The sequence below is a fragment of the Mesosutterella porci genome (genome assembly GCF_022134585.1).
Lineage (GTDB): Bacteria > Pseudomonadota > Gammaproteobacteria > Burkholderiales > Burkholderiaceae_F > Mesosutterella > Mesosutterella porci.
Map to the genome: position 1 here is coordinate 168,281 of NZ_JAKNCT010000001.1, position 56,600 is coordinate 224,880.

At 64.0% G+C, this 56,600-nt stretch carries 50 protein-coding genes, 1 pseudogene and 1 riboswitch (2 of these 52 running past the window's edge); of the genes and pseudogenes, 27 read left to right on the forward strand and 24 right to left on the reverse strand.

What is annotated here, in order from left to right; translation table 11 throughout:
- Positions 1-1,036, forward strand: the 3' portion of a protein-coding gene (locus tag MAF45_RS11375) for an RluA family pseudouridine synthase (protein ID WP_237977652.1). Its footprint begins 227 nt before the window's first position; only the last 1,036 of its 1,263 coding nucleotides appear in the window; its start codon lies off the left edge, out of view; the stop codon is at positions 1,034-1,036.
- 98 nt (positions 1,037-1,134) lie between these two features.
- Positions 1,135-2,496 carry an MATE family efflux transporter gene (locus tag MAF45_RS00810; protein ID WP_237977653.1) on the forward strand — a complete coding sequence of 454 codons (1,362 nt, stop codon included), beginning with the start codon at positions 1,135-1,137 and terminating at the stop codon, positions 2,494-2,496.
- Between the two features lie 87 nt (positions 2,497-2,583).
- Here MAF45_RS00810 and MAF45_RS00815 read toward each other — a convergent pair whose 3' ends face one another.
- A complete protein-coding gene (locus MAF45_RS00815; protein WP_237977654.1) occupies positions 2,584-4,185 on the reverse strand; it encodes an amidohydrolase in 1,602 nt (533 codons plus the stop codon).
- Between the two features lie 337 nt (positions 4,186-4,522).
- On the opposite strand from MAF45_RS00815, the gene leuE reads away from it, so the two are divergent.
- Entirely contained in the window at positions 4,523-5,164 is a 642-nt protein-coding gene (gene leuE, locus MAF45_RS00820) for a leucine efflux protein LeuE (RefSeq protein WP_237977655.1), read from the forward strand.
- Between the two features lie 153 nt (positions 5,165-5,317).
- On the opposite strand, the gene MAF45_RS00825 is transcribed toward leuE, so the two are convergent.
- The gene (locus tag MAF45_RS00825; protein WP_237977656.1) at positions 5,318-6,436 is read right to left on the reverse strand and encodes a porin; all 1,119 of its coding nucleotides are present in this window, start codon (positions 6,434-6,436) and stop codon (positions 5,318-5,320) included.
- Between the two features lie 372 nt (positions 6,437-6,808).
- Between MAF45_RS00825 and MAF45_RS00830 the strand changes: the two genes are divergently transcribed.
- The 5 genes from MAF45_RS00830 (at position 6,809) to MAF45_RS00850 (ending at position 11,321) form a co-directional block, all read left to right on the forward strand.
- Positions 6,809-8,224, forward strand: a complete 1,416-nt coding sequence (locus MAF45_RS00830; protein ID WP_237977657.1) for a flavocytochrome c — start codon at positions 6,809-6,811, stop codon at positions 8,222-8,224.
- 260 nt (positions 8,225-8,484) lie between these two features.
- The gene (locus MAF45_RS00835; RefSeq protein ID WP_237977658.1) at positions 8,485-8,832 is read left to right on the forward strand and encodes a NifB/NifX family molybdenum-iron cluster-binding protein; all 348 of its coding nucleotides are present in this window, start codon (positions 8,485-8,487) and stop codon (positions 8,830-8,832) included.
- Positions 8,833-9,243: 411 nt separating this feature from the next.
- Positions 9,244-9,933, forward strand: a complete 690-nt coding sequence (locus MAF45_RS00840) for an alpha/beta hydrolase family protein (RefSeq protein WP_237977659.1) — start codon at positions 9,244-9,246, stop codon at positions 9,931-9,933.
- 60 nt (positions 9,934-9,993) lie between these two features.
- Positions 9,994-10,428, forward strand: a complete 435-nt coding sequence (locus tag MAF45_RS00845) for a hypothetical protein (protein WP_237977660.1) — start codon at positions 9,994-9,996, stop codon at positions 10,426-10,428.
- A 2-nt stretch (positions 10,429-10,430) separates the two neighbouring features.
- Positions 10,431-11,321 (forward strand): IS3 family transposase, encoded by an 891-nt coding sequence (locus MAF45_RS00850; protein WP_237977661.1) that lies wholly within the window; start codon positions 10,431-10,433, stop codon positions 11,319-11,321.
- A 188-nt stretch (positions 11,322-11,509) separates the two neighbouring features.
- Here the strand turns inward: MAF45_RS00850 and MAF45_RS00855 are convergent, their stop codons facing one another.
- Positions 11,510-12,997 carry a lyase family protein gene (locus tag MAF45_RS00855; protein ID WP_237977662.1) on the reverse strand — a complete coding sequence of 496 codons (1,488 nt, stop codon included), beginning with the start codon at positions 12,995-12,997 and terminating at the stop codon, positions 11,510-11,512.
- A 160-nt stretch (positions 12,998-13,157) separates the two neighbouring features.
- On the opposite strand from MAF45_RS00855, the gene MAF45_RS00860 reads away from it, so the two are divergent.
- Together MAF45_RS00860 and dcuC (MAF45_RS00865) are read left to right on the forward strand one after the other, a co-directional pair.
- Positions 13,158-14,117: a LysR family transcriptional regulator gene (locus MAF45_RS00860; RefSeq protein WP_237977663.1), complete on the forward strand. Its 960-nt coding sequence runs from the start codon at positions 13,158-13,160 to the stop codon at positions 14,115-14,117.
- A gap of 155 nt (positions 14,118-14,272) precedes the next feature.
- On the forward strand, positions 14,273-15,661 hold the full coding sequence (dcuC, locus tag MAF45_RS00865) for a C4-dicarboxylate transporter DcuC (protein WP_237977664.1): 1,389 nt from the start codon (positions 14,273-14,275) through the stop codon (positions 15,659-15,661).
- 77 nt (positions 15,662-15,738) lie between these two features.
- Here dcuC (MAF45_RS00865) and MAF45_RS00870 read toward each other — a convergent pair whose 3' ends face one another.
- Entirely contained in the window at positions 15,739-17,073 is a 1,335-nt protein-coding gene (locus MAF45_RS00870) for an NAD(P)/FAD-dependent oxidoreductase (protein ID WP_237977665.1), read from the reverse strand.
- 222 nt (positions 17,074-17,295) lie between these two features.
- Between MAF45_RS00870 and MAF45_RS00875 the strand changes: the two genes are divergently transcribed.
- The gene (locus MAF45_RS00875) at positions 17,296-18,411 is read left to right on the forward strand and encodes a M20 family metallopeptidase (protein ID WP_237977666.1); all 1,116 of its coding nucleotides are present in this window, start codon (positions 17,296-17,298) and stop codon (positions 18,409-18,411) included.
- Between the two features lie 55 nt (positions 18,412-18,466).
- Here the strand turns inward: MAF45_RS00875 and MAF45_RS00880 are convergent, their stop codons facing one another.
- The 3 genes from MAF45_RS00880 to MAF45_RS00890 form a co-directional block, all read right to left on the reverse strand.
- On the reverse strand, positions 18,467-18,676 hold the full coding sequence (locus tag MAF45_RS00880) for a hypothetical protein (protein ID WP_237977667.1): 210 nt from the start codon (positions 18,674-18,676) through the stop codon (positions 18,467-18,469).
- 78 nt (positions 18,677-18,754) lie between these two features.
- Complete coding sequence (locus MAF45_RS00885; RefSeq protein ID WP_237977668.1) at positions 18,755-19,024, reverse strand: hypothetical protein; 270 nt, start codon at positions 19,022-19,024, stop codon at positions 18,755-18,757.
- Positions 19,025-19,809: 785 nt separating this feature from the next.
- Complete coding sequence (locus tag MAF45_RS00890; RefSeq protein ID WP_237977669.1) at positions 19,810-20,400, reverse strand: hypothetical protein; 591 nt, start codon at positions 20,398-20,400, stop codon at positions 19,810-19,812.
- A 359-nt stretch (positions 20,401-20,759) separates the two neighbouring features.
- Between MAF45_RS00890 and MAF45_RS00895 the strand changes: the two genes are divergently transcribed.
- Positions 20,760-21,251 carry a hypothetical protein gene (locus MAF45_RS00895; RefSeq protein ID WP_237977670.1) on the forward strand — a complete coding sequence of 164 codons (492 nt, stop codon included), beginning with the start codon at positions 20,760-20,762 and terminating at the stop codon, positions 21,249-21,251.
- A gap of 280 nt (positions 21,252-21,531) precedes the next feature.
- Here the strand turns inward: MAF45_RS00895 and MAF45_RS00900 are convergent, their stop codons facing one another.
- The 4 genes from MAF45_RS00900 to MAF45_RS00915 form a co-directional block, all read right to left on the reverse strand.
- Positions 21,532-22,713, reverse strand: a complete 1,182-nt coding sequence (locus MAF45_RS00900) for an MFS transporter (RefSeq protein WP_237977671.1) — start codon at positions 22,711-22,713, stop codon at positions 21,532-21,534.
- 15 nt (positions 22,714-22,728) lie between these two features.
- On the reverse strand, positions 22,729-24,255 hold the full coding sequence (locus tag MAF45_RS00905) for a UxaA family hydrolase (protein WP_237977672.1): 1,527 nt from the start codon (positions 24,253-24,255) through the stop codon (positions 22,729-22,731).
- Positions 24,256-24,594: 339 nt separating this feature from the next.
- Positions 24,595-26,424, reverse strand: a complete 1,830-nt coding sequence (gene thiC, locus MAF45_RS00910) for a phosphomethylpyrimidine synthase ThiC (RefSeq protein WP_283206959.1) — start codon at positions 26,422-26,424, stop codon at positions 24,595-24,597.
- Between the two features lie 117 nt (positions 26,425-26,541).
- A riboswitch (TPP riboswitch) is annotated at positions 26,542-26,645 on the reverse strand.
- Between the two features lie 14 nt (positions 26,646-26,659).
- The gene (locus MAF45_RS00915) at positions 26,660-27,409 is read right to left on the reverse strand and encodes a FadR/GntR family transcriptional regulator (RefSeq protein ID WP_237977673.1); all 750 of its coding nucleotides are present in this window, start codon (positions 27,407-27,409) and stop codon (positions 26,660-26,662) included.
- 331 nt (positions 27,410-27,740) lie between these two features.
- On the opposite strand from MAF45_RS00915, the gene MAF45_RS00920 reads away from it, so the two are divergent.
- Both MAF45_RS00920 and MAF45_RS00925 read left to right on the forward strand, forming a co-directional pair.
- A complete protein-coding gene (locus MAF45_RS00920) occupies positions 27,741-28,658 on the forward strand; it encodes a fumarate hydratase (RefSeq protein WP_237977674.1) in 918 nt (305 codons plus the stop codon).
- Between the two features lie 3 nt (positions 28,659-28,661).
- Entirely contained in the window at positions 28,662-29,258 is a 597-nt protein-coding gene (locus MAF45_RS00925; protein ID WP_237977675.1) for a FumA C-terminus/TtdB family hydratase beta subunit, read from the forward strand.
- A gap of 284 nt (positions 29,259-29,542) precedes the next feature.
- Here the strand turns inward: MAF45_RS00925 and MAF45_RS00930 are convergent, their stop codons facing one another.
- Complete coding sequence (locus MAF45_RS00930; protein ID WP_237977676.1) at positions 29,543-30,088, reverse strand: hypothetical protein; 546 nt, start codon at positions 30,086-30,088, stop codon at positions 29,543-29,545.
- 140 nt (positions 30,089-30,228) lie between these two features.
- On the opposite strand from MAF45_RS00930, the gene MAF45_RS00935 reads away from it, so the two are divergent.
- Positions 30,229-30,603, forward strand: coding sequence for a DUF488 domain-containing protein (locus MAF45_RS00935; protein ID WP_237977677.1), 375 nt, complete (start codon positions 30,229-30,231; stop codon positions 30,601-30,603).
- A 43-nt stretch (positions 30,604-30,646) separates the two neighbouring features.
- On the opposite strand, the pseudogene MAF45_RS00940 reads toward MAF45_RS00935, so the two are convergent.
- Positions 30,647-31,103: pseudogene (locus MAF45_RS00940) on the reverse strand (IS1634 family transposase); the annotation flags it as partial.
- Between the two features lie 149 nt (positions 31,104-31,252).
- On the opposite strand from MAF45_RS00940, the gene MAF45_RS11230 reads away from it, so the two are divergent.
- A complete protein-coding gene (locus tag MAF45_RS11230) occupies positions 31,253-31,378 on the forward strand; it encodes a hypothetical protein (RefSeq protein WP_283206943.1) in 126 nt (41 codons plus the stop codon).
- Entirely contained in the window at positions 31,372-31,683 is a 312-nt protein-coding gene (locus tag MAF45_RS00945) for a hypothetical protein (protein WP_237977679.1), read from the forward strand. Before MAF45_RS11230 ends, MAF45_RS00945 begins: the two co-directional genes overlap by 7 nt.
- A gap of 119 nt (positions 31,684-31,802) precedes the next feature.
- Here MAF45_RS00945 and MAF45_RS00950 read toward each other — a convergent pair whose 3' ends face one another.
- The 5 genes from MAF45_RS00950 to MAF45_RS00970 form a co-directional block, all read right to left on the reverse strand.
- Positions 31,803-33,140 (reverse strand): MmgE/PrpD family protein, encoded by a 1,338-nt coding sequence (locus tag MAF45_RS00950; protein ID WP_237977680.1) that lies wholly within the window; start codon positions 33,138-33,140, stop codon positions 31,803-31,805.
- A gap of 77 nt (positions 33,141-33,217) precedes the next feature.
- Positions 33,218-34,615, reverse strand: a complete 1,398-nt coding sequence (dcuC, locus tag MAF45_RS00955; RefSeq protein WP_237977681.1) for a C4-dicarboxylate transporter DcuC — start codon at positions 34,613-34,615, stop codon at positions 33,218-33,220.
- 130 nt (positions 34,616-34,745) lie between these two features.
- Positions 34,746-35,936: a mandelate racemase/muconate lactonizing enzyme family protein gene (locus MAF45_RS00960; RefSeq protein ID WP_237977682.1), complete on the reverse strand. Its 1,191-nt coding sequence runs from the start codon at positions 35,934-35,936 to the stop codon at positions 34,746-34,748.
- A 324-nt stretch (positions 35,937-36,260) separates the two neighbouring features.
- On the reverse strand, positions 36,261-37,103 hold the full coding sequence (locus MAF45_RS00965; protein WP_237977683.1) for an anion permease: 843 nt from the start codon (positions 37,101-37,103) through the stop codon (positions 36,261-36,263).
- A gap of 624 nt (positions 37,104-37,727) precedes the next feature.
- Entirely contained in the window at positions 37,728-38,693 is a 966-nt protein-coding gene (locus MAF45_RS00970; protein WP_237977684.1) for an AEC family transporter, read from the reverse strand.
- Positions 38,694-39,240: 547 nt separating this feature from the next.
- Here MAF45_RS00970 and fumC point away from each other — a divergent pair.
- Entirely contained in the window at positions 39,241-40,656 is a 1,416-nt protein-coding gene (fumC, locus tag MAF45_RS00975) for a class II fumarate hydratase (RefSeq protein ID WP_237977685.1), read from the forward strand.
- A gap of 110 nt (positions 40,657-40,766) precedes the next feature.
- Here the strand turns inward: fumC and MAF45_RS00980 are convergent, their stop codons facing one another.
- Complete coding sequence (locus MAF45_RS00980) at positions 40,767-41,852, reverse strand: oxidoreductase (RefSeq protein WP_237977686.1); 1,086 nt, start codon at positions 41,850-41,852, stop codon at positions 40,767-40,769.
- Between the two features lie 184 nt (positions 41,853-42,036).
- Between MAF45_RS00980 and MAF45_RS00985 the strand changes: the two genes are divergently transcribed.
- Positions 42,037-43,458, forward strand: coding sequence for an MATE family efflux transporter (locus tag MAF45_RS00985; RefSeq protein WP_283206944.1), 1,422 nt, complete (start codon positions 42,037-42,039; stop codon positions 43,456-43,458).
- A gap of 31 nt (positions 43,459-43,489) precedes the next feature.
- On the opposite strand, the gene MAF45_RS00990 is transcribed toward MAF45_RS00985, so the two are convergent.
- The 5 genes from MAF45_RS00990 to pdxS all read right to left on the reverse strand — a co-directional run bounded on the left by MAF45_RS00990 (position 43,490) and on the right by pdxS (position 49,057).
- Positions 43,490-44,374: a tetratricopeptide repeat protein gene (locus tag MAF45_RS00990; protein ID WP_283206945.1), complete on the reverse strand. Its 885-nt coding sequence runs from the start codon at positions 44,372-44,374 to the stop codon at positions 43,490-43,492.
- A gap of 437 nt (positions 44,375-44,811) precedes the next feature.
- Positions 44,812-46,341, reverse strand: a complete 1,530-nt coding sequence (locus MAF45_RS00995) for a flavocytochrome c (protein WP_237977687.1) — start codon at positions 46,339-46,341, stop codon at positions 44,812-44,814.
- 141 nt (positions 46,342-46,482) lie between these two features.
- Positions 46,483-47,439: a LysR family transcriptional regulator gene (locus MAF45_RS01000; RefSeq protein ID WP_237977688.1), complete on the reverse strand. Its 957-nt coding sequence runs from the start codon at positions 47,437-47,439 to the stop codon at positions 46,483-46,485.
- Between the two features lie 155 nt (positions 47,440-47,594).
- Positions 47,595-48,182 (reverse strand): pyridoxal 5'-phosphate synthase glutaminase subunit PdxT, encoded by a 588-nt coding sequence (gene pdxT, locus MAF45_RS01005; RefSeq protein WP_237977689.1) that lies wholly within the window; start codon positions 48,180-48,182, stop codon positions 47,595-47,597.
- Positions 48,182-49,057: a pyridoxal 5'-phosphate synthase lyase subunit PdxS gene (pdxS, locus tag MAF45_RS01010; protein ID WP_237977690.1), complete on the reverse strand. Its 876-nt coding sequence runs from the start codon at positions 49,055-49,057 to the stop codon at positions 48,182-48,184. The genes pdxT and pdxS overlap by 1 nt, the downstream gene beginning before the upstream one ends.
- A gap of 122 nt (positions 49,058-49,179) precedes the next feature.
- Between pdxS and pdxR the strand changes: the two genes are divergently transcribed.
- From pdxR to MAF45_RS01050, 8 genes are all read left to right on the forward strand, one after another.
- Complete coding sequence (gene pdxR, locus MAF45_RS01015; RefSeq protein WP_237977691.1) at positions 49,180-50,601, forward strand: MocR-like pyridoxine biosynthesis transcription factor PdxR; 1,422 nt, start codon at positions 49,180-49,182, stop codon at positions 50,599-50,601.
- A 271-nt stretch (positions 50,602-50,872) separates the two neighbouring features.
- Complete coding sequence (gene nikA / locus MAF45_RS01020; RefSeq protein WP_237977692.1) at positions 50,873-52,468, forward strand: nickel ABC transporter substrate-binding protein; 1,596 nt, start codon at positions 50,873-50,875, stop codon at positions 52,466-52,468.
- Positions 52,469-52,546: 78 nt separating this feature from the next.
- Positions 52,547-53,476, forward strand: a complete 930-nt coding sequence (gene opp1B, locus MAF45_RS01025) for a nickel/cobalt ABC transporter permease (protein WP_237977693.1) — start codon at positions 52,547-52,549, stop codon at positions 53,474-53,476.
- A 4-nt stretch (positions 53,477-53,480) separates the two neighbouring features.
- Entirely contained in the window at positions 53,481-54,335 is an 855-nt protein-coding gene (locus tag MAF45_RS01030) for an ABC transporter permease (RefSeq protein WP_237977694.1), read from the forward strand.
- Entirely contained in the window at positions 54,322-55,122 is an 801-nt protein-coding gene (locus MAF45_RS01035; protein WP_237977695.1) for an ATP-binding cassette domain-containing protein, read from the forward strand. Before MAF45_RS01030 ends, MAF45_RS01035 begins: the two co-directional genes overlap by 14 nt.
- Entirely contained in the window at positions 55,119-55,868 is a 750-nt protein-coding gene (locus MAF45_RS01040; RefSeq protein WP_237977696.1) for an ABC transporter ATP-binding protein, read from the forward strand. Before MAF45_RS01035 ends, MAF45_RS01040 begins: the two co-directional genes overlap by 4 nt.
- A 217-nt stretch (positions 55,869-56,085) precedes the next feature.
- Positions 56,086-56,469, forward strand: a complete 384-nt coding sequence (locus MAF45_RS01045) for a hypothetical protein (protein WP_237977697.1) — start codon at positions 56,086-56,088, stop codon at positions 56,467-56,469.
- Positions 56,466-56,600 carry the 5' portion of an alpha/beta hydrolase family protein gene (locus MAF45_RS01050; RefSeq protein WP_237977698.1) on the forward strand. 129 nt of this gene lie beyond the right edge of the window, so the window shows 135 of its 264 coding nt (coding positions 1-135); its start codon is at positions 56,466-56,468; the stop codon falls past the right edge of the window. The genes MAF45_RS01045 and MAF45_RS01050 overlap by 4 nt, the downstream gene beginning before the upstream one ends.

Consider the following 56,600-nt stretch of genomic DNA (forward strand, 5'->3'; position numbering starts at 1 on the left):
GCACGTGCTCCTCACGAACGGGCGCGGTGAAAAGGCCGACCTCGTGCAGCTTTGCAGGCGCTTTCTCGGCACCCGAGCGCAGCCCCTGTCCTCGCGCCACGCGGATCAGTGGCGGGAGGCCTTCTGCCGGGCGCTTTCCTCCCCTACCGTGCAGCTGCTTCTCGAGCGCAACCGCTCCTTCCAGGACTGGGAGCCGGAGGCGAGCGCCGAGTGGTTCATCGGGACCCCGTCGCCCCAGGAGATCCGCTGGCCCGGAGCCTTCTATCCTCCCGCCCGCACCACCGCGCCCCTGGTGAGGTTTCTGCTCGAAGGCTGCAGGGCCGGCTCCGAGCGGCCTCTGTGCCCTGAGCCGATGGAGCTGCCCGTGCTCTACGAGGACCAGGACCTCGTCGTCGTGAACAAGCCCTCGGGCCTCCCCTCGGTGCCCGGCACGCGCGAGGTCTGGAGCGCGAAGGGACTGCTTGAAAAACGCTTCGGGTCGCTTTTTGCCGTGCACCGGCTCGACATGGAGACCTCCGGGATCCTCCTTTTCGCGAGGAATCTCGAAGCGGCCTCGGCGCTCGGACGCGCCTTTCGGGAGCACCGGGTGTGCAAGCGCTACAGGGCGCTGCTCGAAGGGGTGCCCGCGCAAAGCCGCGGGACGGTCGCCCTGCCGCTCGCGGCCGACGCGATGGACCTCCCGCGCCACATCGTGCTTCCCCCTGCGACCGGGGGCAAGGAGGCCGCAACGCGCTTTGAGACCGCGTCGGTCCTCGAGTGCGCGGACCGGCGGGTCAGGGCGCTGGTGGACCTCTTTCCCAAGACCGGGCGCACGCACCAGCTGCGGATCCACTGCGCGCACCCCGCGGGACTCGGCTGCCCGATCGAGGGCGACTCAATCTACGGCTCACAGGGGGCGCTTCTGCTGCGCTCCGGGCGGCCGCTGTGCCTGCACATGGCGGAAATCGAGTTCGAGCATCCCGCGGACGGCCGGCGGCTTCACTTCGAATCGGAGCCGGGCTACCTCAGCCTCTTTCTGAAGAGGCCTGCGGCCTGAGGGCCTAAGCGCCAGGGGCTCTCCTGGCGGACGTTTCAGACAAAAAGGCGGCTTCCAGCGGCCGTAAAATTATTTTTTTCGCTCACGGAGGGCCCGCAATGGCGTCAAACAAACGCGACATCGACATGCTGCACGGGACACTCTGGGACAAAATCTTTATTTTTGCCCTGCCGCTTGCCTTCACCGGAGTCATGCAGCAGCTCTTCAACACCGCGGACGTGGTCGTGCTCGGGCGCTTCGTCTCGAGCGAGGCGATGGCCGCGGTCGGCAACAACGTGCCGGTGATCGGCCTCATCGTGAGCCTCTTCATGGGACTTGCCCTGGGGGCGAACGTCGTCGTCGCGCGCTTCATCGGGATGGGCAGCCCCGAGGAGGCGAACACGGCCGTTCACACGGCCCTCACCCAGGCGGTGAGGTACGGACTCGCGACCCTCGCGCTGGGCGAAGCGCTGGCCGGCCCTTTCACGTCGCTTCTCGGAGTCCCCGCCTCGGTCGCCGCGTATTCGGAAACGTACCTTCGGGTCCTGGTGCTCGGGCTGCCCTTCGTTGCGGTCTACAACTTCCTGGCCGCCATCTACCGGAGCACCGGCGACACCCGCACCCCCCTTTACGCCCTCATCGCGGGCAGCCTCTTCAACATCGCGGGAAACCTCTTTTTCGTGCTCGCGCTCGGGCTTGACGTCGGGGGCGTCGCGCTTGCCACTGTGCTCTCGAACCTCCTTGCCGCTTCGATCCTCTACGTGAAGCTCACGAAGGTCGAGGGCCCCCTGAGGATCGAGCGCAAAAAGCTCTTTGCGTCCAACCGGCGCAGCGCCCGGACGATCTTCCGCATCGGGATGCCCGCCGCCGTCCAGAGCATGGTCTTTTCGCTCTCAAACCTCGTCATTCAGTCGGCGATCAACAGCCTGGGGCCGGACGCGATGGCGGGGTCAGTGGCGGGCTTCACGATCGAAATCAACATCTACTGCTTCATCAACGCCTTCGGACTTTCGGCCACGACCTTCGTGAGCCAGAACTATGGCGCGGGGAACCCCGAGCGCTGCCGGCGCGCGACCTGGGTGTCGATGCTGCTCAACTTCGCGGTGACGTTCCTGCTGATCGGGGTCGTGCTCGCGGCAGGGCGCGAGCTGCTTTCGCTTTTCACGACGAGCGAAGCGGTGATCGCGCTGGGCTTCGTGAGAATCCTCTACGTCGTGACCCTGGAGCCCGTGAACGTCATCATGGAAACGGTCTCGGACGCAATGAGGGGCTACGGGTATTCGCTGCCTCCCGCCGTGATCACCCTGGTGCTGATCTGCAGCATCCGCGTGATCTGGGTCTACACCGCGTTCGCCGCTTCGCCCACCTTTGAAACGCTGATGACGGTCTACCCCATCAGCTGGATCGCGACCACCGTGGCGCTCTGCGCCCTCTACTGGCACCACCAGAAGAAGATCCTCCCCCGGAAGGCGGCCTTTTAAAAACACCGGGACGGGTGCGAAAACCCGGCCGGGCGGCATGCCGCCCGGTCGGGCCTAAGAGGAGAGCCTCTTTCCGCTTCCCGCTTCTCAGCCCTCGGTGTAAACGAGCCTTCCCGCGTGGTAGAAGGAGGCGATCCGGACCGAGTCGAGGGCCTCCGGCGCGATCGCAAAGGGATCGTCCGAGAGCACGCTGAAGTTCGCCTCGAACCCCGGGGCGATCATGCCCACCGGAGTCTCGAAGGCGAGTAGCTTCGAGGCCCCGCCCGTGTAGCGGTAGAGCGCTTCGCCCACGGAAACCGCCTGCTGCGGGTTGATTGAGACGCCGTTGTAGGTCCGGCGCAGCACCGCGGCCTTCACCGACACGAACACGTTCTCCGGATCCATCCAGGTGGTGGCCGGCGCGTCGGAGGAGAGCGCGAAGGGCACGCCGCTCTCTACGAGCGAGCGCACCGGGTACATGCGCGCAAACACCTCGGGGACGAGCGCCTGCTCGTAGCCCTCGTACTCGGCGAAAGCGAAGATGATCTGCGTGGTGAGGCCATAGTTCACGGCCTGACGGCGGATCTGCTCGAGCTGGCGCTTCGTGATGAGGGAGACGTGCTCAAGGCGAACGCTGGGCACGCTGGTGAGCCACCCGGTCTGCCCCTCGAAGAAATCGACGATCCTCTGGATGGAGAGGTCGCCCATCACGTGGATCGAGACCTGGATGCCGTTGCGCCTCGCATAGTCAACCGCCGCCGCGAGGACCGGGAGCTCGAGCGTGCACATGCCGTGCGAGGAGCTTCCCTTGTAGGGCTCGTCCACCCAGGCGGTCTGCCCGGAAATGGAGCCGTCGGCGAAAAGCTTGATGCCCTCCACGCGGACCCGGCCGGTCTTTTCATCCTCCGTGAGGTCGGGCATCCCGCGGGGATCGTCGCCGCCCGTCCAGATGCGGTAGAGCCCCGCCTGCGGATAAAGGCCCCGGAGGGCGGCCGCCCGGAAGACGCGCAGCGTGTCGGTCTCGCCTCCGGTTTTCGCCATCATCTCGGTGATCGCCGCATAGCCGCGCTCCCGGTAGTGCGGCCCGCACTCGGCCATCGCGCGCACGGCGTTTTCAAAGTCCGGGCGCTCGATCGCGCGCTGGATCAGGCGGTTTGCGGCGAGCTCGGTGAAGACGCCGTTCGGCTCCCCGTCGGGGTCGTGCCCGATTTTCCCGCCCTGGGGATCGGGAGTGTCGCGCGTGATGCCGGCAATCTCAAGCGCCCGCGTGTTGCAGACCCCGGAGTGCACGTCGGAGCGCAGCAGGTAGACGGGCTGGGTGGTGCTCACACGGTCCAGGTCGTGGCGCGTGGGCGTCCTGTGCTCGGCGAGCTTGCTCTCGTCGTGTCCCCAGCCCATGATCCAGTCATTCGGGCCGCGCCCGAAGTTCGGATGCTTCCTGAGCGCCTCGAGGATCTCGGCGATGCTGTGAACCGCGGGAATCGTGCAGGGCACCGCGTGAATCGTCTGTGCGACGAGAAGCGGGTGCGTGTGCGCCTCGATGAAGCCCGGCACCACCGCGGCTCCCCCAAGATCCACCGCGCCGGGCTCAGGCGCGCCTTCGAACCTGCCCACCCAGGCGAAGCGCCCGTTCTTGATCCGGAAGGCGTCCGCGAACTTGTCCGGCCCCTCGCCGGTGAAAACCCTCGCATTGAAATAAAGGCTGTCCATTTATGCCCGTCCTTTTTTACGCAGCGGCAGAAAGACAAAAAAACAGAAGTTTGAATATAATCCCGTTGCGCTCAGGCCGCACGCGGCCTGAAAAGCGCGTCAGATTGGAAGACAGGAAAAAGCAGGTCTTTCCCTCTTTTGAATGCATTCAGTCCCAAGAGATCCCGCCCGCGAACCGTGCCGGCAGCTCTTCTTCTGATGAATGCGTAAGAAAGGAGCGAAGAGCCTGACCATGAAAAGCGGACGGGCAAGAAACCGAATCCGCTTTTTTATTGTCCGCGGGGTTGAGCCAAAACAAAGAAAAGGCCGCCCTTCGGGCCGCGAGGAGTCCTGTCCCATGCTTGAAAACCTCGGCGTCGTCAACCTCTGGACCTATGCGCTGGGCGCGCTCGTCCTGGTGCTCATGCCAGGCCCCAATTCCCTTTTCGTGCTGAGGACGAGCGTCCAGGGCGGCACTGCGCGTGCGATGAAGGCCGCCTGCGCGGTCTTTCTTGGCGATGCCATCCTCATCGCCTGCGCGTTCCTCGGAATCGCCTCGATCCTGCAGGCCCACCCCGCGCTTTTCACGGCAGTGCGGTTCGCGGGCGCGGGCTACCTCGCCTGGCTGGGGCTTGGCGCGCTCGCGAGGACCCTCCCGCGGTGCGGCCGCGCGCCGCAGAAGGGCTCCGCCACCGCCTCCGAGGGACAGCCGCCCTTCCGGACCGCGCTCCTTCTTTCCGTCACGAACCCGAAGGCGATCCTCTTTTACGTCTCGTTTTTCGTCCAGTTCATCGACCCGGCCTATCCGAGGCCCTGGGTGCCCTACCTCGTGCTCGCCTCGATCCTCGAGGCCTTCAGCGTGCTCTACATGAGCAGCCTCGCCTTCGCAGGCTCGAGGATCAGCCGAATGGTCGCCGGCCGCCCCGGACTCGGCCGGCTGGGCAGCGCCCTCGAGGGCTCCCTTTTCCTCGGGTTCGCGGGCAAGATCGCAAGCCTCTGAAAACTGCGCTCATCCCGGATCCCGGTCAGTGAAAGAGCCGCCTTCCCCGGAAGGGAGAGGCGGCTCTTTCAGTCTTTCGGAAGCCCTCAGGCGGGGAACGGCCGGAAGAATTTCCTTTCGTTCCCCTGCCTCGCGGCAGGCTTTACGCCCCCATTAGAAGCGGTGCACCAGGCCCACCATGACGGAGGTCGCGCTCGGGGTCTGATCCTTCAGATCGTCCTTTTCCTGAGCGTAGGTCGCAGCACCGTAGACATTGGTGCGCTTCGAGAACGGATAGGTGTAGGCCAGGCCCACGCCAAAGCGCTTGTACTCTTCGTCGCCCTTCACAGCCTCGGCATCGCGGTAGCCCACCTGCGCGAGGAAGTTGCCGCCGAAGGCGGGCACCTTGGCTCCGACCGACACGCCCCAGCCTTCGTAACCCTCATTGGCGAGCGTGGCGGTGTGCTTCAGGTCGCCCAGCGTGAGGTTGGCGAGGCCCTTGCGCACGTTCGCCTGGTTGTCGAAGTAGTTGGCCTGTGCGTAGAGGGTCATGAAACCGAAGTTGTAGTTGCCGCCAAGCAGTATGCTGTAGCCGTTGTCAGTGTTGGCGGTGTCGCCGCTGTTCTTCCACATCGTGTAGTCAGCGAGCAGCACGCCGTTGAAGGCGCCGGCCTTGTAGTTGAGGCCGAGGGCCGCGTAGCGGTCGGCAGAGGCCTTGTTCTCAACACCGGTTGTGTTGGAGACCTGATCGGTCTTGAAGGAGTACTCGGCCGTGAGGCTCAGGCCGCCGACCGCAGGGGTGCGATAGGCGATCGTGTTGTCGGTGCGGCCCCAGTCGGTGCCGGTGAAGTACTCAACGCCCGCGTCGCCGTAGAGGACGCCAAACGGGGTGACCGCAGAGCCCATGGCGATGGAGCCCGCGGTGCTCGTCACCTTGCCCAGGCGCCCGGCGTAGAGCGTGCCGTAGGAGCCCGAGACGTTCACGGAGGCTTCACGGCCGAAGAGACGGCTCATAGTCTGCGTGCCGTCGTCGGAGTTCATGCCCGACTCAAGCGTGAAACCCACCTTCACGCCGTTGCCGAGGTCCTCGGAACCGCGCAGGCCCCAGCGGGAGCCCGCGGCCTGGCCGCCCTTCATCGAGAAGGTATCGGTGGAGTCCGTGCCGTCGTCGGCGCGATAGTGAGTGTAGTTCACGCCCGTGTCAATCAGGCCGTAGAGCGTGACCGAGGGGGCAGCGTAGGCCGAAGCGGCGAAAGCGCCCGCAAGGACGACCGCAACGAGAGACTTTTTCATTTTTTCTCCTTCGTGATGATCTGTAAAACTTGTCGATCGCAACCAGGACCACCGCTAAGAAGGACAGCCCTGGAAACATTTGGATCATACCCACTTATTAATTGCAAACAAAGAAAGTGTTGTTTTTACGCAACATGCTTTTATCCATTTTTTCTCTTTTATCTCTATATAGTTAGATGACGGTCATCCTGATGGAGCGGTTATAAATGTAAATTTCTATGAATACCTATTTAGCAGTATTTTTAAGCCCGCACTCTTCTCTATAATCACACCTGTTTCAGTTTGCGCACTGTACCCGCAGGGGCACAGAGGCAGATTTCAACCGGCGTGCTCTTTCGCTGCAAAGAGGCCGCCTCCAATAGTGGAGAGATGATGAAAAAGATAGTTCTTGCTTTAGCCGTTGCTGCGGCTTTCGGCACCGCAAACGCGGCCCAGAATGTGAACACCGACGTGGTCGTGGTCGGCGCTGGCGGCGCAGGCCTCGCCTCCGCGGTCGAGGCCCACGACCTCGGCGCCAAGGTGATCGTGGTCGAGAAGATGGCCTTCCCGGGCGGCAACACGACGCGTGCCGCCGGCGGCCTGAACGCTGCCGCGACGCCCCTGCAGCAGGCCAAGGGCATCTACGACACCCCTGAAATCATGTTCTACGATACGATGAAGGGCGGTCACTGGAAAAACAATCCGGAGCTCGTGCGCACGCTCGCCGAGCACGCGAAGGACTCCGTCGACTGGCTGCTCGCCCTGGGCGGCGACTTCCATGACGTCGGCCTCATGGCCGGCGCGACCCGTCCCCGCACGCACCGCCCGACTGGCGGCGCCCTGGTGGGCCCCGAAGTGATCCGCACGCTCTACACCGCTGCTGAAAACCGCAAGATCGACATCCGCGTGAACACCCGCGCCGAATCGATCAACAAGGTGAACGGCAAAGTGACCGGCATCACCGTGAAGGGGCCGGACGGAGAATACACAATCAACGCGAAGGCCGTGGTGATCGCGGCCGGCGGCTTCGGCGCGAACAACGCGATGGTCGCCTCCTACGTGCCCCGCCTCAAGGGCTTCTCCACCACGAACCATCCCGGTGCGACCGGCGACGGCCTGAAGATGGCAGAAAAGGCAGGTGCCGCCCTGATCGACATGACCGAAATCCAGACCCACCCGACCGTGGTTCCGGGTGACGGCACGATGATCACCGAGGCTGTACGCGGCAATGGCGCCATCCTCGTCAACAACGAGGGCAAGCGCTTCTACAACGAGCTCGAGACCCGCGACAAGGTCTCCGCCGCTATCCTCAAGCAGCCCGGCAAGACCGCCTGGCTCTTCTTCGACTCTGACATGCAGAAGTCCCTGAAGGCGACCAACGGCTACATCAAGCAGAAGTACTGCCTCAGTGCCAACACGCTCGATGAGCTCGCCGCCAAGATGAAGGTTCCGGCCGCCGCCCTCAAAGCGACGCTCAAGGACTACGGCGCCGCCGTGGCCGCTAAGAGCGACAAGCAGTTCGGCCGCGAGAACCTTCCGCGTGCCCTCAACAAGGCTCCGTTCTACGCGATCACCATCACCCCGGCCGTGCACCACACGATGGGCGGCGTGAAGATCGACCCGAAAACCCAGGTCTATGACACCAACGGACATGTGATTCCGGGCCTCTTCGCCGCGGGCGAAGTGACCGGTGGCGTGCACGGCGGCAACCGTCTCGGCGGCAACGCCCAGGCCGACATTGTGACCTTCGGCCACATCGCTGGCCAGCAGGCCTACATCTACAGCCGCACCTCACAGCTGAAGAAGTAAGGCAAAGGAACCTGCGCCGGCGCGCATGAGAGCGCCCGCTCAGATCCCAAAGGGGCGCGCCGGATACTTCCGGAGCGCCCCTTTTCCATCGGGCCCGGAGGCCGCCCTTGAGCGCGGACGGGACCCGCCCGGTAACAGTCCTGTGACTTCGGAACAGCCGCTTCTATGGGAAAGCGAGCCCGAAGGAAAGCTCCGGCCGGCGCGGTCTCGGGAATAGAATCCCCCTATCGAAATCACCTGCTTAGAAAAGGAGTCTTGTCATGAAGATTGCCGTTCCTGTCGAAGGCGAAGAGATTTTCCAGCATTTCGGCCGCGCCCCGGCCTTTAAGGTCTACGAGGTTGAAAACGGAGCCGTGAAGGCCTCGGAACTTGTTGCCTCTCAGGGCACGGGCCACACCGCGAAGTCCACGGACCTCGCGGCTATGAAACCCGACGTGGTGCTCTGTGGCGGAATTGGCACCGGAGCCTTGGCCGCGGTCGAGGCCGCGGGCGCGAAACTCGTGGCCGGAGCCTCGGGCCGGGCCGACGACGCCGTGAGCGCCTATCTTGCCGGACAGCTTGAGAACCGGGAAGACGCCGTTCACGCGTGCAGCTGCGGCTGCCACTGAGCTTTCCTGGGCTTGAAAGCACCCGGGAGCGCTTCGCCCCGACGGGCTTTCCGCGCTCCCGGTTCACTGCTTCCACAAAAAGCGCGGCGCTTCCCTGCCGCACGCCTCGAGGGGGCCTCGGTGGGGAGTTTTTTATGCGTTTAAAGAACAGAATCCATCGGGAGGACGGCTACCCCGCTCGTTCTTTATTTTGCCCGGGCCAGGGGGGCTTGCGCCGGGGGTGCTGGAGCGTTGCTGCCTGCTCGCCTTCTTCCCCGCCCCCGGGGCTGCCCTGGGCTCCGCGGTTCCCGACCGGTATGAGACCGCCGTGAAGACGCAGGCGCCCCTGGAGCAGAAATACCTCCGGCCCGGGCCTTCTCCACGGCAAGCCTTGAACATCCGGTCCCTGAAAAATGGAGAAAACACATCGTCTTGTATCCGGCCGGCCCCGCTGATAAGGAGAAGGCCCGCTCGGTTCTCGTCCTCTGCAACGGGACCGGCATGCGCGCTTCGAGCGCTGCGCCCATGATGAGGCATTTCGCCTCCTGGGGCTTCATGGTCCTCGGCAGCGAGGACGAGAGCTCCTGGGAGGGCTTGTCCGCGCAGAAGGCCCTCGACTGGCTGCTCGCGGAAAACGAGAGAAAGGGCAGCGTCTTTTACCGCCGCGTCGACCGGAAGGCGATCGGAGCCTTCGGGCACTCCCAGGAAGGCGTGGGCGCCATCAACGCCGTGACGGTCCAGCCCGGCCGCCAGCTTTACAAGGCGGCCGCGATCGAATCGCCCACCGGGCTGCCCCTGGCCAGAAACCTCAAATGGACCTATGCCCCCGAGAAAGTGCAGGTCCCGGTCTTCTACCTCGCGAGCACCGGATTCTTCGGCAGCCGGATCATCATCCCGCCCCAGGAGCTGCAGCGCCTTTTCGAGCTTTCCACCCGAAGCCCCTTCAGGGTCATGGCCATCCGCAGGGAGAGCGACCACGGGGAGATGCTCTACAAGGCCGACGGCTACGTGACCGCCTGGTTCCTCTACTGGCTTCAGGGTGACAAGGAGGCCGGCTCCGTGTTTCGGAAAGACGGCGAGCTCGCCCGCAATCCGCTATATGAAAAGGTGAGGATCGAGTAGGCGCAGCGGCTCCGCGCCGCCCGCCACTTCGGCATTGCCGCAACGCAGGTGGATTCCTGGGTGGCATTTGAGAAGGCCGGCTGCCGCGAGCTCTACGATCCCGCTTACAAGTCGCCTGAAATCACTGAGGAGCTGCTTCAGAGCATCTTTTCCGACCTGGACAACGGATTATCGCTGTTGCAAGCCTGCATCAAATATGGCTTCAAGAACACAGGCAGCCTCAGTGTCGTCTTGAAGAAAGCAAGAAGCGGAAAGCCCCTGCCGGAGCGGCGCGGCCGTCGGCCAAAGAATCCCAGGTCCCGGGCTCCTGACCCGCTTGACAAAAAGCTGCCGGAGATAAAGCCCGGAGCCACCAGGCAGGAGCTCGAGGAACTGTGCAGGAAGCAGGCAGGCCTGCTCAAGGCATTTAAGGAGGAGCGCGAATGCAGGGTTGACCTGTTAAAAAAATTCGAGGCCTTAGTCCACGACTCACTCAAAAGCAGCGGCGGGCGCTGATTGTGAAAGCGATCGATGAACTAAGGCGAAACTATCCGCTGGCCCTGCTGTGCAGGCTGGCCGGCTTCAGCGTCAAGACGTTTTACTACCAGAAGAAGCTTGCCGCTGGCCCGGACAAGTACGCCACCGCCAAACAGGGCATCCTGGAGACCTGGAAATGCCACAGGAGCTGCTACGGGTATGACCGCCTGACCCATGTCCTCAAGGCCGGGACTGACCTCTCCCTGGGCCGCAAGACCGTGTACAGGCTGATGAAGGAGATGGGCATCGCCGGCAGGACTGCCCGGCGCAAGTACAGCTCCTGCAAGGGCGATGCGCACTTACGCATTCCCAATGAGCTCAAGCGGGATTTCAACCCGCCGACTCCCTACAGGAGCTTCGTCACCGACTTCTCGATGTTCAGCGTCAATGGCCAGTGGGTGTACCTCTCGCCCATCATGGACTTGTACAGCCGCGAGATTGTCGGGCTTTCCTGCGGCACCAGCCAGGGCCTGTCCCTGATCAAAGCCATGCTCGATGACTTCAAGCGAAACATGGATGCGCGCGGCGTCAGCCTGGCAGGATCGATGCTGCACAGCGACATGGGATGGCAGTACCAGCACAGCACTTACCGCTGTGCCCTGGCCCGGACGGGAATGCGGCAAAGCATGAGCCGCAAGGGTAACTGCCTTGACAAGGCAATCATCGAGATTTTCTTCGGGAGGCTCAAAGTGGAGCTGTTCTACGGGCAGGAGCGGAAATTCAAAACCGCTCAGGAACTGATCGACGCCTTGCCGGACATGATCCGTTGGTACAACCAGGAGCGCATCAGCAAGCGCACAGGCTGGAAAACCCCTGCTGAATACTCTGCAGAATATGAAAGCGCCCGACGGATGGCGGGCGCTTTGGGATAAGATTCAACTCAAAAACAGAGTGTCTAAACTTTAAGGGTTAGTCTAGGTTGGCGGTCGGTGCTTCTAATCTTACCGGTTTCCCTTTTTGCGCTTGCGCCCGTATGTTCGATGAACTGCGGGCGTTTGCGTTTGTGCAAAAATTTGAACTTTCAATATTCAGACTAACTCTTCGGGCTGACCACGTATTTTTAAGCGCAGAGCGCCGTGAAGTCTTTCTCCAGCCGGTTTTCGGCCGCCTGAAGCTTCGACTCGACCCCGTCCGTCCAGGCCTCGTCGGCCAGAAGGCGCTCCCGGGCTCCCTTCGAGAGCCGCTCGAGCTCCGGGGCCTGAGGGCCGCCCTCAGTGCGCCGCCCCTCGACGATCGCGCGGGGGTCGAGCGTCTCCCTGAAGCCCTTTTCGTCGAAAGGAAACTCCCTGGGAATGCCCGAAAACCCCTCTTTTTCAACCATGCCCTCGTAGACCGCCTTCGCTTCGGCGTAGCTCAGCGTGAACGGCGTGAGCGACCTCTGCCTCGCGTAGGTGACCAGTTCGCTTGCAAACCTGTGGCCCTCTCTGAAGGGGATGCCGAAGCGCTGCATCATGACGTCGGCGATGTTCTGCGAGGCGGTCCAGTCGAGATTGAGCTCCTCGAGCGCACGCTTCGCGTTCACCCGCAGCATCCCCAGCACCCCGGCGAAGGCCTCGAGCACACGCGCGGCGTCGGCGAGGATCGTGCGGTTGAGCTGCTCGTCCTTCACGTCGTACATGCCGGGCGCGAGATCGTGCGCGCGGAAAAGGATGGAGGAGATGCGGCCGAGGACCTCGTTCGCGTCGCGGCGGACGTCGATCAGGCTGCCCGGGTTCCTTTTCTGCGGCATGGCCGAGGAGGCGTAGGTGCTCGTCACGAGAATCCAGGGGCGGGGCTGCGCGTACTGCGTCATCACGTCCTGGATGAACTGGGTGACGTGAAGCAGCGGGCCGGCGAGCTTGAGCCCAGCCTCGACCGGTACGTCGACCGCCGAAATCTGCCCCGCGTCGTAGGCGTTGTCCACAATGCCGTCAAAGCCCAGGTACGAAGCCATGGCCCGGCGGTCCAGCGGCCAGGGCGTGCCGTTGAGCACCGTGGTGCCCATGGGCGAGAGGTTGAGCCGTGCCCAGAACTCCCGCAGGCTGTCGAAATCCCGTCTGAAGCCCTCAAGGTGCCCGAGCCAGGCATGGGCGAGGCTGTCGGGCTGAGCGGCCACGCCGTTCGTGTAGCAGGGGACGATCGTCGCGCGGTTTTCCTCGCAGAGCCGCAGCAGCGCCCCGCGCACGCGGTTAAGTGCCTTCATCAGCGCAAGCGTCTCGTCGCGGATCATCGCCCGCTGGAAGGTCGCGTGCATATCCTGGGAGGAGCGGCCCGCGTGCATCAGCGTCACCTCGATCCCGGCCTCGGCCACAAGCAGCGGCTCGTAGCGCACGTACATCCGGGGCCGCGGGCTACCGGGCTGTGCGGCCTGCGCGATCACGCGCTTCAGGGCCCGGCACCAGGCCGGCACCTTCGAGCGGTCAAGCAGCCCCAGCCGGGTGTTGACGATGAAAGTCGCCTTGTTGATCTGCGAGAGCCAGAAAAACTCGTCCCGGGGCGGCTCGCCGCTCCAGGGCTCGAGATCGGAGAGCCTGCCAGCCTCGCCGGTTGAAGGAACACCTAACGCCATTGTCAATCCTCCTGAATACGTTAAACAAGCCGCCCCGCCGAAGGGGGTAGCGCGGTACCAGTATGCGGCCTTTTCCTTTTGTGCTGAAGGTCAATAGAAGCAAAAATAAATTATCATTAACGACAAATCAAACCCGTACAACGACAAGGAGCCTCCCCCTATGCGCAGAGACATGAACCTCGAGAGCTGGCGCGTCTTCACGGCCGTGGCCCGCGCGGGCGGGATCACCCCTGCCTCGCCCGCGCTCGGCATGGACCCGCCCGCGATCAGCCGTGTGCTCTCCTCGCTCGAATCGGCAGTAGGAGGCACGCCGCTTTTCGACCGCAGCAGCCACTCGCTCGCGCTCACCGAAAGCGGCCGGCTCGCCCTGCAGACCGCCGAGCAAATGCTCACGCTGCACGACGAGCTGATGCGGGGCCTGCAGACCGACACCGAGCAGATGAGCGGCACGATCCGGGTGGGCATCCCTCAGGCGGTGCTGCAGGACTTCGCGATGCCCTTTCTCGTCGACTTCGCCCGGCGCTACCCGGAGATCCACCTCGAGGCAAGCGAGTACAGCCAGGGGCTGCCCGTGAGCTTCGCCTCGCCTTCCGGGGCGCTCGACATCGTCATTTCCTTCGGGCCCGACCCCGCGCACCCGAACTTCGTGCAGATCCGCTACGGCACGGGCCGCACCATTGCCTGCGCCTCTCCGGTCTACCTCTCGCGCTACGGCGCGCCCTCGAGCCCCGAAGAGCTCGCCCGCCACATCGGCGTGAGGTTCAACAGCCCCCTGCGCGGAACGCTGCGCGAGCTGCACCGCGGCGGCCGCACGGTGCCGCTGCGCTTCGGGCGCGAGCTCTCCTTCAACACCGTCATGACCGCGAAGGCCGCCGTGCTGATCGGCGCGGGGATCCAGCCCGACATGGCCGACATTCACTGCTACAGGGAAATCATGAAGGGCTCCCTCGTCCCGGTCCTCAAGGACTGGAGAGGCGAGCCGCTCGACCTCTATATCTACACCCGCCCCGAAATCCTGCGCTTCAGGCGCGTGAAGAGCTTCATCAACGAATTCCGCCGGGAAATCACCGCGACGCTGCGCCTGCGCGACGAGGCGCTGCGGGGCTGCGGCCTGCTCTGAAAGCCCTCCCTCCTCTTTTGGCAAAAGAAACAAATCATTCTTAAGTCTTTTGCCATTGTTTGAAAAACCGCCCGCCGCGATCATTTCTCCCGTGCCTAAGCAGGAGGGGGCCGCAAAGCGCCCCTCCCCCGCGGTTCAAACAAAGGAGAGACTCAATGCACGAACTCATGCCCTACCTCGCGCTGCTTGTGGTGGTGCTCACAGGAGTCGGGATCGTAAAGAAGCTCCAGGTGAACATCCTGCTGCTCTTTGCGGGCCTCGCGCTCAACCTTATCGCCATCCTGGGCGGCCTGGACAACCTGATGCCCAAGGGAGCCCGCTCCACGGGCTTCATCGGTTTCGACCTCTTCGCACTGCTTTCGGCGCTCTCGCGCAACCAGGCGGCCACCACGGGCTTCATCATTCTCGTGGCCGGCGGCTTCGCAGCCTACATGGACCAAATCGGAGCGACCGACAAGCTCGTGAGCGTGTGCATGAGGCCGCTGCAGAAGTGTCATGCGAACCCCTTTCTGATCCTAGGTGCGGTCTTCGTGATGGGGAACCTCCTCGGGCTCGTCGTCACCTCCGCGGCAGGCATGGCGATGCTACTCGCCGTCTCGGTCTATCCCCTGCTCATCGGCATCGGCGTGTCGGGAGTGGCCGCGGCTGCGGTGATCGGCTCGGTGCTCGTGATCAGCTACGCCCCGTCCTCGGCGATTGCGGTGCTCTCGGCCACCACCGCCGGGGTGGATCCCATGACGTACCTGATCCACTACCAGCTGCCCGTCGCGGTGCCCGCGATCCTCGTCACCGCAGTCTGCCACGTCCTCGTGCAGTCCTGGTACGACAGCCGAGACGCCGCCCGAGGCCTGCTCGTGAAAATCGACCCTAAGACGGTCGCCGAAAAGGCGGACCGCGCGGCCGGCAAGCCCTGGTTCTACGCGCTGTTGCCGATCGCCCCGATCGTGATGCTCTTCATCTTCAACAAAATGGTCTACAAGACGGTTGTCCTGGATGTCGCGACAGCGATGTTCATGGGATGGGTGTTCGCGATCCTGGTCGACCTCACCTGCCGGCGCAACCTTATCGAGTGCTTCAAGGACGGCTTCGCGATGTTCAAGGGCATGGGTCACATGATGCAGAGCGTCGTGGGCCTCATCTTCGTGGCCGCGCTCTTCGCCGCGGGGCTGAAGAACGCGGGGCTCGTGTCGCTGCTGATCGACGCGGCCCGCGGCGCGGGCTTCGGCATGACCGGAACGGGCCTCGTCGTCTCGGCCGTGATCGGCATCGTCACCGTGCTCACGGGCTCGGGCGTCGCCTCCTTCACCGGACTCGTACCGATCGCCCCGCAGGTGGCCGGCAGCCTCGGGGGCGACCCCGCGGTGCTCGCGATGATGATGCAGCTCTCGAGCGAGTTCCTGCGCCCGCTCTCGCCCGTGGCCGGCGTCATCATCATCGTGGCGGGCTTCGCGGGGGTCTCTCCCCTCACCGTCGTGCGCCGCACCTGGCTGCCGTGCCTTGCAGGGCTCGCGGTCGCGCTCGCCCTCACCATCCTCCTGTTCTGAAGGACCGGGTCTTTCAGCGGGCGGGAGCGAGTCCGCTCCCGCCCTCAGTCCGGGCCTTTCTGCTCTGCTCTTCTTTTTCAGGCCTCGCTGCCCGGGGCGGCTTCCGCGCCCCGCGGCTTTCTTTCCTCCGGCTCCTCGAGCGGCCTTTGCCTCGGCCGCAGAATCAGCCTCAGGCTCTGGGCGTAGGTGAAGTAGTTCCAGATCCAGTTCAGGAGCACGAAGAACTTGTTCTTCACGCCGAGAATCGGGCGCAGGTGCACGACAAGCCACAGCGACCAGGCCGGCAGCCCCCCGAACTTCATCCTTCCGATTTCAGCCACGGCGCGCTTGCGCCCGATCGTGGCCATCGTGCCGAGATTTCGGTAGACGAAGGGCTGCATGGGCTCGCCCTTTTCCTTCCGCACGAGGTTGCGCGCAAGAAGCGAGGCCTGCTGCAGGGCCGCCTGCGCGAGCTGCGGGTGCCCCTCCTTCCATTCGGGGTCGCCCTGCACCTGGCTCTGGTCACCGATCGCAAAGACGTTCTCCATCCTCCTCACCCGGCAGAAGCGGTCGGTGATGATGCGTCCGCCGCGCCCGAGGGCCTCGAGGGGCAGCCCTCCGACCGGAGCCGCCCGGATGCCGCTCACCCAGATCACGGTAGCCGACTCCAGGGTCCCGCCGCCCGCGCTTACCACGCCGTTTCTGCAGTCCGTCACCCGCCAGCCGTTGTGCACGTGCACGCCCATCTTCAGGAGGTCCTTCTCGGCCCTGGCCGAAGAGAGGGGATCCATCGACTTGAGCAGCCTCGAGCCCGAATTGAGCAGGTGGATGTGCATCCGTCCGGCAAGGTCCGGATAGTCCCTCGGCACGACGTCCTTCTTCATTTCGGCGAGCGCCCCGGCGATCTCCACCCCCGAGGGGCCGCCGCCCACGATGACGAAGTTCAGATATCTCTCCCGCTTCTGTGGGTCCTCCTCGGTCTGCGCGCGCTCGAGAGCGAGAAGGATGCGGTTGCGCAGCACCATCGCGTCCTCCACGGTCTTCATCGGCAGGGCCTCCCGCTCGATGCCGGCCTGGCCGAAGAAATTCGTTTCGCCGCCCATCGCAAGCACCAGATAGTCGTAGCCGATCGGGCCCACTGAGGTGAGGAGCACTTTGTCGCCGGGGTCAACCCCGCGGACCTCCGCCATCCGGAAGAGGCAGTCCCGGCAGCCCTGGAAGAGGCGGCGCAGCGGAAAGGAGATGCTGCTCGGCTCAAGGCCGGCCGAAGCTACCTGGTAGATGAGAGGCGGAAACTGGCTGTAATTGTTCCTGTCGACCGCCACGACCTGGAAGCCGCGGCCGCGCAGCTCCATGGCGAGCCTCAGGCCGCCAAGGCCCATGCCCGCGATGACGACGCGGGGCATCCCGTTGGTTCTGATATTGGCTTTCATTTCTGAGGGAGGAGCTTAAAGATGTATTTTTAATACTCATAATATGCCATAGGTCGGCCTGAACCACCAGAGAAAAATGAAGGCTCTTCAGAGGAGAAGGATTCTTTCAAGCCGGGCGGCTCCGGGCGCGGCGCTCGCGACCGGGCTCCTTTCCCGGAATTGGCGCGGACGTGTATGCTCCTCCTCAGTCATTCAAATCCTTTTTTTGGAGGGGGAGGCACCATGTCACTGCTCGAAGACTACATCCGAGACCTGAAGGAAATCGTGAATTTTGACAGCGGCACCGGAAACGCCGCGGGCGTCACCCGCGCCGCCGGCATCATGCAGCGCCACTACGAGTCGATCGGCTTCAAGGCTGAGCTCGTCGACCTGGGCGATGAGGTCGGGCGCGGGATGCTCGCCGTGAACAAGCCCGGGGCCGCGCACTACGACGTCCTTCTCAACGCCCACCTCGATACGGTCTTCCCGGACGGGACCGCGGCCGAGCGCCCCTTCAGACTCGAGGGCGACCGGATCACGGGTCCGGGCTGCATGGACTGCAAGGGCGGCGTCATGGCCTTTTACTACGCGCTGAAGACCCTGCCGCGGGAGACGCTGGACCGGCTCTCCATCGCGGTCGCCTGCAACCCCGACGAGGAGACGGGCTCGAAGAACTCCCACGAGTGGCTCTCTGAGCTTGCGAAGAAATCCTCCTGCGCGCTCGTCGGCGAGCCGGGGCGCCCGAACAACGCGCTCATCCGCTCGAGAAAAGGTATCGAAGGCTACATAGTGAACTTCACGGGCCGGGCCGCGCACGCGGGCAACAACCCCGAGAAGGGGCGCGACGCGAACCTCGCCATGATGCGCTTCACGCTCGAGGCGGTAAAGCTCAACGACATGCCCGCTGGGGTGTCGGTGTGCGCAACGCTCGTGAAGGGCGGCACGATTCAGAATTCGATTTCGGACACGGCGGAGGTCTATTTCGACACCCGCTTTAAGACCGACGAGCAGGGCGCGGCGCTCGACCGCGCGATGCGCGCGCTCGCCGCGAAGAGCTGGGGCGAGAACATCGGCGTCACCCTCCGCACCGACCACAGCAGGCCCGCGATGCCTTACTCGGAGCTAAGCCGTCCTATCGTTGAGAAGATCTCCGAGGCTGCCCGCAAAGCGGGATTTGAGCCGCTGTGGGCCGACGCGGGCGGCGGCTCGGACGCGAGCTACATGGCGCGGGCCGGCATCCCCGCCGTGGACGGCTGCGGCCCCGCAGGCGGCGGCGCGCATTCGAAGAACGAGTACCTGCTCGTGAACACGATCGAGCAGAGGATCGCAATGATCCGCAACTTCCTCGTCTCGCTTTAAGGCAGCGCCCGGGCGGTCCTGGCGGGCGGGCTTTTCCGCCGCAGGCGCCCGGGCTTTACTTGAAAAGCGCCTTGATGAGGTCGAGTAGCCCGAAGGTTGTGCGGCTGTAGACCCGGTTGTACAGGGCCTTCTTCGGGTGCAGGAGACCCATGCCCCGTTTCCCGTACCCGGGAATCAGAGCCCGCTTGACAGACCTTTTCAGCCGCCCCGTTGTCCGCGCGCTGATGCTCGCCTTAAGCGAGGGCTTTCTGAATCCGATTTTCATTGAAACGCTCCTTTCCGCCGCCTGCCGCGGCAGCCTGCGCACTCGGACGGCGGCAGGCCCGGAATTTCATCACTGTCCTCATCCCTCTATGATGTCGCTGCTGCGGCTTCTGCTGTAGCTCGAAGCAAGATGCATGGGCTCCAGGCCCTGAAGCTCCATGAGCTTGCTCTGCCTCGTCTTAATGCTCTTCACCCGGCAGAGGGTCTCAACCAACTTGGACTCTATGCGGTCCAGCTGCTCAGCAAGCCGAGCTTTCTCAAATCGATCTTCACCGTCAGGATCACATCGAGAGGCAGACTGTTCGCCCCCGGTGCCGCTCATCGAAACCCACGCCATAAAAATCGCCATTACTCATTGCTTCGCTTCCTTCCGCGTTTTAAATCTCAAGAGATCGTCTTCGTTATTCTCCGCGCGGGGCATGGACATCATCCCCCCAGCTGCTGGATGACTTATCCTGGGCCACAGAGCCCACCAGAACTCCGTCGACCCAGTAATGCTCCGCAGTTCCGCCTCCCTTCCCCCACCCGGACGTAAGGTCCGAGCGGAGGAATAAGGGTTCATCAAAGTCCACAGCGTCCAAGTTGCTTCTCTCCCTGTTAGCGCAGCCTCCCTGATGCCGGCAGGCACTCCAGCGGCCGCAGCTGTTGCCCGAAATATGCAGGATACGCCGCATCTTTCTTAAACGATGAGTTCCCGCCGCCTGAAGGCCGCGGCCGCTCGCCTCTCAAGTAGAGGCCTTTTGTGGTGGCTGCGGCACTTTCTCCCGACGCATTCTCCTAGCGCAAAAAAACTGCATTCTCGAAGCATTTCCCCTAATCTAAACTTCAAACCACGCAAAGTTATGCGCAAAGCTCTTGACAGAGGCTTGATTCTCGCGAATTGATGATGAAAAGCCTTCCTGGCATTTGCTCTGACTCTGCTCTCATTTTCTGGCCCCGCATCGTCAGTCCGCATGGGAAAAGCGCAGCAGCTGAAGGCTGGGGCCGCTCAGGCTTTAAGCCGGCAGGCATCTTTCTCGGAGCCAGAAAGAATCTTCTGGCCGCCATATAGATGACGAGATGTGAGAAACCGCGCGATCCGTGCGGAGCCCGGCTTAGTCCAAAGAATGGGAGGAGGGGTCTTTCCCCTCAGGCTCAGGGATTTTTCTTTTCGAGCGCCGCGACTGCGCAGCGCGCGATCCGCTCGAGTGCCTTCGCGTCGCAAAGGGCTGCGTCGATCAGGCTCTCGCGCTCAGCCTCCGTGAGGCTTGTACCGGCGAAGGCAGTTTTCGCGCGGGAAACAAAGCGCGCGAAAGCTTTCTTTTCCTGCCCTGCGAGCAGCAGCTGCCGGTACTCGGAAGTCGCCCTTGGACTGGCCTTCTCTTCACCTGAAAGATCGGAGGAAGCCCAGTTTTCCGCACAGATCGTCGCCGAGAGCGCCGCCTTAAGCGGCACACCGCTCACACCGGAGACCGGGATGAAAGCGCCGGTAAGCGCAATGGTCTCCTGGATCAGGAGGCTCTCGGCTCGCGGCTGCAGGCTGTAGGAGCGCTCAATCCCGCGGGTGAGGCGCACCGAAGCCCTCAGCAGCACGTGCGCGGCTCTGAGCTCGGACTCCTCCGGGGCTTTCCCCTCGCCGCTTCGCCTGAGCTCATCCTTTACAAACTGCGCGGACAATCTGTAGTTGAGCAGCCTGTGATAGGTGTACCGCTCGAAAAAACCGGTGATGAAGCGCAAGGAGGGCATGAAAAACTCCCGGAGAGAAACTGTGCCAATCCTGTAGGAGGCTATCCTCATTCTAAAGATAAAGCAAACAGGAAAGCCAAGAAATCTCGCGGTCCACGGGCGGAGGAAGGGGCCTGCGCCTTGTGAAAAAACGCCCGTTCGTGCATACTTAGGCTGAAATTCAGGCCGCCGGACAACAAGCAAGATTCCCCGGAAGACCCGGCGCACTGCTGCAGGCGCAGTGAAGAGGAAAGGGACGATGCGGCCCCGGCTTCCGCCGGCAGGATCCCGCCGCGCTCACGAAAAGTTACCGCTGTTTTGCGCCGTCCGTGCCCTGCGCCGCCCGGACGCCCTCATTTCAATATTGGGAGTAAGAAGACATGGCACTTCCCTACAACTGGGACATTGCAACGCTTGACGAATTCATGGAGTATTACGCGGACTACGAAGGGGTGGATCTGCAGTCGCTACCCGACCGGCTCGAGGATGAAAACGCGCCCGTGCCCGTGCGCTATGAAAAATACCTTGACTACAACGGCTCCTGGATCGAGCGGCGCTTCTACCCGGTCGAGGCGCTCAAGGTGCTGCTTTGGAACGGGGACCTCGTGCCGGCCAGCGGGCTGGAAAACCTGCTGGACCTGCCCCGGCCCGAAATTGAGAAGCTGCACCGGTACGCCTTCTGCCGACCGGTCGGCATCAACCGGCGCGGCGAGTGGCTGTTCGACGCGGACTACATGCTCAAGTGCCGCAAGGCCTGGCTCGCGGAGAAGGAAGGCGGGGATCCGAGGCGCCTGGGGGTGAAGCCTGCGGGCCCGAGGGAAGCGGAGTTCAACTGGTTTTCGCTGGACTTCAAGGCGAGGGATCCGGACTGACCTGAGCGCGCAAGGCCGGAAAGAGCACGCCGCCGGAAAAGGGAACGGCCCTCGCCCCGGCGGCGCACAGTTTTTAATTATGTCACAGTCAACCCGGCGGAAACAATAGAGATTTTCTATATGGCGGAAAAAAGCCCGCCATGAGATACTTACTTCGAGGCCGGAGAAAAGGCGCGGATGGTGAAAGCATCGCGAGCCGCTCTTCCGGCAATAAAAGCCCCGGGCTGAAAGCGCCATTTTGGTCTGCTATCCCTAAACCCCGGGGCTTTTTCATGCCCGCTTATTTCTTCGCAAGGGGCTTTGGCTCCTCCAGGGCCTGCGAGCGGCCTATCGTCTGCGCAAAGAGCGCGGCCGCCCCAAGCGACCCCGCCATCGCCATGAAGATCCAGAAAACACCGGCCACGGAGGCGAGCGCCCCGAAGGCGAGTGGCAGCGCTGCATGCCCGGCCTGGGTGAGCATCGAGCGCAGCCCGATCGCCTCGCCCGTGCGTCCCGTGGGGCTCTGCGTCTGCAGGAGGCTCATCACGTTGGGCTGGCTCGCCCCGAGCCCGGTGCCCAGCACGAAGGCGCAAGCAAGCAGCGGCGGCATCGAGGTGAAGAAGGGAAACAGGAAGTAGGCGGCCGCCCCCATCAGCATCACGAAGACCATGAACTGCCACTCGCTTACGCGCCCGGAGACAAACGGCATCACAAGGCGCACGAAAAAGGTTGCGGCGTAGAACGTTCCCACGAGCCAGCCGATTTCGGTTGCGGTGAGCCCGACGGCGTTCCCGTAGACCGGAAAGACGAAGGTCTGCAGGTCCCAGGCGATCGTCACCATCGCGGAAATGATGAGAACGTTACGCACGGGAGGATGGCGAAAGAGGTCGAACGCCCCTGTCTTCTTTTTGTTCGCTTTGCTCCCGGGCGCGCGGGGAAGACGACGCGAGAGGTCGATCGTGGCGGCAAGCCCGAGCAGCGCCACGGCCGCGCCGAGAGCGAAGGCCGCCTGGTGGCCCGCGCGGTCGATCACAAAGCCCGCAGCAATCGGGCCGGCAAAGCCCGCGGCGGCGGTGGCGGTTGCGAGCCACGCGAAGTTGGCAAGCCGCGTCTCAGGGGAAGAGAGGGCTCCAATCATCCTCTGCGACGAGAGCGAAGCCGACATGAGCCCGATGCCTGCAAAGCAGCAGCCAAGCCCGAGCGGCACGAGGCCGAAGCTGCCGGTCGGAAGCGCCGCAGGGATGACAAGTCCCAGCAGCGTGAAAATCCCGGCCACGAGCACGGGCTTCCGCTCGCCCTCCCGGTCGATCCAGCGTCCCCAGGAGAGCGACAGCAGCGCCGGGAAGGCGGCGAGCAGACTGATCAGGACGCCCACGGCAAGGCTTCCGTAGCCGTGCGCAAGGGCATCAAGGCTCGAACCCATGCGGATGATGGAAAAACTGAAAGTGAGCAGAGCGATGGCGAGGTAGATCCGATTTCTCATTCTTAAGCCTCACTGCTAAATCGTCGGACCCGTGGTCCAAATGTTCATCGAGTTCACGTAGCCGCAGCGTTCGGCCGCGGTAGGCTCGCCCCTGCAGGTCCGCATCAGCGCGTCAAATACGCGCCGCGCGGCCTCTTCAAGCGGCTCTGCCCCGTCGATCACGCCCGCGACCGAGCAGTCCATGTGCTCGCGCATCAGGCTCCAGGTCCGTGCGTTGCCCGTCACCTTGACGACCGGAACGAAGGGAAAGCCCTGCGGCGCTCCGCGGCCGGTGGCAAAGAGGATCGCGCTGCAGCCGGCCGCCGCAAGACCCGTGAGCATCTCGGGCTCGCGCCCCGGCGCATCCATCATCGTGAGCCCCGGGGCCTCGGAGACCGCCCCGTAGGGGACAACGGCCTGGAAGACGGCGCTACCCGCCTTTGCCAGGGCCCCCAGGGACTTCTCCTCGATCGTCGTGAGGCCGCCCGCGATGTTGCCGCGGGTGGGCTGACCGCCGCGCATGTCGACTCCCATCGCGCGAGCCCTCGCCTCCATGGCGGCAACCGCCTCGAAAATCGAGCGGGCCACCTGAGGATTGGCAGCCCTGCGAGCCGCAATGTGCTCCGCCCCCATGAATTCCGTGGTCTCGCCGATCACGACCCGAGCGCCTGCGGCGACGAGCGTGTCCACGACACGTCCGATCGCCGGATTGGCCGAAAGCCCCTGGGTCGTGTCCGAGGAGCCGCACTTGAGCCCCACGCGAAGCTTTGCAATTGGAACCGGAACGGGCTTCGCCTCAATTTTCTCCCAGAGCCTCGTGACCGCCCCACGGATCTTTTCAACCGAAGATTCGAGCCCCCCTTCTTTCTGCAGCACGACAAGCTCGACCGGGCGGCCGCTGCGGAGGATCTCGTCCGCGACCCACTCCGAGCGGACGCTCTCGCAGCCGAGGCTCACCAGCACGACGGCTCCAAGGTTCGGACTGCGCCCGAGGTTCACGAGAACGCGTTCAACCTGCCGCACGTCAGGGGCGGTCTGCGAGCAGCCCTGCTGGTGCGTGAACAGGGCGGCGTGGGGCGAGGCGGCGCGAAGCACGACGTCGTTCACGCAGGCCACGGCGGCCAGAACTCCCACGAAGTTCCGGGTACCCGCCGTCCCGTCGGATCTCGGATAGCCCTGGAAAGTAAGCCCCCGAGCGTCAAAAAGAGGCGGCTCAAGGGCTGCCCGGTCGGGAAAGAATGTCTCCGGCAAAGGTTCGCCCGGACGCTTCTCACAGGCTGCCGCAGCCCGATCGCCGCGACCGCGTTCGCTCTCCAGGTTCTGCACGTGGACCCAGGCGCCGGGCTCGATGTTCGCGGCGGCGCGCCCAATCTCTTCGCCGTACTTCAGCACGGGTTCGCCCTTTGCGATCCGGACAAGCGAGGCCTTGTGGCCGAACGGCACGTCTTCGAGAAGCCGGACCGGATCCGCCCCCCGCACTTCGAGCTCCTCTCCCTTCCTGCCGTCAGAAAGCAGCGTCGCCACGTTGTCGCGCGCGCTGATCCGAATGCCGGTTGCGCCCATAGGATCCTCCCCTTCTTTTTGTCGTTTCGGGAAATTTATAAGCAGACTTCAGCCATCATAGCTCAGGGGCCTCCGGCGCACCCAAAACAAACTCCTTTCGAATCTCCCTTTCTTTTTCCTGCTTCTGCCGTTCTTCCGGCGGGAAAAGGGCGCTCCTGAGCCCGGGCTCCTGCCGCTTCCGCGAGACCTTGTTCTTTGAGGCAGGCCTCAGCGCCCGTGGCTTTGCCGTGCCCGGGCGAGCTTCGCGCTCAGCATGAGGCTGTGCGCGGGGGCCGGTCGCGGGCGGCCCGTCCCCGCGGTCTTAAAGCGCGGAGTCCTAGAGCCAACGAGGCTTTTTTTTCAGCGCCCGGAAGGGGCCTGTCCCGCCAGTCCCTCCTTCAGGGCCCACTGCCTCACCTCTTCGCTGATTCGCATCGAGCAGAACTTCGGGCCGCACATGGAGCAGAAGTGCGCCTTTTTCATGCTCTCCTTCGGCAGCGTCTCGTCGTGCATGGCAAGCGCCTTCTCGGGGTCGAACCCCAGGTGGAACTGGTCGAGCCAGCGGAATTCGAACCGCGCCTTGCTCATCGCGTTGTCGCGGATCTGCGCTCCGGGCAACCCCTTGGCGAGGTCGGCCGCATGGGCCGCAATCTTGTAGGCCACGATCCCCTCGCGGACGTCCTCCCGGTCGGGCAGCCCCAGATGCTCCTTGGGGGTGACGTAGCAGAGCATCGCCGTGCCCCGCCAGCCGATCACCGCCGCCCCGATCGCGCTCGTGATGTGGTCGTAGCCCGGCGCGCAGTCCATCGTGAGGGGCCCGAGCGTGTAAAAGGGGGCTTCGTCGCAGGCGGCAAGCTCGTCCTCGACGTTTTCCATCACGCGCTGCATCGGAATGTGACCCGGCCCCTCAATCAGCACCTGGACGTCGCGGGAGCGCGCTATCCGCGCGAGTTCGCCCAGCGTCCGCAGCTCCGCCTTCTGCGCCTTGTCGCACGCGTCGTAGATGGAGCCCGGGCGCAGCCCGTCGCCCAGGCTCACCGCAATGTCGTAACGGCGAAGGATCTCGCAGATCTCTTCGAAGTGGCTGTAGAGGAAATTCTCCTCGCGGTGCGCGATGCACCAGCCCGCCATGATGGAGCCTCCGCGCGAGACGATGCCGGTGAGCCTCGGGAGGGTGAGCGGGATGTGCTCGAGCCTCAGGCCGGCGTGGATCGTGAAGTAGTCCACGCCCTGCTCGGCCTGCTCGATGAGGGTGTCGCGGTACACCTCCCAGGAGAGGTCGGAGGCAACGCCCTTCACCTTTTCGAGCGCCTGGTAGAGCGGCACCGTCCCGATCGGCACAGGGCTGTTTCTCAGGATCCACTCGCGCGTCTCGTGGATGTGCCGCCCGGTGGAGAGGTCCATCACCGTGTCGGCTCCCCAGCGGACCGACCAGAGCATCTTGGAGACCTCGCCTGCAATGCCGGAAGAAACTGCGGATGTGCCGATGTTCGCATTGATCTTCGTGAGGAAGCTGCGGCCGATCAGCATCGGCTCGGACTCCGGGTGGTTGATGTTGGCGGGAAGCACCGCGCGCCCGGCCGCGATTTCGCGCCGCACGAATTCGCCGGTCACCTCGGGGGAAATCTCCGCCTCGAAGGAACGGCCCGGGTGCTGAGCGAGAAGAAGCCGGCGCTCTTCCGGCGGAAGCTTTTTGAGGCTTTCCTCGTAGGCCCGGCGGTTCATGTTCTCGCGAACTGCGGCAAACTCCATTTCCGGAGTCACAATGCCAGCCTTCGCATAGTGGAGCTGCGTGACGCTGCAGCCTTCGCGGGCCCGGCGGATGGGCCTCGTGCGATTAAAACGCAGGGGTGCTGCCGAGTCATCCGCCTCGCGTTCGCGCCCGAATCGGCTGGCAGGCGCGGAGGTCGTCTCCGTGTCCCCGCGCTCCTCAATCCAGGGCTCGCGCAGCGCCGGAAGTCCCCGCGCGATGTCCACCTTTTTCTCCGGGTCCCCGAAGTCGCCCGACGTGTCGTAGAGGAACACCGGGGGGTTCACTTCGACGCGCCCGTCAGGCAGCTGCGTCTGATCCTGGTCGACCGCCCTCATGGGCACGAGAATGTCGGGTCGGGTGCCGCGGACATAGATGCGGCGGCTGCCTGGCAGGGGCCCCAGCCCCTGAAGCAGCCTGTCGTCGGGGCGAGGCTCCATGCGCCCTTCGGGATGGATTTCGATCTTGTCAGTCATGGCGGGTCTCCTTTTCATGCGTGTCTGCTTTTCGAAGGAAATCCCGGCGGAAGCCTGCAATGCAGGGGGCAGGTGTTGCCCTGCGCGCCCGGGGCGTTTTCCTTCGGCGGTATTGGCCGCATCAGGTTCGCGGGTTTTTCTCAACCGAAGGCTTCTGCAGCCTCCCGGTACCCCGAACGCCTCTTTCGTGTTCTGCGCGTTATTTTAGGCTTTCGCGGCTGTCCTTCCAGCCGCGGGCCTTCTGCTCGCGGACGAGCTCGGCCTTCGCCCCCTCGAGATGCTCGCGCATGAGGCTTGCGGCGCGCTCCTCGTCGTGGGCGGCGATCGCCTCGCAAATGCGGCCGTGGAAGGCGATCGACTCGCGGCGGCGTGCCTCGGTGGAGAGCGTGAGGTGGAAGGAATAGCGCTGAACCTCTGCGAAGAAGCTGTTCACGATCTGGATCATCCGGTTGCCGCCGATGGCGATCACCTTGCGGTGAAACTGCGCCCAGGCGCTTTCGCGCGCATCAACATCGATGTCTGCGGCATTCGAGGCCTCCACGTACCCCCGCAGCTCCCGCACATCCGCTTCGGTCGCGCGGCGCGCGGCAAGCCCTGCTGAATAGCTTTCAATCAGAATCCGCAGGTCGAAGAGGTCGAGAATCGACTCGACCGAAAGCGGAGCGAGGAAAGGCCCGATCTTTGAGAAGACGGCCCCGGGATCAGCCCTCTGCACGACGACGCCCCGGCCCCGCTCCTGCTTGACGATGCCCACGTATTCCAGGGCCTTGATCGCCTCGCGAACCGGCACGCGGCTCACGCCGAGCGACTCGGAGAGCTCGCGCTCGGAGGGCAGGATGGACTCCGGGGGGTACTCCCCGGAAAGGATGCGCTCGCGCAGTATTTCCGCCGTCTGGCGAAACAGCGGCGTGGAATCACGATCGAGATGCACCTGGGCTTTCGTCTGCATGTCCTTCCTTTTTTTCAAGTTGAATTCGAAATGACCGCGGATCAAATGAATTTAATTAGTTTATTACGTCTGAAGGAGATAGCCTCATCTCTTTGTAGTATACTGGTATACCGTTGAATCGAGCGGATGACCGCCCGCCGAAGGAACTCTGCGGCAGTTTCAGAAACTGAAAATGAAGGTTTTTGAAATGAAAGGCGCTCAAGGGTTTTAGGCCTCTACTTTCGACGGACCCATCTTCGTAGAATGAACAGGTGTCAGCGGGCGCTGGCGGCTTCTTTTGAGGTCCCGTTCCCGCCGAATCCAGAACAACCCTAAAACTAGTGAGGACGACATGAGTGTCCTTGAATTACCCTACTCCCAGGTTTTCGACCTCCTGCACAAAATGTGCACGACCGTCTCGCCCGACTGCCTGAGCCTGATGAAGAAAAGCGCGGCGAAGGAAACCAATCCCGAAGCGAAGACTTTCCTCGAGACCATGCTGAAGAACGTCGAGCTCGCCGGACAGAAGGACAAGCCGGTGTGCCAGTCGCCGGGATTCCCCTCGGTGTGGATCCGCTGGGGCGAGGCCGTGCAGCCGAACCTGACCAACCTGATGGGCAACATCACCCAGGCCGTGATCGACGCGACCAAGCAGGGCTACATCCGCCCCTCGATCGTGCATCCGCTCACCCGCTTCAACCCGGGCGACTCCTCGGGCCGGGGCGTGCCGAACTACGAACTGCGCTATGAGAAGGACCTCCCCTACTGCGAGATCGTGGTGAGCGCGAAGGGCTGCGGCGCGGAGCTGCCGAACGTGGCGAAGATCCTCACCCCGGCGACTCTCGGGAAGAACTACTCGGGACTCAAGAAGCTCGTGCTCGACACCGTGGTCGGCAACAACGGCTACATGGGCGCCCGCGGCTATCCCTGCCCGCCCTTCTCGCTGGGCATTGGGCTGGGCGGCCAGATGGACGTCGCCGCGAAACTCTCGCGCGAGGCGATCTCCACCCGCAACTGGCTCGACCACAACCCTGATCCGCTCTTTGACGAGCTCGAGCAGGAGCTGCTTGCCGACATCAACAAGCTGGGCAACGGCCCGGCGGGCATCGGCGGCGACACAACGGCTCTTGCCGTGAAGATCGGCTGGGCCTGCACCCACACGGCCATTTGCCCGGTGGTGATCAACTTCCACTGCTGGGTCGCACGCCGCTTCGGCATCCGCTTCTATCCGGACGGCCACACTGAAGAACTGTTCCAGGCTGGAGAATAAGAGATGGCTACTTATGAACTGACGCTTCCGGTCGACGACGCCACAATCGAAAAGCTCCATGTCGGCGACATCATTTACCTGAACGGCCAGGTCTGCACGGCCCGCGACATCGCGCACCTGAAGCTGCGCGAGCTCGCCGAAGAGGGCAAACCCTTCCCCGAGGACCTGCGCGGCGGTGCGATCTTCCACGCCGGCCCCGTCATGAAGAAGGACGCCCAGGGCAACTGGCACCTCTCCGTGATCGGACCAACGACCTCGATCCGCATGGAGCCCCACGCCGACTTCGTGGGCGCCCAGGGCGTGAAGATTCTGATCGGCAAGGGCGGCATGGGCCCCGGCACGCGCGCGGCCCTGCAGAAGTACAAGCAGGTCTACGTCCAGGCCTGCCCGGGCTGCGCCGTGGTTCTCGCGGCCGGCATCGTCGGCTCCAAGGCCCCGCACTGGTTCGAGCACGGCATGCCCGAGGCCATGTGGCCGCTGCAGGCGAAGCACTTCGGCCCGTTCCTCGTCACCATGGACTCCTACGGCAAGAGCCGCTACGACGAGATTCACGAGCACGAGCAGAAGGTTGAGGAAGAGATCCTCGCCAAGCTGAAGTAAAAAAAAGCGCCTCCCCCTTAAAAAGCCATTCGTCCGCGAAGGCTTTTTGGGAGAGACCCTGAAGCGGTCCGGATTCAACCCGTGAATCCGGGCCGTTTTTTTGTCCTCAGAGTCCCGCCGCCTTCCTTCCGAAGGCTCCCGAAGCTCGCCTCAGGGCCCGGCCGGAAGCGCAGTGCCTGCACTTTCCCCGCCGGGAATCACCAAAGGCTCCAGTCCCAAAGAGAACCCCTAATTTTGTCGCAAGATATCGCATTTTGAATGCGAAACGAAGAAATTACAGATAATTAAATTCTTTTCCCTGAATATCCACAGACCAAAACGCAAAAAAATTCGTTTTGGGCGGGGAGCCGCGGGGGCGTTGCTTGGAGAAAGAAGACCCACCCCTCTGGCAGCAGAGAACTGGGGGAAGCCTGGAGCCTCGGCTCCGGGCATTCGGAGGCCGGAATGAGCCTCATTCGGCCGGGATGAATGGTTCGGATGCGTGAGAAAAAATCCCCCCGGTCCTTGAGGGCAATGAGCACCGCCCCCATGCCCCGGTTCGGATCGGGGTCGGAGAGGCTCGCCGAAGTCGCGAGGTCCTTGAGCCCGAGCTCCAGGTTCTGGCGGTAGAAGCCCGAAGTCACCAGCACGAGGTCCACCTTCCGGTCCCGGACCGCCCGCTTCAGGTCCTCCTCGTAGTACTCCCGGAAGGAGACCGGAAAGGGAAGCTTTCCTTCGAGCCGACGGCGGATCTGCGCGAAAAGCTCATGTTGGGGTTCACGCCGCTCAAGTGGATCACGCCCACCCGAAGAGGCAGGGACGCCGGAGCCTCGGCCGCACGCACGGAGCAAAGGCCTGCCAGGGTCCAGAACGCGGCGGCAAGCACCGCGGCGGCGATCGCATAGGCGAAGGCCGCCCCTCGCTTTTCAGGACTATGATTCCTGCGGCTTTTCAAAAAAGTTTTACTGCACATCCAAGGAGGAGGCGGCCCATGGCTTCACACCAGATTCTTATGCAGCGCATTTACGACTCCGAGCGGCTCCCGGGCTGCCGGGTCCTCGTCGACCGGCTCTGGCCCCGAGGGGTCAAAAAGGAAGCGGCCGCGCTCGACCTCTGGGCGAAGGATGCGACGCCTTCGAGCGCCCTTCGCATCTGGTACCACAGCCACCCCGAAGAGTTCAAGGACTTCAGCGAACGCTACCTCGAGGAGCTTCGCGCTAACCCGAAGGCCTCAGAGTTCGCCTCCTGGTGCCGGGAAAAGCTTGAAACCGAGGACGTCATCCTTCTGTTCGCGACGCGCAAGAAGGAAAACCACATCCAGGTGCTCAAGGCCTGGCTTGAGGAAAAGCTCTCGGGCGCGGCCTGACCGGGAAAGACTCGCCGCGCTTTTCCCTGCCTCTTTACACCGCCCGGCCGAAGAGCCCGTTGCAGGCGCTTTCGCCCAGGCCTTCCTCGTAGGGCGTCGGGTGGCCGACCTGCCAGGCCTCCATGCGGGGGATCGCCGCGCCGTCCGTGGCGATCAGGTAACGGGCGATGGTGGCGATCTTCTGAGCCGCGGCCGTCCCGAAGGCGCTTTCCAGCCCCTTGTCGATCCCGGTTTCCCTTGCGACAAGGTCCAGGATGTCAGCCAGGCAGGCGTGCTCGATGAAGGCGGAAGACTCCTTCTTAGACTTGCTTTTAGGCCTTGTCGGAACAATTTCGCCCGTCTCAGGGTCTAGTTTGCCCAAAAGCTTGTTTTTCAACGTGACGGTCTCCTGCGTCTCCCGGTCGTACTGCGTGTGGCCGCTCGTAGACGTAGACATCCCCATTGGCGCGGGTTACGCGGCGCTGGCCGACATGGATTTTTCCGGTATAGGTGCGAGACATGGCTGGCTCCAACAATGTTATCTATATTGCATATAGGTAACACTAAATAAGTCAAGAAAAAAACGCAGAAAACATGCCCTTTCTGCGGTCTACTCAGCCGAAATCAACCGAACGTGTGCCTGTTGTAGAACTTTCAGGATGTGAAGGCCGTGCCGGAGATCGCCCTGCACCCGCTTTTCCAGAGCCGCATCTACCTCGTCTGCCCGAAGGACTCGGCGCTCGCCGCGAAGAAAACCGCCTCCGCCCGGACCTCGCGGACCAGACCCTCATGGTGAGCGGCCCCTCGCCCGCACCGATGCGGGCCATGCAGAGCCGCGTGACGAAGGCCTCGGGCTGCCGCTACTTCACGAGCCAGAGCCACGACATGTCGCTCACCTACGTCGCCTCCGGCACGGGGGCCGTTCTCTCGCCCGGCTTTCTGCACGACCACTCGGGGATGTTCGCCTGGGTGCCGTTTGAGTGCGAGGAGACGATCTCCTGCGTGCTCTGCACGCACCGCGGCGACCGCCGGGCAATGGTGTCGAGCTTCATCCGCACGCTGCTCGCCCTCTACGGACGGCACCCGGACTTCCCGCTCTAGAAAAAAGAAAAAAGCAAAAGAAATTCCCCGCCCGGAGGGCTCCTGCTGCGAATCCGCAGGGAGGGACGCCGGACGGGGGAAAGGGCTTTTTTGAGAAAAGCCCCGCAGCGATTCGGGCCTCAGACGCGCCGCATGTACTTCAGCAACACTCCGACATCGGGCGCGTTTTCAATGTTCCGGGCATAGGAGATCACCTCTTCGCACCCCTCTTCGCCCAGCATCGCAGCGGCGTTCCTGAACTTCGCGACGATCACGGAGGGATCGGCCTGGTCGTTCGAGTTCCAGACCTTGTGGGAGACGGTGCTGCCGTCCTTGAAGGTGATCGTCACCTCGGCCACGCGCCTTGGGAAGAGCTTCGTCGCCTCCGGATCCTCGGTCACCTCGACGCGGCGCGCGAGGTCGAGTATCTCCGGGTCGGTGCGGACGCTTTCGGAGAACTGCGGCAGGCCCACCGTCCTGTACTTGAGCGAGATGGCGAAGCAGTAGGGGATCGAGAACTTAGCTGCGTCCTCGGACTCGGTCTTCATCGCGCCGGCGACGTCAACCGAGACCTTGTAGGTCTTCACCGAGATCTTCTCGATCTGGCTGCGGTCGATCGGGTGCTCCTTCATGATCGCGAAGAGGCAGTCAAGCGGCGAGTTCGTGTGGCCGCAGGAAGCGTAGACCTTGAAGAAGGCCGTGTCGGAGACGAGGCTCTCCTCGGACGGGTTCTTCAGGTTCTCGATGTGGGGGTCCGTGCAGGTCGCAGCCACAAAGCCCTTCTTGCCCAGCAGCGCGCTGTGCGAGCCCGTGAGGCCGCGCAGCGCAAGCATCGCCGCGTCAACGCCCGACTGGCAGGCCTGCGCGATGTTGATCGCCTTCGCGTGCGTGCCGAAGGACTCGACGAGTCCCCCCGCCATGGTGCAGGCAATGCCGATCGCGTTGTTCGCCTGTTCAGGGGTGAGCCCGAGCAGGTTTGCCGCGGTCGCGGCCGCTGCGATCGTGCCGCAGGTGCCCGTCGTGTGCCAGGTGCGGTAGTGGGTGGGGTTCACCGTGCGGCCGAGCCTCGCGAACATGTCGTAGCCCACGATCACAGAGCGGAGGAACTCGCGCCCGGTCTTCCCGTTCGCCTCGGCCAGGGCGAGCGCCACGGGCAGCGTGATGGAGCCCGGGTGGCCGATCGCCGTGCGGTGCCCGTCGTCGAGCTCGCAGACGTGGCCCGCGATGCCGTTCAGAAACGCCGCGGAGCGCACCGGCAGCTTCTCGACGATCGAGAGCGCAGTCGCCTCGGGCCGGCCCCCGGCCTGCCGCATGTAGGCCCCGGCGATTTTCATCTGCGGATAATGGGCTCCGGCCAGCGCGCAACCGAACCAGTCGAGAACGCGCAGCTTCGCATCATCCACAAACTTCTTCGGGATTTTCTCAAAATCGCAGCCGGCCGTGAAATCGGCCAGTCCCTTTTGAATCGGTTCTTCCATATCGCAGCACCTGAATAATTTGAAAAGAGATAAAAAAAGGGACCCTCGGCGAGGGCCCCTTGAGTCTTGTCAGACCATCAGAACATCAGGATGAAGGTGACAAGCAGGCAGACCACCGTCGTGGCGAGCAGCGGCACCGCGTTGCGTTTCACGATGCGGAACGGAGAGACGTTCGCCATGCCGGCCACGGCCACAATGGCGCCGGTCACCGGGGACATTGTGCGCCCGAGGCCGGTCATCGTCTGCAGCGGCAGCAGGAAAGTCGCGGTGTGGATGCCCCACTGGGTCGCGATATCCGGAATGAGCGGGGCGAAGGAGAAGAACGGCGCGTTGCCCGAGCCCATCAGGAAGGAGATCACCAGAATCACAAGGCACATTGCGAGAACCATCGGGATCGCGCCGAGGCCCACGGCCTGGGCACCGTCGATCAGGGTCTTCACGGCACCGATCGCGATCAAGCCCTTGCCGAACACCTGGCCGGCGATAATGAGCGAGACCACCACGGAGAGCGCTCCGCCCATGCCCTTGAAGAAGTCCTTCAGACCGTTCATCACGTCAAAAACCTTGCGGGTGCGGATCAGGTCAAAGAGCATGGCGACCATGACCGAGAGCACGATGGCAGTCGGCACACCCACTTTGATCTTGATGCCGTAGCGGCCGAGCACGACCGGGTTGAACAAGAGCAGGATGAACAGCGGCAGAACCGGCAGCAAAGCATAGATCTTGGGGATCTTCGCCTCGGCAGCCGCTTTCTTCTCGTCCATTTCGAGCGAGGCCATCTCTTCGGCCGTGAGCGGCTCGACGCCTTCCTTCTTATCCCAGTAACGCTGGGCGAAGTACATCGACACGAGCATCGTGATCAGCATGAAGGGATAGATCACCATCTGCCAGTTGATGAAGTAGTCAGCCCACTCGATGTTGGCGGTCTTCGCCGTGAGCAGGCAGTTCGCGGAGCCAGGCCCCAGGTCGAAGAAGCGGCTCGCGGCAATCGTGCAAACGGCGGTCATCTTCGGCACGCCGGCGCGGATCATCACCGGGTAGAGGGTCACCATCATCATGAGCGCGAGACCGGCGGCCGAGGGAATGGCCATGCCGACGATCTGGGTCACGATGAGGCCGAAGCCTGCGAGGACGTAGGGCGACTTCACGTACTTCAGGGGGCCACCCACCACGTCGTAAAGGGCGCGGCCAGCGTGGACGCGGTCCATGTACTTCGCAAAACCCGCCATGCACATAATGGAAAGACCGAGTTTCGCGAGGGTCGTGGACATGACGTTCTCGACCACGAGGAAGATGTCGAAGAACGACGATCCGGTGCTCTTCTTGAGCCCGAGTCCGGGCCCGATGCCGAAGGCGACGGCGATAGCGAGCATGATGACGCCGGCCACGAGCAGGACGGCGGCCGCGTAGGCCTTCTTCCCGATCAGGTAGCCCGCGATCACGGTCAGCACGATCGCGATAATGAGACCAATCATTTTGACTCCCTTAAATGTTTATGGGCCGGCTCGGATCCCCGGATTTTTTCCCGCAAGCGCTCCGGCCGGCTTCTTATCGTAAGGGGCGGGCAGCCGGTTGAAAAGTCCCTCCCCTTACGAGCCCTGCCGCTTACTTCACAGTTTCCTTCGGAGATTCGGCGATGCACTCGCCGGTGAGTTCCTGGCCGATGCCGGGCAGCTCCGGGATCTTGTAGCGGCCGTTCACCGGCAGGTAGTCATACTTGCAGGTGCGGCGGTTGCCGTCGAGCAGCGCGTAGCGGTGCAGCTCGTGGATGGCGAAGTTCGGGATTGCGCACTCAAGCTGCAGCGAGGCCGCAGTCATGATGGGGCCGCCGCAGACGTGGATCTGGCAGGTCGTGTCGTAGATGTGGCCCATGTCGCAGATCTTCTTCGCTTCGGAGAAGCCGCCGCAGGTGCCGAGGTCGGGCTGAATCAGGTCGATGATGTGGTTCTCGAAGAACGGACGATAGCCCCAGCGGGTGAACACGCGCTCGCCTGCGGCGATCGGGATGTTCACGTTGTCGTGGACCTGCTTGAGCTGCATCGGGTTGAGGCTCATCACCGGCTCTTCGTAGGCGGAGATCCGGAACTCCTCGATCATGTGGCCGAACTCGATGGCCGAGGTCGTGTCGGTGAGGGCGTGAGCCTCGACGATGATGTCGATCTGGTCGCCCACAGCCTCGCGGATCGCCTTCAGGCGGTTGTAGCCCACCATCAGGTCACGCTGAGCGAAGCAGCCGTAGAGGTTGCGGCGCTTGGCGTAGCCCTCGGTGTCGATCTCGTTCACGTCGACCTTGATGCAGTCGTAGCCCTGCTCGAGCGCCTTCTCTGCGGCCTTCGCGTACTGCTCGGGGGTGATGAGGATGTCCTTCTTCTCAGCGTTGCCCCAGCCGAACTGCAGCTGGGAGGCGTAGGTGCGCAGCTCGTCGCGGCACTTGCCGCCCAGCAGCTGATAGCAGGGAACGCCGAGCGCCTTGCCCTTGATATCCCAGAGGGCCACGTCGATCGCGGACATGCCGGCGGACACCACCGTGCCGCCGCCCTGGCCCCAGAAGGTCTTCTTCTGGAGCTTATCCCAGATGAACTCGGTCCTCATGGGGTCGAGGCCGATCAGAAGGCGAGCGAAATCCTTGGCCATCCCGAAGCCGGCGGAAGCGCCCACACCGTAGGCGAGGCCCACTTCGCCAAAACCGGAAATCCCCTCGTCGGTGTTGATGCGGACCACTACCGGGCGCCACTTGGAGACGGCGGACTGCAGCGGATTCTTGACATCAATGATGTCGACACTCGTAATCTTCATGCTTTTCCCCTGAAATGAGTTCAGATAGTTAAAAAGCTGACGGTCCTGACTTCACAGGACCTGCTCTGCCTGGGCGGACGCGCGGTGAGCGGGGCTTATCCAGCCCGTACCCGCCGGGCAGCCGCCCGACCCTGCCCTTTGTACGGAGCAATTTGGCAGGGGGAATCTTAATGTACTTCCAAAGTATTAATCAATACGCAAAAGAGAGCGTTTCCCGCAATCATCTTTTGCGTCCGACGCAAAAAAAGAAAGGGGCCCTCCGCCCCCTCGGCGTCAGGCCCCCGCTCCACTGGGGACGGGCCTGCCCGGAAGCGGCCCGCGCTCTCAGTACAGCCCGATCAGCTTCCACCAGGCCATGCCGATCGTGAACCACACCACGGTGTTGATCGTGCAGATGATGAAGCCGTTTCTCCACCACTCGCCCTGGCTCACGTAGCCTGCACCGAAGTAGACCGGCGCGGCGCCGTTGCCGTAGTGGGTGAGGGATATCGGAAGGTTCGCGAAAATGCCGAAGGCGACCGTCACCGCGACGAAGGCCGCGTACATGGCCGAGATTCGGGCCGTGACGGAGGCGAAGCAGTAGTGGGAATAGATGTAGATGAGGGAGATCGCCACGAAGGAGGCGAGCCAGCCCATATGCGCCGAGGAGACGCCGCCCGCGATGAGCGCGGCCGCCCACTTGATGAAGCCTGACTTCGACAGCGCCGTGGCGAGCGACATGAGCCCGCCCATCCAGAACATGGCGTCCCAGGCGCCCTTTTCCGAGAGGACGTCCTTCCAGGAGAGCACCTTCGCGATGAGCATGATCGAGACGGCGAGCATCGCGATCGGGGTGGCCCCGAGGTGGGTGAGGCTGCCCGCCGCCCAGAGCACGAGGCACATCACAAACACAAAGACGAGCACCTTCTCGTCGGTGCTCATCGGGCCCATCCGGGGGAGCTCCTGGGCTGCGAGCATCGGGGCGTCGGGAATCTCCTTTAACTCCGGCGGCGCGATCTTAAGGAGCACAATCGACACAAGAAACAGGCACACGAGCCCCGGCACGATGGCCGCGAGCGCCCACTCGGTCCAGGTGAGCTCGACCCCCGCGGCTCCCTTGTTTGCCATCACCCTGCGGCATGCTTCGCGCATGTTTTCGGGTGATAGGACTTCTTCCAGCGTTATCACTGGTTACCTCCTGTGTTCGTCCAGTGCACTGGCCCCGTCGCCCTTTCGACCCATCTGGCCGCTCTCGTTCGGTTTCGGATTCCGTCCATTGCCGTCGGAGGCTATCTACTTCCTATCGTTCGACTTTTACAGCTGCTGTCGCCGGGTTCGGGAGAGATGTACGCTCTACTTACAAGTTCGAATTCGGCCCTTCGGCGCTTCCGCCTACTACGGCCTCTGCTGACTTTCTTGCCGATATTCCTTGGCCTCTCGACCGCGGCAGCCCTGCGGCATCGTCAAGGATCTCCCCAGGTCTCACACGTGCGCTTTGCGTCCTGCCTGCTGGATCTACGCCGGCTCCTTCCGTATCGATATGGAGTTAACAGAATGTGGCCTGCTCTCCCGGAGTCGTCGCCTCATATCCAGTTCCTGTTCGTCAGGCTGACGTTTTGCTATCGGCTTCCTTCATCAGTTTGTTACCTCCCTGACTCTGCCGAGTCGCTAGCCCTTCCCTCGATCGGGCGGACGGTGGACTTTCACCACTGGTCACACGTGCGCTGCTGGGCGCACCACCAAAAAAAAGGGAAGGCCCGCGCAGGGCTCTTCCCCTTTTTCTTCAAAAACGGGCCCGGCCGGGCCTCTCCGCTACCGGATGAAGCTCACCGCCATCATGATGAGCGGCAGCGTGAAGACAAGCGCCGAGACCGAGGTGCCGACCGAGGCGGAGGCGAACTCCGCCGGGCCGTCGTGCAGCTTCGCGAGGACGCCTGTCATGGGGCTCACCGGCATGGTGGAGGCGATCACCATCATCTGGCGCGCGAGCGTGTCCATGTCGAAGGCCTGCGTGAGGAAAAACATGATGAGGGGCTTGATCACGTTGATCCCGAGCAGGATGAGCCAGACCTCGCGCGGCAGGTGCGCAAAGCGCTTGAAGCCGATCTGGTAGATCGTGATGCCGATGAACACGAGGGCGAGCGGCGAGGATATCTGGCCGATCATCTTCGTGGCGACTGCGATCGGGCGCGGGACCGTGAGCCCGATCAGGACGACCGCGGCGCCCAGCAGGAAGCCGATGAGAGGCTTGGTGAAAATCATCTTCAGGCTTTTGACCGAGAAAAGCTTCGGACGCGCGCCGCCGCGCTTCGTGACACCGTCGAGCTGGATGCAGTAAAGGCCGATCGTCCAGATGAAGATCACGTTCGGGATGAAATAGACCAGGAGATAGGGGATGCCCTTCTCGCCGATCATCGCGAGGGTCACCGGAATGCCAACGAAAAGAAGCGACGCCCCCGAGAACTGCGCGATGAAGGTGCCCTGCCACTCCTTGCGCACGAGCCCCAGGCGGCAGATGAGGGCGGAGACCGCGATGTAGACGGCGAAGGCGAGGAACGGCACCCCGGTGATTCCCAGCAGATCGAGCAGCTCGCTGTGAGTAAAGCGCGAGGTGATGGTGGAAAAGAGGTAGAACGGGATGGTGAGGCCGACGATTTTGGAGACGAGCTTCTTGCCCGACTCGTCGTACCAGCCCTGGGAGGCCGAATAGTAGCCGATCCCCGCCACGCAGCCAAGAATGAAGACGGCCGTCACCGCCTGAAGAAACGCTTCCAGCATAATTCCCTCTTATCGGCTTATCCCTTTCCCGCAAAACAGGGGGAAGGAGTCCGTTTTTATTTTCGAGCGCGGGCCGCCCCGCCTTCCGCCTTTCGGCTGATTCCGGGCGGCCCGCACCCCCTCCTTTGAGTTTAAAAATTATACTGTCTGGGCCCCGCCCTTCCTTTCGGCTCCCCCGTTCCCGGCCTTCTGCACCCTCTTGCGGATACCTCTTAAGAGACATAGAACTTCTGCTCATGACCGGGGCCTCCGCCAGGCCTTCGGGAACCGTCTCAGGCCCCTCCGGACCCCGGCCCGCACCCGGCTCCGCAGGCCCCGCCACAGCCTCCCGGCGGAATGTCCGGCCGCCTTCCGGGCTCGGCCTTTACTTTATGATCTTAAGCAAGCCTCAGACAAAAAAATTTCATTTTTGTCTCAAATCGGCCATAATACGCCGTATCCCAAATTGCTAGTCCGCTTCGGCATAAAGGATTAGATATCGCCGGGACTTTTCGTTTTTCTTGCGACTACCTCCTGATAGGTAAAGCTCTTTCAATAGGAGAAAGACATGGAATTTCGCATTGAGCATGACTCCCTGGGTGAAGTGAAGGTCGACAATTCGAAATACTGGGCCGCTCAGACCCAGCGTTCGTATGAGAACTTCAAGATCGGCACGGAAAAGATGCCGCCGGAAATCACCCGGGCGTTCATGTATCTCAAGCGCTCCTGCGCCATTGTGAACAATGAGCTTGGCAACCTCGACGAGCGCCGCAAGAATGCAATCGTCCAGGCCTGCGACGAAGTCCTCGCCGGCAAGCTCGCCGACAACTTCCCGCTCGCCATCTGGCAGACCGGCTCGGGCACGCAGTCCAACATGAACATGAACGAGGTGATCGCCAACCGCGCCACCGAGATCCTGGGCGGGAACTTCCGCAACAAGGCCGCCGAGAGCAAGGACAAGCTCGTGCACCCGAACGACCACGTGAACCGCGGCCAGTCCTCGAACGACACCTTCCCGACCGCCCTGCACATCATGGCCGTCTACGAAGTTGAGAAGCTGCTGGTGCCGGCGATCGACCGCCTGCGCGCCTCCCTGCAGTCCCGCGTCGAAGCCTTCAAGGACATCATCAAGTGCGGCCGCACCCACCTGCAGGACGCCACCCCGCTCACGCTGGGCCAGGAGTTCTCGGGCTATGTCTCCATGCTCGACCACAGCAAGGCCCAGATTCTGAAGGCCCTCGAGTCCTGCCGCGAGCTGCCGATCGGCGGCACCGCGGTCGGCACGGGCCTCAACGCCCCGGCGGGCTTTGACAAGCTCGTGGCCGCGGAAATCTCCAAGGCGACCGGCCTCAAGTTCGTCTCCAACCCGAACAAGTTCCACGGCCTCACCTCCCACGACGCGGTGGTCTTCCTCGAGGGCGCCCTCAAGGGCCTCGCCGCCGACCTGATGAAGATCGCGAACGACATCCGCTGGCTCGCCTCCGGCCCGCGCTGCGGCCTGGGCGAACTTAACATTCCGGCCAACGAACCGGGCTCCTCCATCATGCCGGGCAAGGTGAACCCGACGCAGTGCGAGGCGGTCACGATGGTGGCCGTACAGGTGATGGGCAACGACGCCGCGATCGGATTCGCCGCGAGCCAGGGCAACTTCGAGCTGAACGTCTTCAAGCCCGTGATCGCCTACAACCTGCTGCAGAGCATCCGTCTGCTCGCTGACGTCCAGGTCTCCTTCGCCACGCACTGCGTGGACGGCATCACCGCCAACAAGGAGAAGATCGACTACTTCCTCAAGCGCTCCCTCATGCTGGTCACCGCTTTGTCGCCCGTGATCGGCTACGAGAACGCCGCGAAGGTCGCCCACTATGCCCACGTGCACAATCTGTCGCTACGCGAGGCGGCCCTCGAGCTCAAGGTCTGCACGCCTGAAGTATTCGACGCGACCGTGGTGCCGGCCAACATGACCCACCCGCTCGAGAAGAAGTAATCTCCTGCTGAAGCTGCGTCATTAAAGAGGCGCCGGAGCGGAAGCTCCGGCGCCTTTTCTTTTTTGCCCATGCGCGGCGAAGCGGCCCCAGCCGGCCGCGCAATCTCTTTTCAGCGGGGCAGCCTCGGGAAGAGCACTGAAGGCGTCCGGCAGGAAGCCTCGATCTCAGGCGTGAGGCGTGTCGCGATCTCGGAGCCGCGGTCCGAGCGGATCAGCTCGGCAAGCTCCGGGTTCAGCATCAAGGCGCGGGCCGTGGCCGTGAAATCGACCCACCCGGTCGCAAGCGCCCGGGCAAAGTCCTCCGCGGTCATGAGGTTTCCCACTCCCATGAGCGCCGTGCGGCCGCGGATCACTCCCCGAATGATCTCAAGCCTCGAGAGCGCCGGGTCCGCCCCACGCCTTGCCTTGCGGAAGAAGTCCTTCTGCGAGACGTGGATGTACTGCAGGGGGCGTGAGGCGAGCTGCTCGACCAGCGCCATCGTATCCTCCATGGTGAGGCCGTTCTCATCGGGCTCCTCGGGCGAGAGCCTGTAGCCCACGACAAAGTCGGGCCGCCCGGCCTCCTCGCGGACCTTGAGCACGGCGTCCGTCACGGCCAGCGGAAAGCGCATCCGCTTTTCGCGGCTTCCGCCCCACTCGTCCGTGCGGCGGTTGGTCTTTGCTGAGTAGAACTGCTGGATCAGGTACTGGTTCGCACCGTGGATCTCGACCCCGTCATAGCCCGCCTCAAGGCAGAGCCGGGCCGCCCTGGCAAAAGCCTCGACAAGCTCTTCGACCTCTGAACCCGAAAGCGCCTCGGCGCCCTTTTCCTCATTGTCCGAGGGCCCCACGATGCGGTGCCCGGGCAGGAATTCGGCGCGCCCGAGGATCCCCGCGTGATGGATCTGCGCGATCGCAAGCGCCCCCTCCTTCTTCACGAGCTCGGCCCGCTCGCGAAGCGCCGGCAGGTCGGAGCGGCGGATGGCGCGGGGCTGGCCGGGAAAGCCCTGGCCGTTGTCCGCAACCAGGGTGGCCCCGAGCACGTAGATCCCGAACCCCTTCGCGCGGCCCCTGAGAAACTGCCGCTCGGCCTCGCTCACCGACCCGTCTGGATTCTGACAGTAAAGCGTGATCGGCGCGACGGCGAGCCGCCCCGGGGCCGTCACCCCGTTGTTGAGCTGAAAGGGCTCAAAAAGCGCAGAAGTCTTCTCTGGCATTTTCGCTTGCTCCTCCAAAATGATGACTGTGACTCACGCCATCATAGGCTCGAAGACCGCACAGGAGTAGGGTCCGGGTGTCCCGGGGCGTTTCGCAATAAAATCCAGCCTTGAAAGCCCGCCGCCCTCATTTTTCCCCGCGGGGGCCTGAGAATGCCCTTCTCCCCTCCTCCCGCTGCGAGCGATGACTGAAAACATCACCCAAAAACTGGTCTCAAGGATCCGCACGGGCGGCTCCTTCACCCGATCCGAAGAGCTCGCGCTCGTCGTGCGGCTCAGCCTCCCGGCGATCGTCGCCCAGATCGCGGCGGTCATGATGCAGTACATCGACGCCGCTATGGTGGGCAACCTCGGAGCCGTGGAGGCGGCCGCCGTGGGGCTTGTCGCCTCGACCACGTGGCTGTTCTGGGGCCTGGGCAGCGCCGGGCTCACGGGCTACACGGTGCTCGCAAGCCACAGGATCGGGGCCCGGGGCTACCGGGCGGCCCGCTCGCTGCTGCGTCAGGGCTTCGTCGTGGCGCTCGCGACCGGGCTCATCCTGGGCGGCGCGGGGCTTGCGATCTCGCCGTTCCTGCCGGAGTTCCTCGGCGCCTCGTCCGAGGTCGCCCCGGAAGCGCGCGTTTACTTCGCGCTCTACACGGCTGCCTTCCCGATCTTCTTCTTAAGCGCCTTCGCGGGCGGAATGCTGCGCGCGAGCGGCAACATCCGGGTGCCCTCGCTGCTGAGCGTGCTCATGTGCCTTGAGGACGTCGTCTTCAACTTCCTTCTCATCTTCCCCACGCGCGAGGTGCAGTTCGCGGGGCTCTCCTTCATGGCCCCGGGCGCGGGGCTCGGGGTTGCGGGAGCGGCAATCGGCACCGTGCTCGCCGAATTCCTCACGGCGCTTCCCATGCTCTGGTTCGTCTGCACGAGGTCGCCGGAACTGCGGATCCGCGGCGAGCGGGGGCGCTTCAGGCCCGAGGCGGCGCGGCTCAAGCAGGCCTTCCGGATCGGCATTCCGATCGGCTGCCAGCACACCGTCATGTGCTGCGCGCAGGTCGCCTCGACCATGATCGTGGCCCCGCTTGGCACCGTCGCCCTCGCGGCGAACTCGCTCGCGATCACCGCCGAGGGCCTGTGCTACATGCCCGGCTACGGCATCGCTGACGCCGCCTCGTCGCTCACCGGCCAGTGCATCGGAGCGAGGCGGCCCGCCCTGGCGAGGCGCTTCGCTTACCTCACGGTGGGCTCGGGGATTGCCGTGATGACCCTCATGGGCGCCTTCATGTACGCCGCGGCGCCCTTCATGATGGGGCTCATGTCGAACGTGGACGCGATCATTGATCTCGGCAGCTCCGTGCTTCGGATCGAGGCGTTCGCCGAGCCGATGTTCGCCGCCTCGATCGTCGCCTACGGCGTCTTCATGGGCGCGGGCGATACGCTCGCGCCCTGCCTCATGAACCTGGGAAGCATGTGGCTCGTGAGGATCCCAGCTGCGTGGCTGCTCTCCCAGTCAATGGGGCTTCGGGGCGTGTGGATCGCGATGTGCGGGGAGCTCATCCTGCGCGGCCTCATCTTCCTCGCGAGGCTGCGCTTCGGGAACTGGCAGAAGGAGCCCCGGAGCTGACAAGGCCCGCCACAGCCTGCCGCCAGGCCCCTCAGGCTTTCTCGTTCACGGCCCGGTCCGAGGCTTCCGGCCCGCGCCCGCATCTCCCGGCCTTCAGGAGCGGGTCCCCGAGGAGCTCCGAGGCCTCGGCCAGCCCCCGCTCAGAGGCGGCCCTGAGGCAGGCGAGGCCCCGCCTGGGACTTGACGCGCCGCCCCGGCCGGAAAGCAGAAGCCGCCCCTGCTCGAGCAGCGCCTCCGCGCTTCCCTCCCGGGCCGCCAGCACAAACCAGCGCAAGGCCTCGCGTCCGCTTTTCCGAACTAGCCGCCCCTCAAGCCTCATCCGCCCGAGTTCGAGCGCGGCCTGGGAGAACCCGTGCCGCGCTGCGCTCGTGAGCCACGCCATCCCTTTTTTCAGGTCGAGCGCGTAGCCTTCATCGCCTTCAAGGCAGCGAAGCCCCGCCCGGTACTGAACCGAAGGCAGGCCGCTTGCGGCCGCGAGCTCAAAGCAGCGAAGCGCTTCGGAGCGGGAGACCTTGCGGCCGACGCCTTTCATGCAGCACTCGCCCTTGAGCAGGAGGCAGACCGCATCGCCTGATCCCGCGCCCCGCTCGAGGAAGGCGATTCCCCGCGCCACGTCCCGCCGCCCCGCGAGCCCCTCGAGACAGTAAAGCGCCGCCTTCGAGCAGGCCGGCCCGTAGCCGGCCTGCGCCGAGCGGCAGTACCACTCGAAGGCCTTCTCGCAGTCGGGCTCCACCCCGTCGCCGCGCTCAAGCCGAGAGCCCGCCTCGTACTGCGCCCTGCGGTCTCCCAGCGCGGCGCGCCCGAGGCACTCGCGCGCCGCCTCCCTGCGGGTCCTGGGATAAACGAATTCGAGCTTCTCCCCCGCCCGCCGCGCGCCCTGCGCGCGCCATTCTCCCTTTTCTGTTTTTTGAGTCATTTTCGTTTCTTCTCTGCGTCTTGCTTCCATGATTTAATGATGCACCCGTTTCGCCCCTGCCGGATCAAAATAAAAAACTTAAAAAAATACCCATCTGGTGATAAAGAGCAGAAAAAATCCACGATCTGCAGGGATCTCGGCAAGACTGGGACGGGGGAAAAAGGAAAAGGAAGCGCTGCTGCAGTCGCGGCTGACGGACCCGGAGCGTCACTGAGGGGCGCGTATTGAAAAGGCTTTCCCTCTTAGGGGGGACGAAAGCGCTTTTTTAGCCAACCGGGAAAAGACGGGGATTGAAGGACACAGAGAGCCGGTAGAACAGGCAAAGGACCGGGAAGAGCCAGTCCGAAGCCCCTGCCGGGGGAGGGCCCGCCGCGAAAAGGCCTCCGGCGGACCCAAAGCAGGCGGCCGCCCCCGCATTCGAGGCGGCTTCGCTCCTTTTACATCCAGGGCTTCTGCGCCGCGGCCTGCTGGCCCGCGATGCGGCCGTAGATCAGGGCGTCTGCCGTGCCGCAAGAGCCCAGGCGCACCGCGCCGTGGACGCCGCCCGTCGCCTCGCCCGCCGCGTAAAGACCCGGAATGAGCCGCCCCATGACGTGGTAGACCTGAGCCTTGTTGTTCGTGTAGAGCCCGCCCATGCAGTGGTGGACCTTGGGCGACATCCGGGCCACGTACCAGGGCCCCTGGCCCAGGGGCTTCGCCTTCGCGTTGACAGGCCGCCCCATGGGATCGCGCCGGGTCTTCACCGTCTCGTTCATCTCATCAACCGTCTTCTTCAGAGCATCGAGCGGCACCTTCCGGGCCCGCGCGAGGTCCTCGAGCGTGTCGTACTTGAAGACGCAGCCGCGCTGCAGCTCCTTCTGAAGCATGCCGGGGCGGATTTCGGCAAAGCTCGCCGCAGTTCCCGCGTCCCCGATCGCGAGGCAGTCGTGCCCCTGGGAGAGGCGCTCGAGGATGGCCAGCGACCTCACCTTGCGGTTAGCCAGCTCGTTCACGAACCGCCGCCCCGTGACGGCGTCGATCCAGACGCCGAACATCGACACGTGCCCCGACCAGGCGAATCCGATGCCGAAGCCCTTCTCGTCCGGAGAGGTCTGGGGCAGGATCTGGATCTGGTCGTTCTGGATCATCTGAGCGCCGATGTCCATCGCAGCGCGCCACGAATCCCCCGTGGCCCCGGGCTGGTTGGTGCTCTGGAACTTTTCCGTGAGCTTCGGGTCGTACATCTGGCGGAAAGCCGGGTCGGCGGCGAAACCTCCGTAGGCGAGCACGACGGCCCGCCGGGCGGCGATGCAGCGCACCCGCCCGGAATTCCGGTCGGGGAAGCGGTAGCCCTCGCGGACCCGCAGCCCCACGACGCGCCCCGAGGGGTCGACGATGATCGACTCCATCATCGCGCGCAGCCGCGGCTTCACGCCAAGCTTCTCGAGCGCCGCCAGCTCCTTCGTGACGATCTCGGAGCCCGAGCCGTTCGCGGTGAAGAGGCTTCTCGGGACGCTGTGCCCGCCTTCCTGCTTGATGTTCTTGCTCTGGAACTTCACGCCGATCTCGTCCACAGCCCAGTGGTAGGTCGGAAGGGCCTGCTCGCAGAGCGTGCGGACCTTCTCGACGTGGTTGAGGCCGTTGCCCGCCCGCATCATGTCCTTTTCCATGAGCTCGGGCGAGTCCTTGATGCCGAGCTTCTTCTGCTCGGGAGAGCCGGGAACCGCGAAAATGCCGCCGTTGATGATGGAGTTGCCCCCGGGCGTTCTCATTTTCTCGAGGATGAGCACGTCGCTGCCCGCCTTCTTCGCCTCATAGGCCGCCGCAAGACCCGCGAACCCCGAGCCCACGACGATCACGTCACGGACCTCGTCCCATTTTTCAGGCACCGCCGTGACGGCCGCAGCCCCGAGCGGGAAGGTTCCGGCCGCAGCCGCAAGAGCGCTCCAGGCGAGCAGCCGCCGCCTGGACAATCTGAGTTCCGACATGTCTTTCTCTCCTTTTTTGTGCAAAAAGCTTTTTATCCCCCGGGAAGCGCGGCCCGGGGGGCTCACCGGCCACTTTAAGCGCTGCGGGGCCCGGAGGGCCTGCCGCGGAGGTCAAACTTCTTTGACCGGATGGTCAACACGTCAGAGCTTCGACTCGTCAAGGCCCAGGAGCTCGAAGCCCCTCCGGCGGCGCTCCTCGATCTCACGGGTGGCGCGCCTCGCGTACCAGGCGGCGAAGCGCCCGACGGGCGAGTCCGCGTCGTCCGCCTCGCGGGTGACGACGCTGTAGTACCAGAAGTCCCGGTGCCAGCCGCTCAGCACCTGCACGAGCCCGCCTGAGCGGATTTCCTCCAGCGCCATCCCGAGCGGCAGGTCGAGCGTGATCCCGTAGCCCTTCACGACCGCGTCCTTGATGTTGAGCATGTCGGTGTGGCGCACCATGTGCTTCCAGAAGACGAGCCGCCGCTTGGTGCCGCGCACCAGGTGGTCGGAGGCGGGGAAGCCCTCGCCGCACTTCACGATCCCGGTGTGGGAGACGAGCTCCTCGGGACTGCGGGGCAGGCCCTGCCGGGCGATGTAGCGCGGAGCGGCCAGCGGCATCGTGAACCCCGTCATCGCCGGGTAGACGGCAAGGCCGGGCTCGCGCGGGATGCAGGGCAGGAAGGCGACGTCCACCCTCCCCGCGAGCACGTCGCCCGCCCCCGCGTTCACCGAAGCCTCGATCGTCACATCCGGGGCCACCTCGGCGTACTCCGCGATCTGGCGGTTGAGATAGAAGCGCCCGATCCCCACGGGCGTGGAGAGCCGGATCACCCGCCGCCCGCCTTCAGGGCTGAGGGCAAACCGCTCAAAGCCGTCCCACTGGGCGAGCAGCGGCCGCAGCCTTGAGATCACGGCCCGGCCTTCCGGGGTGGGGACGATGGGCCGGACCGTGCGGTCAAGAAGCCTCACGCCCAGGTCGCGCTCGAGCGCGGCGACCGTGCGGCTCACGTAGGCCGCGTCCGCATCGAGCTCGAGCGAGGCCCGGCTCACGCTGCCGCAGTCTGCGACGCGAAGGAAAATCCGCCAGGGGCGAAGGGAGCTGAAGGGGTCTGTCATGGTGGATGGGATGCGCCTGAAGGCCTTCCCGCAAAAAAGGGGAAGGAAGAGAAGTCCGTTCCGGCGATCTTAACGCGGGGGACGGGGCCGAAGCGTCCTTTTTTCCTTTACGCCGCCCCTGATGCGGCCCCGCCCCTTTTTCGGCTCCCCGGCGCTTAAAGGCGCAGCCTCTGCCCCGCCTCGCGCACTCGCTCGAGGAAAAGAGCGTGGATGCGGGAGTCGCGCCCGAGCTCGGGATGGAAGGCGAGCCCAATCTGGTTTCCGAAAGCGACGGCCGCGATCCGGCCCTCCACCTCAGCCAGCGTTTCCACCCCGGGCCCCGTCGACACCACCACGGGGGCGCGTATGAAGATCATTTCGACGTTTCCAAGCCCCTTGAAGGGAGCCGTCGCCGTAAAGCTCCCGAGCTGCCGGCCGTAGGCGTTCCTGCGGACCGCCACGGGCAGCGTCCCGAACCACACGGCAGGGTCGTTCTCAAGCCTGCGGGCGAGGAGGATGAGCCCCGCGCAGGTCGCAAGCACCGGCAGGCCCGAGGAGACCGCCGCCTTGAGCGGCTCCATCATCCCGAGCTCCGTGAGGAGCTTGCCCTGCACGGTGCTCTCGCCTCCGGGCAGCACCAGGCCTTCGATCCCCTCGAGGTCTTTTCTCTCGCGCAACTCCACGGGCTGCGCCCCCAGGCCGCGCAGCACCGCCTCGTGCTCCGCAAAGGCCCCCTGAACCGCCAAAACGCCGATTTTCGACATCAGATGCCCCGCTTCTCCATGATGAGCTTGATCTCGTTCTCGTTGATGCCCACCATCGCCTCGCCCAGATTCTTGGAGAGCTCGGCGATCATCTTCGCGTCGGTGTAGTTCGTGACCGCCTTCACGATCGCCGCGGCGCGCTTGGCGGGGTTTCCGGACTTGAAAATGCCCGAGCCCACGAAGACGCCCTCGGCCCCGAGCTGCATCATGAGCGCCGCGTCGGCCGGGGTGGCGATGCCGCCGGCGGCGAAATTGACCACCGGCAGCCTTCCCTTCTCGTGGACGCTGCGCAGCAGCTCCACGGGCACCTGCAGCGCCTTGGCCGCCTCGAAGAGCTCGTCCTCGCGCATGGAGACCACACGGCCGATCTCGGAGTTCATCTTCCTCATGTGGCGCACGGCCTGGATCACGTCGCCGGTGCCGGGCTCTCCCTTCGTGCGGATCATGGAGGCGCCCTCGGCGATCCTGCGCAGCGCCTCGCCCAGATCCCTCGCCCCGCAGACGAAAGGCACGCGGAACTTCGTCTTGTCGATGTGGTAGGTGTCGTCGGCAGGCGAGAGCACCTCGGACTCGTCGATGTAGTCAATCTCGATCGCCTCGAGCACCTGGGCCTCGACGAAATGTCCGATGCGGCACTTCGCCATCACCGGGATCGAGACCGCCTTCTGGATGCCCTCGATCATGGCCGGGTCGCTCATGCGCGACACGCCGCCCGCGGCCCGGATGTCAGCCGGAATGCGCTCGAGTGCCATCACGGCGCACGCCCCGGCGTCCTCGGCGATCTTCGCCTGCTCGGGGGTCGTCACGTCCATGATCACGCCGCCCTTGAGCATCTGGGCGAGCCCGCGGTTCAGTTCAATGCGATTCTGCTCCATGACTTTCCTTCTTTAAAAAAATGAAAAAACTGACGATGAGGAAAATCCTAGGCGCACTCTGGCTATATTAAAATACTCAAAAAATATATTTTTAAAATGCCAGAAGAGGATGCGAAAGCCCCATGCTCACCTACAGCCTTGAGGGACAGGAGGGGCCGCTGTACGAGCGGCTCTACCGCGCCATCAAAAAGGACATTGAAGCCGGGACGCTCGCGGCCGGGGAGCGGCTGCCCTCGAAGCGCAGCTTCGCGCGCAACCTGGGCGTGAGCACCATCACGGTCGAAGGGGCTTATCGCCAGCTTGCGCTCGAAGGCTATATCCACTCCGAGCCGAAGCGCGGCTACTTCGTGGAGCCGCGGCTGCGGGTTAGGCCGCGCCCGGCCCTGCAACCCGCGCCTCCGCCCCCCGCCCGGCACCGTGCGAACCGCCCCTGGCGCATCGAGCTCTCGGGCAACCACACGGACCCCGACTGCTTTCCCTTTTCCGTCTGGTCGCGTCTCATGCGCGAGACCGTCTCGGACCGCAGGTCCTTCCTGTCGCGCCCGCCCGCGGCCGGGGCTCCGGAACTGCGCGAGGCGATCGCCTCGCACCTCGCCGCGTTCCGCGGCATGACGGTCTCGCCCTCCCAGATCGTTGTGGGCGCGGGCTCGGAGAGCCTCTACGTCCGGCTCGTGCAGCTTCTGGGCCGCAGCCGCCGGATCTGCCTCGAGGACCCCGGCTACCGGACGCTTGAGCGCGTCTACGCGAGCCTCGGGATCACCTGCGCCTGCGCAGGCCTCGACGAGGCGGGCATGAAGGTCTCGGATCTGCGCGCGAGCGGCGCGGATACCGCCCACACGAGCCCGGCGCACCAGTTCCCGACCGGCATCACTATGCCCGCCGCGCGCCGCTACGAGCTGCTCGCCTGGGCGAGCGAGCGCCCCGGGCGGCTCATCATCGAGGACGACTACGACAGCGAGTTCAGGCTCGAGGGGCGGCCCGTTCCGCCGCTGCAGAGCCTGGACAGCGAGGGCCGGGTGATCTACCTCAACACCTTCACGAAGTCGCTCGCGAGCACGGTGCGGCTCGCCTACATGGTGCTTCCGCCCGAGCTTGCCGAGCGGTTCGAGGAAAAGATGCGCTTTTCGGCCTGCCCGGTCTCCAACTTCGAGCAGTACGCGCTCGCAAAGTTCATCTCGAGGGGCTACTTCGAAAAGCACATCAACCGGATGCGAAGCCTCTACAGCAGGCGGCGCGAAGCGGTGCTGCGCGCCTTCGCGGAAAGCCCGCTCGCCGGCCGGTGCGAGACGATCGAAAACCGCTCGGGGCTGCATTTCCTGATCAGGCTCAAGACCGCCCGCAGCGACGGGGAGATCGTCCGCGCGCTAGAGGCGCAGGGGATCCACCTTGCGCCGCTTTCCTCGTTCTCTTCGGGGCGCGAGCCCGCGCCGCCCCACACCTTCCTTTTCTGCTACTCGAACATCAGGCTCGAGACCCTGCCCGAAGCACTCGCGGCGATAGCGCGCTCCCTGGGGCCCGGGCCGCAGGCGGAGAGGCCGCTCTGAATACTACCCCTTCGGATCTACCTCTGTCACCGGAAATCCCGGGCGCTCTCTTTTTTAATCCGTCCCCTTATTCATTATTTTGTTTATTCAATAAACAAAAACAGGCCTTATTCTGCATTTTTTGAATCTATTTTGTTTATAAAAGGGCCATACCTCCTTTCGCAACACTGATTACCTATATCCTCAGTGCCATAGATTTTGGAACTTCGGAGAGAAAGAATGCATCCTGACCTTCCGCCCCGGCGGATTACGCATTCTTCAGGGAAAAGAAATGAGACTTCATCTGCTTCTCAGCGCCGCGGTGCTCGCCGCCGCGATCAGTCTTTCGGGCTGCTCGAAGGACGAGGCTGCGGCCGGAGCGGATAAAAACGAAATCCGCTACGCGAGCATGAAGGACATCCGCGACATCAACCCGCATCTTTACTCGGGCGAGATGGCCGCGCAGAACATGCTCTTCGAGTCGCTCGTGATCGACACCCCGGAAGGCGTCAAGCCGTGGCTCGCCGAGTCCTGGAGCATTTCGCCCGACGGCCGGGTCTACACGTTCCGCCTGAGGCAGGGCGTGAAGTACAGCGACGGCGAGCCCTTCACCGCCGAGTCCGTGAAGAAGAACTTCGACGCGGTGATCAGCAACAAAATCCGCCACGCCTGGCTCGACATGGTGAACGAGATCGACAAGACCGAGGCGCCCGACCCCCGCACGTTCCGGCTCACGCTGAAGCACCCCTACTACCCGACCCTGATCGAGCTCGGGCTCACGCGGCCCTTCCGCTTCATTTCCCCCAGATGCATGAAGGACGGCGAAACGAAAAACGGCGTCACCTGCCTCGCGGGCACCGGCCCCTGGGTGCTTGCCGAGCACAAGGACAACCAGTACGCGCTTTTCAAGCAGAACCCCTCTTACTGGGGTGAAAAGCCGAAGGCGCAGAGCGTGCGCTGGAGAGTGATGCCCGACGCGCAGACGCTGCTGCTCGCCCTGCAGAAAAACGAGATCGACCTCATTTTCGGCGCCGACGGCGACCAGATCAACCTTGACGCCTTCGAAAAGCTGAAGAAGGAAGGCCGCTACGTGACCGAGATCTCCCGCCCGATCGCCTCCCGCGCGATCCTGCTCAACGCTCACCAGCCGGTCACGAAGGATCCCGTCATCCGCGAAGCGATCCAGCACGCGGTAAACAAGAAGTCAATCATCGAAGGGATCCTGAACGGCACCGAAACGGCGGCCGACACCCTGATGTCGCCCAGCGTCCAGTACTGCGACGCGGGGCTCAGGCCCCGCGCCTACGACCCGGCCGCCTCCGAGGCGATGCTCGAAAAGGACGGCTGGAAAAAGGGCGCGGACGGCATCCGCGTGAAGAACGGCCGCCGCTGCTCGGTCACCCTCTACTTCAACTCCAGGAACGCCCAGGAAAAGACGATTTCCGAGTCCGTCCAGAGCGACCTGAAGAAAATCGGCATCGAGCTCAAGATCGTGGGCGAAGAAAAGCAGGCCTTCCTCGACCGCCAGAGGTCCGGGAACTTCGACCTGCAGTACTCGCTCTCCTGGGGCACGCCCTACGATCCCCAGAGCTACATTTCCTCCTGGCGCATTCCGGCCCACGGCGACTACCAGGCCCAGGTGGGGCTGCCGCGCAAGGCCTGGCTCGACAGGCAGATCACGGCCCTCATGATCGAGCCCTCGGAGGCGAAGCGCCGCGCAATGTACAGGGAGGTGCTCACCTACGTGCACGACAGCGGCGTCTACGTTCCGATCTCCTACTCGCGCACGAAAGCCGTACACAATCCGCTTTTGAAGGGCGTAGGCTTCAGTCTCTCACAGTACGAGATCCCGTTTGAGAAAATGTACTTCGAGAAGCAGAAAAGGTAACATCCCCGTCTTTCATCCCGCCGCCGGGCGCTTTTAAAAAAGCCCCGGGGCTTTGACAAGGAGTCCGAAACAGAGAGCATGGGCGCGTACGTTTTGCGAAGGCTGCTGCACATGGTGCCAATCCTTCTTGGCATCACCTTCATCGCCTTCATCCTGATCAGCCTTTCGCCCTCGGACCCCGCCGAAGTGGCGCTGCGGCTGAACGACGTCGAAATCACCCCCGAGGTCCTCGAGCACACTAGGCACGAGCTCGGGCTCGACCGGCCGATTCTCGAGCGCTACGCGAGCTGGCTCGGCGCGGCGCTGCAGGGCGATTTCGGCCGGCGCTACAGCGACGGGCACCTCGTGTCCGCGGAAATCGCAGCCGCCTTCCCCGCGACGCTGGAACTCGCCCTTGCCGCCCTCGCCATCATCGTCGCGGCCTCGGCCGCGGGCGGGTGGCTCTGCGCGAAGTACGAGGGTCGGGCGCTCGACCACTTCATCCGCGCCACTCTCTTTGCCTCCACCTCGATGCCCTCCTTCTGGGCGGGGCTGCTCTTCATGTGGCTCTTTTCCGTGAAGCTCGGGTGGCTGCCCACCTCCGGGATGGAGGGCCGCGGCTCCGTCATCCTGCCCGCGGTCACGCTGTCGCTGGCCTACATCGGCACCTACACGAGGCTCATCCGCGCCAACCTGATCGCGAACAAGACCGAGGGCTACGTGCTCTGGGAGCGCGCCATGGGGCTGCCCGCGCGCCGCATTGGGCTGCACATGCTGAAAAACTCGCTTCAGAGCTCGATCACGGCGCTCGGCATGAGCATCGCCAAACTCTTCGCCGGAGCTTTTGTCGTCGAGTCGATCTTCGCCTGGCCGGGGCTCGGACGGCTCGCTGTCACCGCGATCTTCAACCGCGACTACCCGGTGGTGCAGGCCTACGTGCTCATCATGGCCGTGATGTTCGTGGGCCTTAATTTTCTCTCCGACCTCATCAACGCCTGGCTTGATCCCAGGCAGCGCGAGGGGGACTGACCCCATGGCACCCGCCTACCGGAAAATCCTGAGCAGTCCCTCGGCAATGGCCTGCATCGGGTTTCTCGCCTTCCTCTCCCTTCTCGGCCTTCTCGCCCCGGTGCTGCCGCTGCAAAGCCCGACAGAGGTGAACCTCGCCCAAAAGCTCGCTCCCTGGGGGGCCGGACACCTTTTCGGCACGGATCAGCTCGGGCGCGACGTCCTCTCACGCCTGATTTTTGGAATCCGCACCACGCTCTTCTGGTCGCTCGCGGCCATGGCGGGCACGCTCGCCGCGGGAGCCCTTTACGGAGCCGCCTCCGCTTTTTTCCGCGGCCGTACGGACTCCGTCATGATGCGGATCTGCGACGTCTTCATGTCGTTTCCAAGCGAAGTGCTCACGCTCGCGATCGTGGGCCTCATGGGCCCGGGCATCATGAACATGGTCCTCGCCTGCATCCTCGCCAAGTGGGCCTGGTATGCCCGCATGACCCGCGGGATCGTACGCCGCTACACCTCCTGCGGCTACACCGACTTCGCCCGCGTGGCGGGCGCGAGGCCGCTCGCGATCATCACCGGACACCTCCTGCCCGGGGCGGCCGGGGAGCTGCTCGTGCTCTGCACGGTGGACGCGGGCAGCGTGATCCTGCTCATCTCGACGCTGTCGTTTCTCGGACTCGGGGTTCAGCCGCCCGATCCCGAGTGGGGCATGATGCTCGCCGAAGCGAAGGAGGTGCTCTCGCTCTACCCCTGGCAGATGGTGCCCCCGGGCCTGACCGTGATGGCGACGGTGGCCGCCTTCAACTATCTGGGAGACGCGCTTCGCGATGCGCTCGATCCGAAGCATGCCGTAGGAGGGACCTCTCATGACGCTGCTTGAAGTCCGGGGCCTCGGCGTCGCGCTCGAGCGCTCGGGCCGGCCGCTCGTCCAGGACGTTTCCTTTGATCTCTCCGAGCACGAATGCCTGGGCGTCGTGGGCGAAAGCGGCAGCGGCAAGTCGCTCGCGTCGCTTGCGCTTCTGGGACTGCTGCCCGCAGGGCTCCGCGCCTCGGGCCGCGCCCGGTTCGAGGGGCGGGAGATCCTCGAGGCGCCTGCCGCCGCGCGCGCGGCCCTGCGCGGCAAGGTATTCGGCTACATCCCGCAGCAGGCCTCCGGAGCGTTCGACCCCCTCACCCGCGTGGGCCCGCAGCTTCTCGAGGCGGCGCGCTTCGCCTTTCCGGACAAAACCGAAGCGGAGCTGCGCGAGGAGGCCGAGGCGCTGCTTTCACGCCTGAAGTTCAGGCGTCCCCGGGAAACGCTCGCGCACTATCCCTTCGAGCTTTCGGGCGGCATGGCCCAGCGCGCGCTCATCGCCGCGGCGCTGCTGCTACACCCGCGCGTTCTCGTCGCCGACGAGCCCACCTCGGCGCTTGACGCCGTGAGCCAGAAGAGCGTGATCGACATCCTCGGGCGCATCCGCGGGGAAACCGGCTGCGCGCTCGTCTTCATCTCCCACGACCTCGCGGCAGTCCAGGCGCTCGCCGGCCGGATAATCGTCATGGAAAAAGGCAGAGTCGTGGAGTCGGGCGGCGTCGAGCTCTTCCACCATCCCTCGCACCCCTATACACGGCGGCTTGTCGAAACCCGGCAGGCCCTGTCGCGGCATTTCCTGGAGGCCCTGCGATGAGCGCCTTCCTCAAGGTCTCGCACCTCGCCAAGTCCCGGAGACTGCCCGGGGGCTTTTTTTCCACACGACGCCGCCCGGTGCTCAAAGACGTGAGCTTTGAGATCGGCCGGGGCGAGGCCCTCGCGTTTCTCGGCCCCTCGGGAGAGGGCAAGAGCACCATCTCCCGGATCCTGCTTGGGCTCGAGGAGCCTGACTCCGGCTCGATTCTGATCGAAGGGGTCGAAGCCGCGCGCTGGAGAAAGGACCACCCGGGAGAAATGAGTGCGGTCTTCCAGGACTACACCTCCTCGTCCGACCCGCGCTGGAGCGTCGGGCGCATCATCGCTGAGCCGCTGGCCGTGAGAGGCGAAAACGCGGATCAGGCCGTGCCCGGGCTCCTCGCCCGGGTGGGGCTGCCCGCGGAGCTCGCCCGGCGCCGGCCCCACGAGCTCTCGGGCGGGCAGATGCAGCGCGTCTGCATCGCCCGCGCGATCTCCACCCGTCCCCGCTTCATCGTCTTCGACGAGGCGGTGAGCTCGCTCGACGCCTCGGTGCAGGCCGACATCCTCGAACTGATCGCGGGCCTCAAGGGCGGCATGACCTTTCTCTTCATCACGCACGACATCCAGGCCGCTGCCTTCCTCTGCCCGAGGCTCCTTTTCCTCGAGGGCGGCACGATCGCGGAGTCGCTCACGCTCTCCGAGCTCAGGCACGCCCGCAGCCGCTGCGCCCAGGTGCTGATCGACTCGGCGCTGCCCTTCAAGTGACCGGCAAGCTCCTTTCCCACATAATCAGGCAAAGACCGCGTCGCTTTGCGCCGCCCCCGGGCCGCCTCCCCCAGACTTTCCGGAAAGAAAAAGGCAGGAAAGTGGCTCATGCATAGTGGCAGAACGGAATCCTCGCGGGGGAAGAGCCTGTTCAAGGCGCGCGGCAGCAGAGCTCCTGCCCGCTGCCGCCGCAGCTTTGGGCGGAAGAAAAGGCATAGTGCAGGAAGCAGCGGCAAAGGACGGCGGCTTCACGCACAACAGCGCAATCGGGGAGGCATTCCGGGACCGGACTCTTGAGCCCTATGCGGGGCTTCTCTTTCCCCCGGAAGGCTTTCAAAGCGGTCGCACGCTGGGCGGTCTGCGGCTTCTCTGGTATAGAGAAATCGATCCCGATGCGACGGCCGAGATCGTGGACACGATGGAAAACGCTTCGAATCAGGCGGGCCCGTATTCCTTGCCCTTTACTCCGAAGAGGACATCCGGCGCGCCCCCCGCAAAGCACTGCACCTCGCTCGTCTTTAATGAGATGATCAGCCCCGCAGCGGGGAGTTACCAGCGACGACCATCTATCATGAAAACACGGGGCTCTCGGGCGACGTGAACGGGCGCACCCCGCTCACCTGTGCGAACGTGGGCGACGAGGACTCGATCGCGGACCGGTGCGTGATGCGGCTGCGGATCGAAGCGATCCGCGCGCTGGGCATTCCGGCGGTCCTCCGGGTCTACCAGGGG

Bases quoted from the DNA above. Each gene is read 5' to 3' on its own strand.
- MAF45_RS00920 (WP_237977674.1), top strand. From the start codon at position 27,741: ATGAGTGTCCTTGAATTACCCTACTCCCAGGTTTTCGACCTCCTGCAC.
- leuE (WP_237977655.1), top strand. From the start codon at position 4,523: ATGCTTGAAAACCTCGGCGTCGTCAACCTCTGGACCTATGCGCTGGGC.
- MAF45_RS00815 (WP_237977654.1), bottom strand. From the start codon at position 4,185: ATGGACAGCCTTTATTTCAATGCGAGGGTTTTCACCGGCGAGGGGCCG.
- MAF45_RS00970 (WP_237977684.1), bottom strand. From the start codon at position 38,693: ATGCTGGAAGCGTTTCTTCAGGCGGTGACGGCCGTCTTCATTCTTGGC.
- pdxS (WP_237977690.1), bottom strand. From the start codon at position 49,057: ATGGAGCAGAATCGCATTGAACTGAACCGCGGGCTCGCCCAGATGCTC.
- MAF45_RS01000 (WP_237977688.1), bottom strand. From the start codon at position 47,439: ATGACAGACCCCTTCAGCTCCCTTCGCCCCTGGCGGATTTTCCTTCGC.
- MAF45_RS00980 (WP_237977686.1), bottom strand. From the start codon at position 41,852: ATGCCAGAGAAGACTTCTGCGCTTTTTGAGCCCTTTCAGCTCAACAAC.
- MAF45_RS00860 (WP_237977663.1), top strand. From the start codon at position 13,158: ATGCGCAGAGACATGAACCTCGAGAGCTGGCGCGTCTTCACGGCCGTG.
- MAF45_RS00925 (WP_237977675.1), top strand. From the start codon at position 28,662: ATGGCTACTTATGAACTGACGCTTCCGGTCGACGACGCCACAATCGAA.
- MAF45_RS00810 (WP_237977653.1), top strand. From the start codon at position 1,135: ATGGCGTCAAACAAACGCGACATCGACATGCTGCACGGGACACTCTGG.
- MAF45_RS00835 (WP_237977658.1), top strand. From the start codon at position 8,485: ATGAAGATTGCCGTTCCTGTCGAAGGCGAAGAGATTTTCCAGCATTTC.
- MAF45_RS00870 (WP_237977665.1), bottom strand. From the start codon at position 17,073: ATGAAAGCCAATATCAGAACCAACGGGATGCCCCGCGTCGTCATCGCG.
- MAF45_RS00935 (WP_237977677.1), top strand. From the start codon at position 30,229: ATGGCTTCACACCAGATTCTTATGCAGCGCATTTACGACTCCGAGCGG.
- MAF45_RS01030 (WP_237977694.1), top strand. From the start codon at position 53,481: ATGGCACCCGCCTACCGGAAAATCCTGAGCAGTCCCTCGGCAATGGCC.
- MAF45_RS00895 (WP_237977670.1), top strand. From the start codon at position 20,760: ATGGCACTTCCCTACAACTGGGACATTGCAACGCTTGACGAATTCATG.
- MAF45_RS00990 (WP_283206945.1), bottom strand. From the start codon at position 44,374: ATGACTCAAAAAACAGAAAAGGGAGAATGGCGCGCGCAGGGCGCGCGG.
- MAF45_RS00995 (WP_237977687.1), bottom strand. From the start codon at position 46,341: ATGTCGGAACTCAGATTGTCCAGGCGGCGGCTGCTCGCCTGGAGCGCT.
- MAF45_RS00945 (WP_237977679.1), top strand. From the start codon at position 31,372: ATGGTGAGCGGCCCCTCGCCCGCACCGATGCGGGCCATGCAGAGCCGC.
- MAF45_RS01040 (WP_237977696.1), top strand. From the start codon at position 55,119: ATGAGCGCCTTCCTCAAGGTCTCGCACCTCGCCAAGTCCCGGAGACTG.
- MAF45_RS00830 (WP_237977657.1), top strand. From the start codon at position 6,809: ATGAAAAAGATAGTTCTTGCTTTAGCCGTTGCTGCGGCTTTCGGCACC.
- MAF45_RS00890 (WP_237977669.1), bottom strand. From the start codon at position 20,400: ATGCCCTCCTTGCGCTTCATCACCGGTTTTTTCGAGCGGTACACCTAT.
- pdxT (WP_237977689.1), bottom strand. From the start codon at position 48,182: ATGTCGAAAATCGGCGTTTTGGCGGTTCAGGGGGCCTTTGCGGAGCAC.
- thiC (WP_283206959.1), bottom strand. From the start codon at position 26,424: ATGGAGCCTCGCCCCGACGACAGGCTGCTTCAGGGGCTGGGGCCCCTG.
- MAF45_RS00950 (WP_237977680.1), bottom strand. From the start codon at position 33,140: ATGGAAGAACCGATTCAAAAGGGACTGGCCGATTTCACGGCCGGCTGC.
- MAF45_RS00915 (WP_237977673.1), bottom strand. From the start codon at position 27,409: ATGCAGACGAAAGCCCAGGTGCATCTCGATCGTGATTCCACGCCGCTG.
- MAF45_RS00855 (WP_237977662.1), bottom strand. From the start codon at position 12,997: ATGGCGTTAGGTGTTCCTTCAACCGGCGAGGCTGGCAGGCTCTCCGAT.
- MAF45_RS00985 (WP_283206944.1), top strand. From the start codon at position 42,037: ATGACTGAAAACATCACCCAAAAACTGGTCTCAAGGATCCGCACGGGC.
- MAF45_RS00905 (WP_237977672.1), bottom strand. From the start codon at position 24,255: ATGGGCGCAACCGGCATTCGGATCAGCGCGCGCGACAACGTGGCGACG.
- MAF45_RS00825 (WP_237977656.1), bottom strand. From the start codon at position 6,436: ATGAAAAAGTCTCTCGTTGCGGTCGTCCTTGCGGGCGCTTTCGCCGCT.
- opp1B (WP_237977693.1), top strand. From the start codon at position 52,547: ATGGGCGCGTACGTTTTGCGAAGGCTGCTGCACATGGTGCCAATCCTT.
- fumC (WP_237977685.1), top strand. From the start codon at position 39,241: ATGGAATTTCGCATTGAGCATGACTCCCTGGGTGAAGTGAAGGTCGAC.
- nikA (WP_237977692.1), top strand. From the start codon at position 50,873: ATGAGACTTCATCTGCTTCTCAGCGCCGCGGTGCTCGCCGCCGCGATC.
- dcuC (WP_237977664.1), top strand. From the start codon at position 14,273: ATGCACGAACTCATGCCCTACCTCGCGCTGCTTGTGGTGGTGCTCACA.
- MAF45_RS01035 (WP_237977695.1), top strand. From the start codon at position 54,322: ATGACGCTGCTTGAAGTCCGGGGCCTCGGCGTCGCGCTCGAGCGCTCG.
- dcuC (WP_237977681.1), bottom strand. From the start codon at position 34,615: ATGATTGGTCTCATTATCGCGATCGTGCTGACCGTGATCGCGGGCTAC.
- MAF45_RS00960 (WP_237977682.1), bottom strand. From the start codon at position 35,936: ATGAAGATTACGAGTGTCGACATCATTGATGTCAAGAATCCGCTGCAG.
- pdxR (WP_237977691.1), top strand. From the start codon at position 49,180: ATGCTCACCTACAGCCTTGAGGGACAGGAGGGGCCGCTGTACGAGCGG.
- MAF45_RS00880 (WP_237977667.1), bottom strand. From the start codon at position 18,676: ATGAAAATCGGATTCAGAAAGCCCTCGCTTAAGGCGAGCATCAGCGCG.
- MAF45_RS00885 (WP_237977668.1), bottom strand. From the start codon at position 19,024: ATGGCGATTTTTATGGCGTGGGTTTCGATGAGCGGCACCGGGGGCGAA.
- MAF45_RS00900 (WP_237977671.1), bottom strand. From the start codon at position 22,713: ATGAGAAATCGGATCTACCTCGCCATCGCTCTGCTCACTTTCAGTTTT.
- MAF45_RS00875 (WP_237977666.1), top strand. From the start codon at position 17,296: ATGTCACTGCTCGAAGACTACATCCGAGACCTGAAGGAAATCGTGAAT.